Genomic DNA, 55698 nt, shown 5'->3' with positions numbered 1-55698 from the left:
GCATTAACTGTCGCGCCCGAAATCGCCGGCAGGGCGTCGTCGTCGATAGCTTCGCGCAGCCAGCCGACCGAGAACTCGCCGGTAAGCTTCTCGCGGAGATCGAGCTCGACGCCGGCCCGTGCGCCAAGCCGCGTCGAGGAGCGCTGGAAGCCGTTTGGATCGACGCGCAAATCATAAGCGCGCCGGCCGACCTCGATTTCGGTGAACGGAGTGATGGCAGGCGAGATCTCGTAGCCGGTGCGCAAAATGGCCGTATAGAGCGTCGAGTCGCGGCCCTTCTGCGACAGCGATCCCCCCGACGAAAGCTTGGCGTCACCAAAGATGTCGTGCTCGACCGCGCCGGTCAGCGCGAAGCGCATCTTTCCCGCATCCTTCTCGACGGCGAGGCTGCCGCTCACGGTCTGGCGCACCGGCTGCCCAACGGCGCCGACGATGGCGTCCGGCGCCGAGGCCGATTCGGGCACGGCCTCGTAGCCAAGTTTGGCGATGGCGCGCAGATCATTGTCGAGATCGATGTTGAGCGTGCCGTCGACGCGGCCTTGCGCCTCGTGAACGTCATAGCCGGACAACGTCTCGCGGAAGATGCCATAGCCCTCAATCGTCGCCGAATTCTCCCGCCAGTCGGAGACGGCGTTGAAGCGCAGCGTCGTTTCCGACAGCAATGCCGGCTTGCCGAGGCTGCTCGAATCGGCGTTTGTTGAATACGTCAGGCCTTGCTCGAGCGTCGGCCGGATCACGAAGGAGCCGAGCTGGATGCCGGTGGCGGCGAACGGGTCGTCCTCGTTCTTCTTGTCCTGGCCTTCGATGGCTTCGGTGCGCTCGGCGCCGGGGTCGAGCTTGAGCCTTTCGGCGGAATCGATGGTCACCGCACGGCGGTTGGCCGTATCCTGCTCGTCTATGGCGGCGGTGTCGGTGTCGTCGGTCGTCGGCGTCGCTGCAGTCGCAGTGGCGCCTCTCTTGCTCTTCTTGTTGTCCACGGCCTCATCTTTGGCCTTGCCTTCTTCGACGGCGCGTTGCGTTGCGCTCGGCCGCCGTCGTGGCGGCGGAGCAGGGTCGGCAAACGGGTCGTCGCTGGCCGCTGGTGGATCGAAAGTGCCGCCGGTTGTGGCCGCCGCCTCGCCCGTGCCGTCGTCAGGCAAGGCCCCCGGGCTGGCCGGACGATAGGTAGGCAGCGGCGTATCGTCGTTGGCGGTTGCAGCAGCCATGCCCAACTGCCTGATCCTGTACTGCTGGTCGTCCAGGATTGTCGATTCCGAAACCTCACCGCGCAGCTCGGTTTCCTGGGCGCAAAGCAGTGCCGGACGCGACAACGCAAGGACACTGGTTGCCAGCAGCAAAGCGCAAACCGCCTTGCCCTTTCGTCCTATTTTGTTTTGAGGCTGAAACCCGGACATCGGCACCACTGCTTGCGCGGCGCACGCGCGCCATACTTACGAAACCGTAAATGGGGATGGTTAACGGAGCGTTGAGGGATCGCCCGCCAAGGTGTTCTGGGCGGCAATTCCGTTGGACAGGCGCGCGCCGAAGCGCTAATCGCATCGTCCATGGACGTGAAATCCCCAGACAGGAAGCCGCTCGACGAGCAGGCCGCGATTGCCTCGGCGCTGAGAACGGTGGCGACAGAGCAGGCCGGCGTCGCGGCACTGGCAGACGCGCTCGAAAACGGGCTGGCCGAGCCGTTCGCACGGGCAGTCGACATGGTGTCGCAGATCGATGGCCGCGTCATCGTCACCGGGGTCGGCAAAAGCGGCCATATCGGCTCGAAGATCGCCGCAACGCTCGCTTCGACCGGCACGCCGGCCTTCTTCGTCCACCCTGCCGAAGCCAATCACGGCGACCTCGGCATGATCGCTCGGAACGACGCCATCATCGCCCTGTCGTGGTCGGGGGAAAGCCTCGAGCTCAAGGGCATCATCGCCTATTCCAGGCGCTTCTCGATCCCGCTGGTCGCGGTCACCGCCGGCGAAAAATCGGCTCTGGCGCGTGCGGCCGACGTGGTGCTTCTGCTGCCGCGAGCCCCGGAAGCCTGTCCGCACGGCCTTGCGCCGACGACCTCGACGCTGCTGCAAATGGTGATGGGCGATGCGCTGGCCATCGCGTTGCTCGAGGCGCGCGGCTTCACCCCGGACCATTTCCGCACGTTCCATCCCGGCGGCCAGCTCGGAGCCAACCTGACGCAGATCCGCGAGATCATGCATGTCGGCGACAGGCTGCCTCTGGTGTCGTCCGGCACCGGCATGCGCGAGGCGATCCTCGAATTGTCGCGCAAGGGGTTTGGCTGCGTGGCGGTCACTTCGGCGGACGGCAAGCTGATCGGCATCATCACCGATGGCGACATCAGGCGCCATATCGGCAGCGATCTTCTGGCCATGAGCGTGGATCAGGTGATGACCAGAGAGCCAAAAATGGCGGCGCCCGACACACTGGTTGCGACGGCGCTGCAGACGATCAACGATTCTGCCATTACCAGCCTGATGGTGGTCGAAGGCAGACGGCCGATCGGGCTCGTCCATCTGCACGACCTGCTGCGCATCGGTGCTGCCTAGCGGGCTTCTAGACTGCCTCGACCGTCAGTTCCAGGTCGGTGTCGGCGGCACCGGTCACGCGCACCTGCGTGCCGGCCGGCAGGTCAGGGCCGGAGACGCGCCACAACGTGTCGCCGAGCTTGATGCGGCCGCGCCCATCCTTGATCGGCTCGGCAAGGGTCGCCGTCCGGCCGACCATCTGCGCGCCGCGCCGGTTGAGCAGCGGCTGGTCGGTTTCCTCATGCCGCCCGCCCACCAGCCGCTTGCCGACATAGGCCGAGACCAGCGACAGCGCGAGGAAGGCGAGGACCTGGACCTGCCAGCTCCAGAAACCGGCGTCCCAGATGAGCAGCGAGACGACGCCGATCAACAGCGCGGCAATGCCGATCCACAGCATGAAAATGCCCGGCGCGACGACCTCCATCACCAGCAGGACGAAGCCGAGGACCATCCAGCTCCACGGACCGAGTTCGGAAATGATGCGATCGAACATGGCCTCAGGTCTCGCCGGGACGAACCACGGGCGGGCGGGCCTGTCGTGCTGGACTGGCGGTGCCTTCGCCCTTGAAAACTTCCCTGGCGATTTCACCAATGCCGCCGAGCGTGCCGATCAGTGAGGAAGCCTCTATCGGCATCAGCACGAGTTTGCTGTTTGTCGCTGCACCGATCCTGGTCAGCGCTTCGGTGTATTTCAGCGCGACAAAGTAGTTGAGCGCCTGCACGTCACCCTTGGAAATCGCCTCCGATACCACCTGCGTGGCGCGTGCTTCAGCCTCGGCCGAGCGCTCGCGCGCCTCGGCATCGCGGAAGGCGGCTTCCTTGCGGCCCTCGGCCTCCAGGATCTGCGATTGCTTGAGGCCTTCGGCGGCGAGGATCTGGGCGCGCTTGTTGCGCTCGGCCATCATCTGGCGGCCCATCGATTCGACGAGATTGGCCGGTGGATTGATGTCCTTGATCTCGACGCGGGTGATCTTGATACCCCAGGGGTGCGCGGCCTCATCAACGACGCGCAGCAGGCGCTCGTTGATGGCATCACGGTTCGACAACAGCTCGTCGAGGTCCATCGAGCCCATCACGGTGCGGATGTTGGTCATCGTCAAATTGAGGATAGCGTTCTGCAGGCCGGCGACCTGGTAGGCGGCCTGCGCCGCGTTGAGCACCTGATAGAAGGCAACGCCGTCGACGGCCACGGTGGCGTTGTCGCGGGTGATGATCTCCTGGGTCGGAACGTCGAGCACCTGCTCCATCATGTTCATCTTGGCGCCGATACGGTCGACGAAGGGCACGATGAGGTTGAGGCCCGGGCTCAATGTCTTGGTGTAACGGCCAAAGCGTTCGACGGTATAATTGTAGCCTTGCGGAATTGTCCGGATGCCCTTGAAAAGCACCAGCACGACAAGGGCGACAAGAACAAGAAGCGCAATATCGAAACCACTGAAACCCATTTTGGCTCTCCCCTCAAAGGCCATGTTGGACATTGCCACGCGGCCGATTCCACCAAACACTTAAGTGTGTTTCAGCAATGTTACAATCAGGTGATCACGGATTGCGGGTGCATGGACGGCGGGATCCATTCAAGCCCAGCCGGACAGCTCGCGCCGCACCATTGCCTCGATCACCGCCATGCCCTCTGCACTGTCGTTGAGGCAAGGGATGTGCGCGAACTTTTCGCCGCCGGCATGGTGGAAGGTCTCGGCCGCTTCCCTGCCGATCTCGTCCAGCGTCTCGATGCAGTCGACGGAAAAGCCCGGATTGACGATGGCGATCGATTTCACGCCTTCGCGTCCCAGTCTTTCGACCGTCTTGTCGGTGTAGGGCTGCAGCCATTCCTGCGCGCCGAAGCGCGACTGGAAGGTGGTAATCAGCTTGTTCTCATCCCAGCCGAGCTTTTCGCGCAGCAGCCGCGTCGTCTCCAGGCAATGCGCCTGGTAGGGATCGCCCTTGTCGGAGTAGGATTTCGGAATACCGTGATAGGAGGCGATGACGATTTCCGGATCGAAGTCGAGGCTCGCCAGATGCCCTTCGATCGAACGGGCGAGCCCCTCGATATAGGCCGGCTCGTTGTAATAGGGGGGCACGCTGCGAATGGCCGGGGCGCGGCGCATCTTCATCAGCGCGCGAAACAACTGGTCGTTGGCGGTCGCAGTCGTCGTCGCCGAATATTGCGGATAGAGCGGGAAAGACAGGATGCGGTCGCAGCCTTGCTCGACCAGTCTGTTGGCCACGCTCTCGGTCGAAGGGTTGCCGTAGCGCATCGCCCAATCGACGATCACATGGGATAAATCGCCGAGCGCAAGCCCGAGTTTCTCGGACTGGGCACGGGTATAGGTGCGCAGCGGCGACTCGTTGCGCTCCCGGTTCCATATCCTGGCATAGTTGGCGCCCGACTTCTTCGGCCGGGTGGTGAGGACCAGGCCGTAGAGGATCGGATACCAGACCGCCTTGTTGAGTTCGATGACGCGCGGATCGGACAGGAATTCCCTGAGATAGCGCCACATCGGCTTGAAGTCGGTGCCGTCCGGGGTGCCGAGATTGATCAGCATGACACCGACCTTGCCTGTCCCGACCGGAGGGTGTCCTGCCGGGAGCGCGCCGGCGGTCGTTTCGGCTTTGCTTTCAGCAGGGTTGGCAAGCGTCATGGGGTTCTCCAACACCGCGAAACCAGCGGTGCCGCGGCGAAGGTAGCGATGCCGCGCCGGTTTTCAAATGCAGCGTCTGGCCGCACCTTATCCCAGAAATGCAGCACCCGCCCGGTTTGCCGGGCGGGTGCATTGCGTTCCTGCGGCCGGATTACTTCGAGGCCGCCGGGATAGTCAAGGTTGCGCCGACCGGCAGCCGGCGTGGCTCGTAGGCTTTGTTGGCATCGAAGATCATTTTCCATTTGGTGCCGTCGCCATAGGCCTTCACCGCGAGATCCCAATAGGTATCGCCGGCGACGATTACATGGCTGCTTTCGGCCGGTGCCGGCTCAGCCGGCTTGGCGGGCTCGGCAGGTTTTGCCGGCTCACTTGGGGCCGGTTCACTCGGGGCCGGCTGACTCGGGGCCGGCTGACTCGGGGCAGGCGCCGTCTCGGCCGGTTTGGCCGGTACAGCCGGAGCAGGGGTGGCCGGAGCCGGTGTGGCCGGAGCCGCAGGTGCCGCCGGCTGGGCCGGCTCGGCGGGTGCGGGGGCCGCCGGCGCGGTTTCAGCCGGGACGGCCGGTGGTGTTTTGGAAATGTCGCCGGAGCCGGCCGGCATTTCGGGCATTGCCGGCTCAGCAGGCTTTATCGGCGCTGTCTCAGCAGGTTTTGGCGGTTCGGCCGGGTTGGCTGGTTCCGCGGCCGGGGCTCCGGTCGCGGCGATCTCGGTGATGCGGCCGTCGAGCTTCGGCGTATAGGGCCGGTGCGCGCCGAGGTAATCGGCGACGACCTGTTCCAGCCCCGGGCCGTAATCATAGGCGTTCTTGGCCTTCTCGGCGAATACCTTGTAGCCGTCACCGCCCTGGCGGACATAGTTGTTGGTGGCGACCAGATAGTCCTTGTCCGGTTTGATCGGCGTCCAGGCGCCGCCTTCCATGACCTCGACCGATTTGACGCGTCCATTAGGCGGCGCCGATTTGTCGAACGCATATTTCAGGCCGGCAACCTGCGGGAAGCGCCCGGCGCCGTCCTCGACCTGGCTGAGGCCGCTTTCGAGGCCGGCAACCAGATCCTTGCCGGTGATCTGGAAGGTCGCCAGCGTGTTCTGAAACGGCAGCACAGTGAGAACCTCGCCCATGGTGACGGTGCCTTGGTCGATCGAGGCGCGCAAGCCGCCGCCATTCGAGATGACGATCTCGACACCTTGGCCCTTGACCCGGTCGAGGACGGCGTCGGAGACCAGATTGCCCATCTCGCATTCGCGGGCGCGGCAGTTTTCGCGGCTGCCGTCGATCGCCTTGGTGGTCTCGGCGACTTCCTTGTTCTTCAAAGCCTCGATCGGGGCGCCGAGTTCCTTGATGCGGGCAAGCACGGCGGGGTCGGGCGTGATCGATTTGTCGAGATGAATGGGATCGCCGCTTGCCTCTTTGACGACGCCATTGTCGTCGAAGACGACCTTGAACTCGCCGAGATATTTCGAATAGGACGCCGCCTGCACGACCGGCACTTTGTAGCCGTCCGGATTGTCGACCATCGTCGGATAAGGGCCTTCCGCCTTGGGGTCGGTGTTGGACAGCAGCGAGTGGCTGTGGCCGCCGACCACCACGTCGACGCCCGGGATCTTGGCGATCAAGTCGCGTTCTCGCTTGTAGCCGATATGGGTGACCGCGATGATCTTGTTGACGCCCTCTCGCTTCAGTTTCTCGACCTCGGCGGTGATCGACTTGACGTCGTCCTCGATGGCGATGTTCGGGCCAGGCGTGGCAAGCTCCGGCGTGTCGTTGGTGACCGCGCCGACGATGCCGATCTTCTGGCCGCCGACCTCGACCACGATCGACGGCTTGACGCGGTCGCCGAGCTTGGATTGCGCATTGGCCTTCACATTGGCGCCGAGCACCGGAAACTGGATCATGTCGAGGAACGGCGCCAGCGCCGACTCGCCATCGTCGAACTCATGGTTGCCGACCACCTCGGCATCGAATTTCATCTGGTTGAGGAATTCGCCTTCGGTCTTGCCCTTGTAGGTCGTGTAGAAGAGCGAGCCCTGGAAATTGTCGCCGGCGCTGAGCAGCAGCACGTTCTGGCCTTGCAGCTTCTTGCGCTCCTGCGCGATCGCGGTGACCAGGCGGCCGGCGCCGCCGACGCATTCGCCCTTGGTCTCCTCCTCGGCCGAGCAGGTCGATTCATACTTGTTGTTGCTCTCGATGCGGCTGTGCCAGTCGTTGATGTGCAGGATGTTCAGCGTGTAGTCGGCAAAGGATACGCCTGCCGACAGGCCAAGCGCCGATGCCGACAGCGCGGCGATGGCAGCGATCTTCTTCATTCTCGTCTCCCGGATAACTTGAGTACAGCGCCGCGCGTCATTTGGGACGCGCAAAGTACCAATTTTATTTTGCGCATGATCCTTTCCGAAAATCGACTCCGATTTTCGGGGTCATGCGCAGACGCGTTTAAAGCTCTTGTTTGACTGGGATGTAACAGCCCTCTCGGGCCATGTTCACATCGCGTTTCAGTCGATGCAAGCGGAAATCGGCATCAGCTTTGCCGGCGTAAAAAGGCTTTGCCGGCGTAAAAAGCGGCGGCTTGAAGCCGCCGCCCTTTTGCAAAGTCAATTCGGAATCGGATTTCAGGTGCGCCTGGTCAGCACAAAATTCTGCCCGCTCGCGCTGGTGCAATTGAGCTGGCTTGTGGAGACCATCAGGCAGTTGAAGCTGATCGGCGTCTGGCGGATCAGCGAAGTGCCATGGATCTCGACCGAGGTGCCGCCGGTCATGGTGTAGCTGCCATCGGCAAGCTTCTGGCCGGTGTCGGTTGCGACGGTCGCGAAGCTGCCGCCCTTGAAGGTGGACAAGCCCGTGCCCTGCGCGTCGATCCAGGAGCCTTCAACCCCTTTGGCCGTGATCACCGGCGGCTCGCCTGGGCCGGTTGTGGTGCAGGCCGCCAACGCGACCGTAGCGGCCGCGGCAATGCCAGCCGAAAGCAGTCTTTGCGCGATCGTCATCTTCAAAATCCTCTCCTCTCGCATCGGCCCGAAAATCGATCCGATTTTCGGAAAGCACGATGCTCACATTCAAAGTGCTAGAGCGTACTTTGTGCGTCCAAATGGACGCACGTCGCTCTAGGCCGCTCCTCTTCAATCGCCCGATTTCCGGGCGATTGCAAGCTGGCGGAGTGTCGACGCAACGCTGCTATCGAACGAGGATGTTGCGGAATTGCCACGGGTCTTTGGTGTCGAGGTCCTCGGAAAACAGACCAGGTCGATTGTCGAGCGGTGTCCAGTCGGTATAATAGCTCCTGACCGGCCCGAGATATGGGTTCTGCACGTCGAGGCAGCGCTTGTAATCCATCTCGTCGGCTTCGACGATGCCGGCCTCGGGATTTTCCAGCGCCCAAACCATGCCGGCCAGCACCGCCGACGTGACCTGCATGCCGGTGGCGTTCTGGTAGGGCGCCAGCTTGCGCGCCTCGGCCAGCGACAACTGCGAGCCGTACCAGTAGGCGTTCTTGGCGTGACCGTAGAGCAGCACGCCGAGTTCGTCGATGCCATCGACCAGTTCGTTTTCGTCGAGCACGTGATGCACGGGCTGAGCCTCGCCGGCGGCACCGAACATCTCGTGCAGTGACAGCACGGCGTCGTTGCATGGATGATAGGCGTAATGGCAGGTCGGCCGGTACTGCACCTTGCCCTTCTTGCCGCGCAAGGTGAAGAAATCGGCAATTGAAATCGCCTCATTATGCGTCACCAGGAAGCCGTATTGCTGACCGGGCGTCGGGCACCATGTGCGCACGCGCGTGTTGGCGCCGGGCTGCTCCAGAAAGATCGCGGCCTTCGAGCCGTTCTTGTGTTTTTTGGCGTTCTTCGGCATCCACGTCTCATGCGTGCCCCAACCGAGCTCGGCCGGCTGCAGGCCTTCCGAAATGAAGCCTTCGACCGACCAGGTGTTCCAGAACACGTTCATCGGCTTGGGTTTCTTGGTGCGCTGGGTGTCGCGCTCGGCGATATGGATGCCCTTGACGCCGGCTTTCTTCATCAGCCTGGCCCAGCCTTCGCGATCGTGCTGCGCGGGCTCCGAGAAATCGAGGCCAAGATCTGTGGCGAGGTTGACCAGCGCCTGCTTGACGAACCACGAGACCATGCCCGGATTGGCGCCGCAGCACGAGATCGCCGTGGTGCCGCCTGGGTTCTTCGCGATTTCAGTACGCACCGTCTCGCGCAGCGCATAGTTGGTGCGTGAGGCATTGTCGGCCTTTTCGTCGAAATAAAAGCCGAGCCAGGGCTCGACCACCGTGTCGATATAGAGGACGCCAAGCTTGCGGCAGAGCTTCATGAGTTCGAGCGAGGAAGTGTCGACCGACAGGTTGACGCAAAAGCCCTGGCCGCCGCCATTGGTCAAAAGCGGTGTCAGCAGCTTCTTGTAGTTCTTCTTGGTCACCGCGTCCTGCATGAAGGTGATGCCGCGCTCGTCGAGCAATTTGCGGTCGGTGTCGCGCGGGTCGATGACCGTCATGCGCGACTTGTCGAATTTGAAATGGCGCTCGATCAGCGGCAGCGTTCCCCGTCCGATCGAGCCGAAGCCGATCATCACCACAGGGCCGGTGATCTCACCGTAAACGGGCCAGTTTTCATTCACCATTTATCGATTACTCCCTCAAAAAACGCTTCGGAACAGCGGCTTGGCCGCGGCGCGACAAACCATAGATCATTGTCACAATAAAGCGAAAATCGGACGGCCGGCGTTACGCCGCGCCATCCCGGCTACGGCTCGACCAGACTTGCAAACTCCGGCTTGAAGAGGGCACGTGCCTCGGAGACCGGCAGTTCCAGCAGATCGTCGGCGCAGGCCTGGATGGCATGCGGCAGGGTCTGGAGCCCGAACACCAGAACCTGCTTGTCGCCCTCGCGCCAGAGGCTGGCAGCCAAATTTTCGTCGATCAGATCGTCGATGCCGCATTCGGCTTCGTGATCAATATCGGTCTGATCGCTCGGTTTCTTGCGCCGCTGCTTGACGAAGGAGGCGAGGGAAGGACCGGGCTTGCCATCTATCGTATCCAAGAAAATGTCCTGAAGGCCGAGCAGGACGCCGCGCCGCACATCCATGATGTAGGCGTCCGAATAGTTGGTCGGATGCGCTCCGCCGCAGAAGATGCTGCCGGACTCCCGCCAGCTCATCAGCCGCGGAGTCAGCGAGGTCACTTCGAATGTGCTGTCCTCATAGCCGCCGAGTGTGCCGCCGTTCACACCGTCAATCGGCCCGCCTTCGTTGAAACCGGCATATTGCGCCGCCACGCAGCCCAGTGCGCCGATGTTGGCGCGCCAGTGCCTGTCTTGCAGCAGAGCGTTCGCGGCCTCGATTGGAACGTCGCCGGACAGTTCGACAATGCGCGGCGTGGCAAATTTGGTGCGGGGGTCGACGACATAGCGGTAGGTTGCGTCCGGCCAACCAGTCGTCTTGCCGTTATCGAGCTGAGTGTCCACCCGCAGATAGTCATAAGGGGACGTTTCCATGGTGAGCGGCGTGTCATTGCCGAAGAACTTCATGAAGCTGAAATCGTAGAGATCGAGCGGGCTGCTGGGCTCGTTCTCGGTCACCTGCCGACTTGCGACCCGTTCCAATCTGAGCGGCAGCGCGCTCTTTCCGTTGCAGCTGCCTTCAAGGGTTTTGCCGTTACTGGATGAGGCCAGGCGCCAGACGGCGGCAATCGGCGCAGCCTTTCCGTCATCGCAATTGTCGGCGCCGCATGCCTCCTCCTCGGCCAGTTCGAACTTGCTGCCCTTTGAGACCGGGGCCTGCAGCGGGATGTCGACGCCCCTTCGAGCGGTAGAAATAGCGGCCGGCCAGCGGGCCGCCGGGCGCGGCGGGGTCGCCGGTGAATTCGACGACGATATCGCTCTTTCCAAGCTTGCCGGCATAAGTCACCGGCTCCGCCTCGGCTGCTGTCGACAGTACCAGGATCGCGGCCATTAACGTGACCGGCCTGCTAAGATGCTGGATCATTTTTCCCCCAAGCCGCAAGTTACAGCTGTCTTGCGCCAGCAGTCACGGTCGGCTGTCAGGCCCTTATAGTCAAGTTGTGCCTCGTCCCGCACCTGAGGCTGCTCAGCGAAAAGACACGGCGAGCGCCGCCCCTGGTGCGGATGGCGCATCCGCCCGTTTCAGCGGGTTTTTGTCCTCGGCGCGGCTGTGGAGGCTCGAACCACCAGTTCTACCGGCAGAACGACTTGGCGGGGGGCTTCATTGTCAAGGACCATTCGGGCGGCAAGCCGGCCTTTTCCGATCACGTCTTGTGCGACAGTGGTCATCGGAGGCGTGGTGCGTGCGGATTCAGCGGTGCCATCGAAGCCGACGACCGACACGTGGCCCGGCACGTCTATGCCGCGGCGAACCGCCTCGTCCAGGATCGTGATCGCCTGCCAGTCCGACATGGTCAGGATCGCGGTTGCTTCAGGCGCCCTGTCGAACACCACTGCTCCGGCAGATGGCTCGCCCGGGATCGTCTCGATGATCGGGACATCGTCGATCGACAAATTCGCCTCCGCCAAACCCTGTTTGAAACCGTCGAGCCTTTCATCGTCGAGCGGGAAGCCGGCCAGAAGCGGGCGCGTTGCCTTTCCGGGCATGTGGACAATCGGCGGGCCGGGAGACCGGCGCACCGAAAGGATGGCAAAATGCCGGTGCCCCAGCCCGGTCAAGTGCCGGACGGCAGCAACCGCGCCACTCCTGCCGTCGATCTTTATCGAATTGATGTCGGGACCTGCGTCGCTTTCGAGAATGACGAAGGGCAGACGGCGTCTCTGGACCGAAATTATGAGACCAATGTCGGCGCTGTGACCAAGGATAAAGCCGTCAACCAGGGCATCGCGGATGCTGGCGAAGCGCGTGTTGTCGGTGCCGTTTACAAGGCTGAGCGTCGTTCCAGCCTCGTCGCAGGCGAGCGAAACGCCGAGCACCAGCTCGCGGCCGTATGGGCTTCTCATCACTTCGGAGATGGCGTAGGCGCCAGGCGGCATGAACCCGATGGCATTGAACTTGCCGTCCCGCAGCAATCGTCCTTTCGGATCGGGGCCGCCAAACCCGAGCGCTCGCGCGGCCGCTTCGACGCGCTCGCGCAATTCGGGCCTGACCAGCTCCGGCCGGTTGAAGACGTTGGAGACAGTCCCCCGGGAAACTCCGGCAGCCTTGCCGACATCGGCTAGGGTGGGCATTGGCGATTCACTCGTTTTCCCTGAGGTAGACCATTTTTTGGAGCGCTCCAAGAATTTTAATGACTCAAAACCAAAATAGGGGGATCGTGCTCCTTGGAGCGCTCCAAGAGCATATACTGAGGGTGTTTCTGCGACTGAGACACCGAGAATCGTCACATGGCATGGTCGCAGCTGCCAATGCCCAAGGAGAGGATGATGGCAGAAACCGATGCTTTTCCAGCCTCGCTCGTAGGCAAGACTTTCGACTGCGTTTTCGGCCCCTTCGTACCGCGGCTGACGTTTCTTTCGCCGCAGGAATTGCATATCCAGGCGTCGATCGGGACCACCGAAATCGACGAGGTGGTCAAGGTCGGCCTGACCAGCGTGCGTCCGAATCTGGTGCTCGCGAACTGGACGGAGCAGAGCGGCAATTTCATTGTGCAGTTGCAGGATCACGAGAATGGGATCGTCCATAATTATGCGCGGCTGGCCGATGGGCAGCTCTTCTGTGCTCAGGGCGCCATTCAAGCCGTTCCGGCGTGAGGGGAGGAAAATGCGATGGAACTCGCTTATGACAGTCATCTGCTTGCTCGAATTCTGCTGAGCGTCGCGACCGTGGGTTACGGTGTAGCGACGATCAAAGCCGACTTGAACGCCACCCACGCCACCAATCCACTGTGGACTCCCCATGCCCGGTTTCACGTCGTCTGGCAGGTGCTGAGCTATACCGGGGTGGCGCTGATTGCCCTCGGACTCATCTGGATCAAGGGGCAACTCGAAGCCGAGCGGCTCTATCTCGCCGGCGGATTGGCCGCGGCCATGTATGGGGCATTCTTCGCGGCCATGCTCTCGCGGCCGATCTATGGTGGCGTGCTGTATGACGAGAACGGCTACCCGCCGTTCCGGCCGCCGTTTGGACCGGCGGGCTGGCGGTGGGATGTCAACGTCACCGTCTTTACCGCGATGTCGGCGATCCTGCTGCTGGGCCTGGCTGCGATTTAGGGCAATTCCGGGAAAAGTGTGAGACGGTTTTCCGTCCGGAATTGCGCAAGAACAAAGAGGTGGAGCGGTTCGGCGTTTCCGTGAAACGATGAACTGCTCTAGGACAGCGCCAGCGCCCTAAGCCACGCGACCAGCCGGTCACGATCGGCGGTCATCCCCTTGTAGTCGAGCTGGGCCTCGTCCAGCGCGAGAAGTTGTTCGGCCAAGGACGCTGCGAGCGCCGCACGGTCGCGGTGGCGCTCCAGCACGGCGAGCGGGTCGAGATGGATGCGGATGGTGAAGAGTACGTCGCCCGAAACGGGGAGCTTTCTCAGCGTCTGCCGCTCGACGCGGATAAAGGCATGGGCGTCGATGTCACCGTCCGGGAATCTCGACGGGCGACTGCTGGCGCGGTCGATGCGTTCGACATTGGAGAGCGGATGGTAGAGCGCGTCGCCCGCCTGGATCGACCAGTTGTAGCGCTCGACGGCTTGGCCCTGGAGGCCGTCGAACATGCGGTTGATGAGATCGGCCGGGCGTGTGCCTGGACCGAAACCCGGTACCGGCGCGTGGATCTGCTGCAGCGGCTTGCCGAATTTTTCGGTCAGCGACCATGACGAGGGGAAGCAGAGCGAGCCGGCCGCCAGACGCCAGCCGCTCTCGTCGCGGCGCATCAGGATCAAATCCTCCTGGACGAGCAACGAGGCCGCGACAAGCGGCGCATCGCTGAAAGAAGCTGCGGTGCCTGAGCCTACAAGACTGTCGGTGCCGCCGATCACCACGATCCCGTTGTCGGTACGCCTGTGGGTCCCAGGAAAGTTCGCCGCCAGATGCGCACCGAGCAGATCGAGCACTTCGCGTTGGGCGTCGCGTGTGGCTTGCTCCTCGACAAAAACCTTGTCTGGAATTTCGGCATAAAGCCGGCGTTTCTCGGCAAGATAGGGCAGCAGATATTCGTCGATCTCGATCCATCTATCTAGATTGAGCGGCTTCAGCCCGATGGTGAACAGTTTCGACGAGCCGTCATAGGGTGTGTGGGTCGGTGGGCGGAAACTCATGCTTCTTTGTAGGCTTCCAGTGCGGCGGCGGCCATTCTCGCCGTGAATTCGGTGATTTCGTAATCGGCGGCGCCTGCCTTGGCGAAGGGATCGTCCGCCAGTCTGGCATCGAGCACGTCGTGTGGACCGCGCGCGATGATGATGCCGCCGGTCCTCGGCCGCTTCGGCCCGGAGGCGACAAAAATGCCTTCCGCATAACAGGCCTTCAGCCACTCGACATGCGCTTGCTGCAGGCTATCGATCTCGGTCAGCGGCACCGTATACTTCAGCGAAACCACGAACATTGTTGTCTCCCGATGCTTCAGCCCAGCCGCGCCGGGATCAATCCGCGCAGCGAGTTGCCGACGAACAGCGCCTTGGCCGATTTCAGTTCGCTCCATGTGTAGATTGCTTCGCGGGCGCGGCCTTGATCCAGCAGTTCGCCGCGCAGGACGCCAGGCAGCAGGCCGCAATCGAGCCGCGGCGTGGCCAGCACGCCGTCGCCGAATTCGGCAAAGACATTGGTGATCGTGCCCTCGCAGATTTCGCCGCGCTCATTGGCGAGCAGCACCTCGTCGGCCCGGCCGGCGAGATATTCGGCGCGGGCGCGCGTATAGATTTGTCGGCGGCTGGTCTTGTGGCGCAGCAGCATATCGCTCGAATCAAGCCGCACGCGCGCCAGCTGCACGGTCCAGACCTTGTCTGCGGCGAGCGGCGCGTAGGGCTGCACCGAAACCGCTACATCGCCCTTGCGCGACAGGACGAGGCGAGTGCGCAACGCAATGTGCTGGCGGCCCACCGCATTCATCAGCGCTTCACCGACCCGTTGCGGGTCGCAGCCGAAGCCGAGTTCGTCTGCCGAGCCGTAAAGCCGCGCGAGATGGCGGTCGAAACGGAGGAAACCCGAGCCGGGTTCCCAGCGCATTGTTTCGATCAGTTCGAAATCGGCAGTGTTCCCGTCGCGAAACGGGCTTTCAGCAGACACTCCTGGTACTCCTCTTCGGCTGTCGAATCGAAGACGACGCCACCGCCGACATTGTAGACTGCCTCGCCATTGGCAAAGAGCGAGATGGTGCGGATCGCCACCGAAAAGCGCATCCGGCCGCCGGGGGCGATCCAGCCTATGGCGCCGCAATAGACATCGCGCGGGCCACCTTCCAGCTCGCGCAGGATCTCCATGGCACGGATCTTCGGCGCGCCGGTGATCGAACCGCAGGGGAACAGCGCGGCGAAAATCTGGCGGATGGCGAGGCCGGGCAAAAGTTTCGCCCGCACGCGGCTCACCATCTGGTGGACCGTCGGGTAGCTCTCGATGCGGAAAAGCTCCGGCACATCGAGCGTGCCAACCTCGCTGATCAGTGAGATGTCGTTGCGCAGGAGATCGACGATCATCCGGTTCTCGGCCTGGTTCTTCTCGTCGTTGCGCAAGAACGCTTTCAGGCGATCGTCCTCCGCCTTGGTGGCGCCGCGCGGCGCAGTGCCTTTCATCGGATGCGTCTCGATCATGCCTTCCGCGTCGACCTCGAAGAACAGTTCCGGCGAACGCGACAAGACGATCGGATCGCCAAGCGCGACCAGCGCCCCATACTTCACCGGCTGGCGTTCGGTCAGCGCGTTGAAGGCGGCCAGCGGATCGCCCGACCATTGCGCGTGGACCGGAAAGGTCAGATTGCCCTGGTAGCAGTCGCCCTTGCGGATGTGGTCATGCAGCCTGGCAAAGCGTTTGGCGTAGTCGTCCGAGGACCAGGCCGCCTTAGCGTCGAAAATCGGGCCGTTGGTAGCCGGCAGATCGCCTGGCGCGACCGTCTCTTCGACCGGCGGGTCGAACACGCCGAGGCAGAAAAGCGGTGCGCGGCGGCCGGCTGGCAGTAGCGGAACGAGCTTGGGCTCGAGCAGGTAGCCGGCCTCGTAGGAGAAATAGCCGGCCAGCCATTTGCCGCCATCATGTGCAGCCTGCGCGGCTTCAAGCGCCGGCAAAAAGTCCGCCTCGCCATGCGCCGAGATGATCTCGGCCGGCCGGTCGAAAACGAGCTGACGCGCGGTCTCGTCGTTCCGGAAAATTGCAAAGGGCAGGGGCAGGGACATAAGGCTCGGATGCTGCGGTCACCAGCGATCGATCTATATGGGGGCTCGACCGTGCGCAATCGAGGGAACGGCGTCTCAAGACGCAAAGGCGCGGCGGGGCAAAAACAAAAGCGGCGCCCGAGAGCGCCGCCTTGTTCCAAATGCCGCCTTGCGATGGATCAGGTGTTGCTGGCTTCCCCCGCGGTCGGGAAGCGGCGCGCAAATTCCTTTTCGTCGCCGGCGGCAAGCAGTTTCGCCTGCTCGATCCAGCGTTCACGTTCGATGCGGCCGTCGAAATTCAACGTCGCCTCGATCCGCCTGACATCGTCGGGCGTCCAGGCGGCGATCTGGGCATAGGTCGTGACCCCAAGCCCTTTGAGCAGCCGCTCGTTGGTCGGGCCGATGCCGATCAGGCGACGCAGATCGTTGGCTTTGCCCGCCGCTGCGGTCGTTGCGTTGCCGGTCGCGGCTTTCTTTGCCGCCGGCGCAGCCTTGCTTGCCGCTGGCGCAGGCTTTTTTGCCGCTGGCGCAGTCTTGGGTGCGGCGCTCGCTTTCGATGCAGCCGGCTTCGGCGTTGCCGTTTTCGCCGCACTTGTGCGTGGCGCGGTCGCAGCCTTGGCCGTTGCAGATTTCTTCGGCGCCGATTTGGCCGGCGCGGATGTCGACATCAGGGTTGACGGTGCCTGCATCGCCGCCTTGGTCGCGCCGGCCTTGGCGGCTGGCGCCTTGGCTGTTGCCGCCTTCGCGGTTGGCGCCTTGGCGGCCGGCGCCTCGCCCAGCCGCCGCTCGAGGTCGGCGCGGGCGCGGCCGCATGCATCCAACTCACCGGTCAGACGGTCGCTATCGGCCCGCAATCTGTCGCGTTCGCTGCGCGTGCGGTCGAGATCGCCGCGCAAACTGTCGAGTTCGCCACGCAGGCGTCCCCAAATGAACCAGCCAACCAACACACCTACCAGGAACGCCAGGAGCATGTAGAAAAAAGTGCCCATTGTCTTTCTCTCTCCAGTCCGATCCGTCCGCCCTGGCCTGTGGAGCCATGACCTCGGCGAAGGACCATTCGATGGTGGTTCCGCAATTTGCAGAACAGCCGGCTTCGATCGAGCTGTCGGCGACCGGTTTGCCCCTGGCCAACAACCGTTGTCGCATCCGCCGACGCGCCATGACCGGTCGGGACTTTCCGACCGGATCCATTCGTGCCCGGCTGAGCTTGAGGGCGGACGCTATCATACAGCTTACGGGAATCTAACGGAAAACTTCCATGGAAAGTTATTTAAGAACAAATATCCAAGACAAGAATAGAACCATCGTCAATATGCATTGCAGCTAAACTGTTCTGGAAAACCCGGTCACCCGGTGTTGCGCATCACCCAGTGTTGCGCATCACTTGTCCAGTGCTTCCAGCTCGTCGATCAGTCCGCTGATCACACCAAGCCCGATCTGCCAGAAGGCAGGGTCCGCCGCGTCAAGGCCGAACGGCGCCAGAAGCTCGGAATGATGCTTGGTGCCGCCGGCGCGCAGCATGGCAAAATATTTCTCCTGAAAGCCGCGCTCGGCGTTCTGGTAGACCGCGTAGAGCGAGTTCACCAGGCAATCGCCGAATGCATAGGCATAGACGTAGAAAGGCGAGTGGATGAAGTGCGGGATATAGGTCCAGAAAACCTCGTACCCCTCGCGTAGCTTGATCGCCGGCCCGAGGCTTTCCGCCTGCACTTCCAGCCAGAATTGGCCGAGCTTGTCGGAGGTCAATTCGCCGCTCTTGCGCTCGGCATGCACCTTGCGCTCGAACTCGTAGAAGGCGACCTGGCGCACGACCGTGTTGATCATGTCCTCGACCTTCTGGGCGAGCATGGCCTTGCGTTCGCGCTTGTCGGTGGTCTGCTCGAGCAACGAGCGAAAGGTCAGCATTTCGCCGAACACCGATGCGGTTTCGGCCAGCGTCAGCGGCGTCGACGCCATCAGGGCGCCCTGGCCGCCGGCCAGCACCTGGTGCACGCCGTGGCCGAGCTCGTGCGCCAGCGTCATCACGTCGCGCGGCTTGCCCATGTAGTTGAGCAACACATAAGGATGCGCCGAAGGCACGGTCGGATGGGCGAAGGCACCAGGCGACTTGCCGGGTCTCACCGGTGCATCGATCCAGTTGCGGTCGAAGAAAGTTCTGGCGATCTCCGCCATGTCGGGTGAAAAGCGCTGATAGGCGGAAAGCACGGTGTTCTTGGCCTCGTCCCAGCCGATGACCGCCTGCGGGGTCTCCGGCAGGGGCGCGTTTCGGTCCCAATGGTTCATCACGTCCATGCCGAGCCAGCGCGCCTTCATCGCATAATAGCGATGCGACAGGCGCGGATAGGCGTCGCGAACCGCCGCGGCGAGTGCGTCCACCACGCTGCGTTCGACGCGGTTGGCGAGATGGCGGGAATCGGCAATGTCCTCGAAGCCCCGCCAGCGGTCGGAGATCTCCTTGTCCTTGGCCAGCGTGTTGGTAATCAGCGTGAAGACGCGCAAATTCTTGCGGAAAGTTGCGGCCAGCGCTTCGGACGCCCGGCGGCGCACCTCGCCGTCGGCGTCCTGCAGGCGATTGAGCGCCGGCTCAAGCGTCAACTCCTCGCCGTCGAGGCCGAAGCGCAAATCGGTCATCGTCTCGTCGAACAGGCGGTTCCAGGCCCCGCGCCCGGTGATCGACTTTTCGTGGAAGAGTTGCTCGATGCGGTCTTCGAGCTGATAGGGTTTGTCCTTGCGCAGATCGAGCACCCAGGGCCGGTAGTGGGCGAAGGCCGGATCGGCGGCGAGTGCGTTTTCGATCGCGCCATCGTCGATGAGGTTCAGCTCGAGCGCGAAAAACAGCAGGTGCGCGCTGGCATCGGTCATCTTTTCCTGGATGTCGCCATAGAGCTTGGCGCGCTGCGGATCCGACGTGTTGCCGGCATAGACAAGCCCGGCATAGGAGACGATCCGGCCGATCAGCTCCTCCAGCGCTTCATAGGCCTGGAGCGCCTCGCCCAGCCTGCCGGCGCTGCCACGCCCGGCCTCGGCGGCGAGCGTGCCTTTCCAACGGCTCTCGAAGGCGATGGCATCGGCGGCGGCCTTGGCGATGTCGCGCTTCAACTCGGGCGCTTCCATGCCCGAATAGAGATCGGCCAGATTCCATTCCGGCAGGTCGCCAAGCTCCGCCACGCCCTGACCGGACGCCGCCGCCAGCTTTCGAGCAAAAACCATGCGCATTGCCGATCCTTCCAGACACGAAAATTCGAGGAAACGAGAAGCCGGTCAAATCCTAAGGAATTCATTCACCGGGTTTTTTGAAAGCTTATTTAGAACCCTGTGCCAAGATGATCCATAGGGCGCATTCTTGGGCGGGCACGGTCGGATCAGTCATGGCAGCTTCCATACTCATAGTCGATGACGATCCGGTGCAGCGCAGGCTGCTCGAGGCGGCGGTGACGAAATTCGGCCACACCGCGATCGTCGCCGATGGCGGCGAGGCCGGTCTCGATGTTGTCGACGGGCCTAATGCGCGCGACGTCTCGGTGGTCATCCTCGACCTGATGATGCCGGGCCTCGATGGCATCGGCGTGCTGAAGGCAATGCGCGAGCGCGGCATCCACATTCCCGTCATCGTGCAGACCGCCCAGGGCGGCATCGAAACCGTCGTTTCGGCAATGCGTCACGGCGCCTTCGACTTCGTCGTCAAGCCGGCCTCTCCCGACAGGCTGCAGGCGTCGATCGGCAATGCCCTCAAGGTCGAAGCGCTCGAAGGCGAAGTGAAGCGCTCGTCACGGCAGCGCGGCGGCCATCTGACGTTCAAGGACATGATCACTCACAGTCCGGCGATGGATCGGGTGATCCGGCTCGGCCGCAAGGCGGCGGCGTCCAACATCCCGATCCTGATCGAGGGTGAATCCGGCGTCGGCAAGGAACTGGTGGCGCGCGCCATCCAGGGCAGCGGCGACCGCCGCTCGAAACCCTTCGTCACCGTCAATTGCGGCGCCATCCCCGACAATCTGGTCGAATCGATCCTGTTCGGTCACGAAAAGGGCTCGTTCACCGGCGCCACCGAAAAACACACCGGCAAGTTCGTCGAAGCGCATTCGGGCACGCTGTTCCTCGACGAAATCGGCGACCTGCCGCTCGACGTGCAGGTCAAGCTGTTGCGCGCCGTACAGGACGGCGAAGTCGATCCGGTTGGCGGGCGCTCGACCGTCAGGGTCGACATCAGGCTGATCTCGGCAACCCATCGCAACCTGCTGCAGCAGGTCAAGGACGGCAAGTTCCGCGAGGATCTGTTCTATCGTCTGAACGTCTATCCGATCTTCGTGCCGCCATTGCGCGACCGTCGCGACGACATTCCCCATCTGGTCGAGCACTTCATGGAGAAGGTGGCGCCCGCCGATCCGCGCCACCGTCTGCGAGGCATCTCGGCTGCGGCGCTCGCCATGCTGCAGGCCTATGACTGGCCGGGCAATATAAGGCAGCTCGAAAATGCCGTCTTCCGGGCTTCGGTGCTCGCCGAGGGCGACATGCTGACCGAAGAAGAGTTCCCGCAGATCCGGGCGCAGGTCGAGGGCACGGTCAATCTCGATGCGGATATCGCCTCGCCAGCTTCAGGGGGGCCAGCTTCAGGGTGGCCAGCTTCCGGATTGGCTTCGGGCAGCCTGCCGCGTGATAACGTCCCGGCCGCCGTCGGCGCCGCCGCGGCCGAGCCCGACGCGCCGGCCAGACCCCGCTTCGGCACGCTGCGGGCGCTCGACGAGCGCGGCAATGTGCGTGCGCTGGCCGATGTCGAGCTCGAAATGATCAAGCTCGCCATCGACCACTACAACGGCCAGATGAGCGAGGTCGCCCGCCGCCTCGGCATCGGCCGGTCGACGCTCTACCGCAAGCTCAAGGAATACGGCATCGACCCGGAGACCGGCCGTGTCGAGAGGCTCGCTTCCTGAGTCACAGGGCCAAGCCGGTTCTCATCCGGACATCATTCCAGGCAACTGAGTCTCGTAATGACGTGTTCGCCGCAATGTTCACGTATTAAGGCGGACGGTAACAGATCGTGTTTCGAGCTGGCGCCAAAACATGATCTAAACCAGCGGTTTACCAAGATCTCCTGCGCAATATTTTTGGCGGTATATCGCCACGGTGTTACCGCATTTCGGCTTCAATAAGCGATGATTAACCATTAGGATCGATATTCGGATGCACATCTAACGCATCCGTTTGGTCAAATCCGGGGACAAAACGGCAGCCTGCAAGGCCTTTTGATTTGAACAGAATCGAACGACACAAAAACGGGCGGCATTATCACATGAGCGTCTGGCCGAGATGGCTGGCAGCGGTGATTGTTGCCGTCGGGTTCCTTGCAGCGGCGGCAACCGGCGCCAGCGCCGAGACACGTTCGCTGAAGCTCTATCATCTCCACACGCATGAAAAGGCGGAGATCGTCTACAAGCGCAACGGCCGCTACGATCAAGCGGGCTTGCGAAAGATCAACATCATCCTGCGCGACTGGCGTCGCAACGAGCCGACCAAGATGGATCCGCGCCTGCTGGACCTGGTCTGGGAAGCCTATCGGGAGAGCGGCGCCACCGACTATATCCAGGTCGTCTGCGGTTATCGTTCGCCGTCGACGAATTCGATGCTGCGCAGCCGCAGTAGGGGCGTCGCCGAGAAGAGCCAGCACATGCTCGGCAGGGCGATGGATTTCTACATTCCCGGTGTGCCGCTGAAGAAGCTGCGCGACATCGGCCTCAGGATGCAGGGCGGCGGCGTCGGCTATTATCCCAGCTCCGGCTCGCCCTTCGTGCATATGGATGTCGGCAATGTGCGCCACTGGCCCGGCATCAGCCGCCAGGAACTGGCGCGCGTGTTCCCCAACGGCAAGACGCTGCATGTGCCGAGCGACGGCAAGCCGCTGCCCGGTTATCAACAGGCGCTCGCCTCCTACAAGGCCCGTAAGGGCGCCGGCGCGCCGGCCATCGAACTGGCCAGCGCAAGCGGCGGTGGAAAAAAATCCCGCGGCTTCCTGGCAGCCTTCTTCGGCGGCGGCGACGACGAGGCGGACGACAGCGCCGATGTGGCGATGGCCGAGCCAGCGCCAAAGCCCCGTAACGTGAAGCCAGCGCCGTCGGCCAAGAGCAGCAATCTGCCTGGCATCGCCATCGTGGCGCCTCGGGATGCCAAGCGTGCCGAGATTCCGGAAGTCGTCGATGCTCCGGCGCCTGCGCCTGAACCGGAGAACGACACGCCGGAGACGATCATCGCGGCATTGCCGGCGCGCAGCATTCCGCTGCCGGATTTTGCTCCGCGCCCGAAGGCCGACATCGGTGCCCAGCCGCCTGAAAACGTTCCGTTCGGCGTGGCGGATGCGACTGCATCCACCGAACAGGCGGTGGCAACCGCGCAAGCGCCGGCAAGTGTGGCGTCGGCAAGTGTTCCGTTCGGCATGGCAGACGCGTCGGCTACGGCCGGCCCGGTGCAGGTCGCGGCAAACAACATTCCCGTGCCGAGCTGGCGGCCCGATCATTCGCTGCCGGCCGATCTTTCGTCGGCTGGTCTTGCGCCGCAGGACAAGCAAGTGTTGCTGGCGCTCGCGAGTGCGGCCGAGCGGAGCAACACCGCCACCGATGCATTCTCGGTATTGCCGTCGGCGCGGCCCGACAGTTCGCAGCCCGACGAGGTCAAGGCCGTTCTGGAACGGGTCAGCGCGACCGACGAATACAAGGTCGCTTCGCTTTCCGAGCAAGCATCGGTGTTCGAGGAACCGGCGAGCGACGACGCATCGAGCGACGGGGCGTCGCCGCGCAAGGCCATCGTTGCCCGCCCGGCCGGCTCCGATCCGACGGCCGTCATCGGCGCGGGCGTGAAGACCACACGCAAGGAACCCAGGGCCACCGCCCGCGACCTGAAACCCGGTCCCAAGCCGGTGGTGGTCGCTGCCGCGCCGCAGGCTGCCCGTTGGGCGCTGCACAGCGGCGAGTATGTCGCGACCGTTTCAGACGCGACAACGGCGCCGCGCTATGCTTACGACTTCGTCCGTACGGCACCGAGCGAGGTCTATACCGTGGGCTTCCAGCCGGGCAACGAGATGGCCGACGCCAACCGGTTCACCGGCAAGGCCGTCAAGTTCATGTCGGTGGCCCGCTTCCAGACCGAATAACGGCTGGGCAAATATCGTAAAGGCCGCGCTGGGCACCCCGCGCGGCTGCCGCCACCGCCGGCACTGGCTTCCTTCGTGCCGGGATGCTAATCAACTGCCAGCATTCTCCCGCTTCGTCTAATGGTAGGACAGCGCCCTTTGAAGGCGTGAATCGTGGTTCGAGCCCATGAGCGGGAACCAGCCGGCGAACCAGATCGGCAGCAGAGCCAGATCGGCAGCGGCTTTTCATGCAGAAGATGCTAGCGCCCGAGCTTGCTCGCGGCGCGCGCCAAGGCTTCGATCTCGTCCCATTTGCCGGCCTTGACCAGATCGTCCGGCGCCACCCAGGAACCGCCGACGCAGATGACGTTGGGCAGGCTGAGATAGTCGGCCGCATTCTGGCCGGTGATACCGCCGGTCGGGCAGAATTTCACGTCGGCGAGCGGCGAGGCGAAGGCCTTGAGCGAGGCGATGCCGCCCGACTGTTCGGCCGGGAAGAATTTCAGAAAGCGCAGGCCCGCTTCGCGCGCGGCCATGACCTCTCCCGGCGTGATGGCACCGGGCAGCAACGGCACTTCGCTGTCCTTGGCTGCCGCGAGAAGCTCGCGGGTGATGCCGGGGCTGACGATGAACTTCGAACCGGCGGCCGCCGCCTCGCCGAACTGGCGGGCGTCCAGGATGGTGCCGGCGCCGACGACGGCGTCTTCGACCTCGCCCGCCACCCGGCGGATCGCCTCCAGCGCGTCGGCGGTGCGCAGCGTAATCTCGATCGCCGGCAGGCCGCCGCGGGCCAGCGCCCGGGCCAGCGGCACCGCGTCGGCGGAATTGGCGATCTTCAGCACCGGTATGACCGGCTGGCCGTTGAGGAGCGACAGGAGCTTTTCGGTCGTGCTGGGCATTCGTCGTCTCTCCCTCTGTTGATCAAGTCGACCGGTTAGCAGAAGGCGGTTTTTCTGTCCACGAAACGCGGCGTGTCGCGATGTCACGCGTGGTGTTCGAAACCCGTCGCGAGTGGACCGCCCTCGGCTCTGCCTTGATCCGACTGTCGTGAGCGTTTAGTGGCTTGGAGATGACACTGTCCAGCCAAGCCTTCCGTGTTGCCGCGCTTTACCGCTTCGCCCGGCTCGACACCTTCGAGGCGCTGCGTGCGCCGCTCGCCGCCTTCTGTTGCGCACGCGGCATCAAGGGCACGCTGCTTTTGGCGCGTGAGGGCATCAACGGCACGGTCGCCGGCAGTGAAGCGGCTATCGCCGCGCTCATCCATCATCTCGTATCCATCGAAGGTCTCGCCGGCCTCGAGATCAAATACAGCAGCGCCGCCGCGATGCCGTTCCACCGCATGAAGGTGCGGCTGAAGCGCGAGATCGTCACCATGGGCGTGGACAATATCGACCCGGCGGCAGGTGCAGGCACCTATGTCGCGCCGGCCGACTGGAACGCATTGATCTCGGATGCAGGCACCATCGTCATCGATACGCGCAACGCCTACGAGGTGTCGCTCGGCACCTTCAAGGGCGCTGTCGATCCCGCCACCACCAGCTTCCGCGAATTCCCGGCCTGGGTCGAGCGGCATCGGCATGCGCTCGAGGGGCGCAAGGTCGCCATGTTCTGCACCGGCGGCATACGCTGCGAGAAGGCGACGGCCTATGTGAAGTCGCTTGGCTTCGAGGACGTTTTCCACCTCAAGGGCGGCATTCTGAAGTATCTCGAAGACGTGCCCGCCGAACAGAGCCTGTGGCAAGGCGAATGCTTCGTGTTCGACGAGCGCGTTTCGGTATCGCACGGGTTGGTCGAAGGCGAGGCCGAACTCTGCCGCGCCTGCCGGCATCCGCTAGCCGCAGAAGACCGGCTGTCGCTGGAATATGCAACCGGCGTTTCATGCCCGCATTGCTTCGATGCCCGCTCGGAGGAGGACCGCGCCCGCTATGCCGAGCGCCAGCGCCAGGTCGAGCTGGCGCAAGCGCGCGGCGATCGTCACATCGGAAGTTAGCTTCACGTCAAGCAACTTCACGTTAAGCAACAGAGAAGCGATCGATGACCCACAGCCATGTCCCGTCGTTCTGCCGGCGTGCGACCTCGGTGGTGATCGTGCCGTCGGGAAGCCGGGTCGAGGTGAGCGCGAGGTCGCCATTGATGACAGCCGGACGCTGATCTCCGGACTGAAATTTTCGGCCGGTTGCGGTGATCTCCGCGAACAGCGTTTGGATGGCGTCGCGGCCGAACGTCAGTTGTCCGCCACCGCTGTCGATGACTGCATGCGGCTCAAAAAGCGCGGCCATGCCGTCAATGTCTCCGACCCATTGCCGTGAAATCAGGAGGCGCTCCAGTTCCTGGGGATCGCGTGCCGGTTCGCGGTCAGTCTCATCGGTCATGCCAGGCTCCTCGCAAGCGACATGCCGCGACATTACTCGAAGTCGGGGCTGGTTTCGACACATCCAAGGTCCACAGCACTGCATGTTTTTAGGGCGCGGAAGGAGGCTGCAGCACTTTGATTTCCGTGTGAAATCCCAGCAGATGTCGGTGCGAGGTCACACGTGGCAGCGGGCAAAAGGATGCACCGCGTCATTGTAATGTCAAACTGCGGGACCTAGGTCTTCGACGTGCAAACCTGCCCGCGCACCTTCGGCCGGGCCAATTCTGGAGGCATAGATGTTCGATCCCAAGAAGCTCCTCGACGATCTGCTCGGCTCGCAAGTTCCCGGTACCGGATCGACCGTCCGTGACAAGGCGGGGCAGGCGGTGCAGATGGCCAAGGACAATCCGCTTGCCGCCGGTGCGCTGGCCGCGGTGCTGCTCGGAACCGGCCCAGGCCGTCAGGTCACCGGTGCGGCGGTGAAGCTCGGCGGCCTGGCCGCGATCGGCGGGCTCGCCTACAAGGCTTACCAGAACTACAAGAACGGCAACGCGCCGGCCGAAACGCAAGCCGCCGGTGAACCGGAATTGCTGCCGCCGCCGGCCGATACCGCCTTCCATCCGTCGCAAGCGCCGCAGGGCGAAGACGAATTCACGCTGACGCTGGTCAGGGCGATGATCTCGGCGGCGAAGGCCGACGGTCATGTCGATGACGAAGAGCGGCAGAAGATCGCCGGCAAGCTCAGCCTCGCCGGCGTCGGTGCCGAAGCGGAGAAATTCCTGATGTCGGAACTGGACGCACCGCTCGATCTGGATGTGCTGATCGCCGGCGCCAAGACCGATGCGCAAAAGCTGGAACTCTACACCGCCTCGCGTCTTGCCATCGATCCGGACACGCGGGCCGAACGCGGCTATCTCGACCTGCTTGCCGGCCGCCTCGGCCTGCCGGACGCGCTGGTCGACCATGTCGAGGCGACGGTGACGGCGGCGAAGGTGCCCGCAGCGGGCAGCACGGCGAAGCCGGTGACCGGTTCGCGCTGGTAGCTTGAAGGGGAGAGCCTCGGAGCGCTCGGCGGCATTGGCGTTAGCTTCTCGTTAATCCGGTGAGCGCATGATTTCAGGCAGTCGGATCGGCTTTCCTCCTCCCAAGCCCTGTTCGGATCAGGGGCGGTCGCCAATGGCCGCCCTTTTTGCGAGCACAGGCCTTGGGCCGGCTTGCCATGGTTCCCGTCATTTGCGATGCCTCATCCCTTTCAGGGAGTACAGCCATGAGCGACTATAAAACCGCCATCGTCACCGGCGCCGGTACGGGCATCGGCAAAAGCGTCGCCACGGCGCTGCTCAAGGCCGGCTGGAATACGGTCTTCTGCGGTCGCCGCAAGCCGGTGCTGGAGGATGCGATCGCCGCGGCCGGGCCGACACAGGCCAAGGCATTGGCGGTCGCCTGCGACATCAGCAAGGCCGATCAGGTCGACGATCTGTTCGAGACGGTGGCAGCGGCCTTCGGGCGCGTCGACCTGCTCTTCAACAATGCCGGCACGAGCTACAAATCGACATTGATCGACGATATCCCGGTCGAAGTGTGGAACGACGTTGTCGGGGTCAATCTCACAGGCTCGTTCCTGTGTGCTCGCGGCGCGTTCGGCGCCATGCGCAGGCAGCAGCCGATGGGCGGCCGCATCATCAACAACGGCTCGGTATCGGCCTATGCGCCACGGCCGGGCTCGGTGCCCTATACGGCGACCAAGCACGCCATCACCGGGCTGACCAAGACGCTGGCGCTGGACGGCAGGCCCTTCGACATTGCTTGCGGTCAAATCGACATCGGCAACGCGCTGACCGACATGGCGCAAGCGATGACGGTCGGCGTGCCGCAAGCCAACGGCACCATTGCCGCCGAAGCGGTGATGGATGTCGAGCGCGTCGCCGATGCCGTCCTTCACATGGCCAGCCTGCCGCTCGACGCCAACGTGCTGTTCATGACCGTGATGGCGACCAAGATGCCGTTTGTCGGCCGCGGCTAGTCTCAGCCCGGTCCTAAAAGCGCGTCGCGTTCGACCGGCCTCATGCGACGCGCTTTAGGTTCTTGTTTATGCATGTCGTTATCACAAACCGCTGCACACTTTTGCGCGACATGCATTAGGGCCGCGTGACGGGAAGCGGCACGCCGGGAAGATACAGCGAAATCGGGCGGATTTCGTAGACGGCGGTCGGATTGACGCGGCGAAGGTCGCGCGCAATGTCGACAGCGGCGTCACGGTTGGCGCAGTCGACAACATAGAGTCCCAGCAATTGTTCCTTGGTCTCGGCGAAGGGGCCGTCAACAACCATTCCGGTGCCTGGCCCGCGCAAGGTGCAGGCGTCTTGTGTCGCGCCGAGCCGCGCCGCCGGTCCGAGGGTGCCTTGCCGGTAAAGCCGATCGTTGATCTGGAGAAGATCGGTCATCAGCGCCGAATCCTGCTCCGGCGTCAGCGCCGTAATCGCTTCTTCCTCGTGATAGGCTAGAATGGCATAGAACATCTGGCGTCTCCTTTCGTCGATCGTGCCCTCACTTCGTCAGAAACGTCTCGATCCGCTCCAGCGCGCGCAGGATGTTCTCTTCGGAATTGGCGTAGGATAGCCTGACATAGCCTTCGCCGAGAATGCCGAAATCGGGGCCGCCGATCAGCGCCACGCCGGCATCCTCGAGCAGCGCCGAGGCGAGCTTCTTGGCCTTCCAGCCGGTCTTGGAAACATTGGGGAAGGCATAGAAGGCGCCTTTCGGCGTAATGCAGGAAACACCGGGCAAGGCATTCAACCCCTCGACCACGACCTTTCTGCGGCGGTCGAAGGCGCGCATCATCGTGTCGACATCGTCCTGCGGGCCGTCGATGGCGGCTATGCCGGCATACTGGCTCGGCGCGTTGACGCAGGACCAGCAATTGACCGCCAGCTTGCGCACCTTATCGTAGAGATGCGCGCCCTTGTCGCCGTTCGGCCAGATCGACCAGCCCATGCGCCAGCCGGTCATTGCCCAGGTCTTCGACCAGCCGTTGAGCACGATCAGCCGGTCGCGGATTTCGGGGAAAGCGAGCAGCGAACAATGCGTCTCGCCGTCATAGGTCATCACGTCGTAGATCTCGTCGGAAAGGATGGCGACATCCGGGTGCGCTTCCAGGCCCTTGACCAACTTCTCGATCTCGGCGCGCGGTGTGACGCCGCCGGTCGGATTGGCCGGCGAGTTGAGGATCAGCAGCCTGGTCTTCGGCGTGATCAGCGCCAAGGTCTCCGCGGCCGAAAAGGCAAAGCCGTTCTCCTCGCGCATCGGCACCGGGATGGGGGCAGCACCGGTGAACTCGATCATCGAGCGGTAGATCGGAAAGCCGGGATCGGGATAGAGAATTTCGGCACCCGGCTCGCCAAACATCAGGATCGCCGCGAACATGGTCGGCTTGCCGCCGGGCAGGATCATCACCGCTTCCGGCGAGACTTCGACGCCAGTGGTGGCCAGCGTGCGGCGTACCACCGCTTCGCGCGTCGCCAGCAGGCCGTTGGCCGGCGTATAGCCGTGATGGCCATCGCGTAGCGCCTTGATCGCGGCCTCGACGATATGCTGCGGCGTCTTGAAGTCGGGCTGGCCGATGCCGAGATTGACAATGTCGCGGCCCTGGTGGGCAAGTGCAGTGGCACGCGCCAGCACTGCGAACGCATTTTCCTCGCCGAGGCGGTCGAAGGCCGAAATCGTGTGGAGCATTTTTCCCGTCCGTGTGGTTCTTTCAGCGAGCGTGCGTTTTTGTGAGCGTCCGCCCGCAAAAGTCAAACGGATTGGAGTTTTCGGTGTCGGAAAATCTCAAGAATTGGCAACCGCGCCCGCGGCCCGAACGCAAGTTGCTGGAGGGGCGCACTGTCAGGCTGGAGCCGCTCAACGCCGAAAAGCACGGCGACGGCCTGTTCGAGGCCTCGTCAGTGGTCGATGCCGGCGGCCGCTTCGCCTGGCTGTTCGACGACCCGCCGCAGACCCGCGCCGCCTTCCAGCCATGGCTGGACAAGGCCGAAGCCAGCGATGACCCGCTGTTCTTCACGGTCATCGACAAGGCCAGCGGCAAGGTCGCCGGGCGCCAGACGCTGATGCGCATCGATCCGGCCTATGGCGTGATCGAGATCGGCAACATCTATTGGGGACCGCTGATCTCGCGCAAGCCGGCGGCGACGGAAGCGCAGTTCCTGTTCATGAAGTACGTCTTCGACGAGCTTGGCTACCGCCGCTACGAATGGAAATGCAACAATCGCAACGAGCCGTCGAAGCGCGCGGCGGAACGTTTCGGCTTCAAGTTCGAGGGCGTTTTCCGTCAGCATCTTGTGGTCAAGGGCGAAAACCGCGATACCGCGTGGTATTCGATCATCGATAAGGAATGGCCTGATCTGCGCAGAGCCTATGAGGCGTGGCTCGATCCGGCCAATTTCGACAGCGATGGCCAGCAGAAGCGGCGGCTCGAGGATTTCCGCGCCGAGTTTGGCGCGTAGCAGGAGCTCATAGATGGCGCATACCCACGACCATGCCGCGCAGGGCCACGACCACAGTCACGGTGCCGGGCATGTGCATGGCTCGACCGACAAGAAGCGCGTGCTGATCGCGGCTTGCCTGACCGCCGGCTTCATGGTCGTCGAAGCGCTTGGCGGTCTCCTGACGGGATCGCTGGCGCTGCTGGCGGATGCCGGCCACATGCTTGCCGACTGCATTGCGCTCGGCCTTGCCTGGTATGCCTTTCATCTTGCGAGCCGACCGGGGACCGTGCGCCTCACCTACGGCTTCGGCCGGGTCAAGACACTGGTCGCCTACACCAACGGCATCGCCATCTTCGCCATTGCGCTGTGGATCGTCTATGAGGCCTGGGGGCGTTTGCTGACGCCTGAGCCCGTGCTCGGTGGGCCGATGCTGGTCGTTGCGATTGCCGGCCTTGCGGTCAACATCGGCTCTTTCTTCGTGCTGCATGGCGGCGACCGCGATAGCCTGAACATGCGCGGCGCCATCCTGCATGTGCTCGGCGACCTGCTTGGCTCGGCCGCGGCGATCATCGCGGCGCTGATAATCCTGGCGACGGGCTGGACGCCTATCGATCCGATCCTGTCCGTCCTTGTCGCGCTGCTGATCTTGTCCACGGCCTGGTCGCTGATGCGCGAGGCCGCCCACGTCCTGCTCGAAGGCGTGCCGGCAAGCCTCGACCGCGACCTGATCGCGAGGGACATCGAAGGCTCGATCAAGGGCGTGCGCGAGGTGCATCACATGCATGTCTGGTCGATCGACGGTTCCAGCAACATGGCGACATTGCATGCCTGCCTCAATGACGGCGTCGACGCGCATATGGCGGTCAGCGCGATCAAGAAACGGCTTGCGCAGGAGCACGGCATAGCCCATGCCACCGTCGAACCGGAATTCGGCCAATGTGCCGACAGCCATGAGCATGATGGCGAGCACGATCACGCGCATGATGCGGCACCGCACCGTGGCCACTATCACTGATTTCGGGAGTTCCTGGTATTGGCAACGATCGACATGAACGCCCGCTACCCTGGGGCCGCGTGATGGACCGCGACACCCGCAATGCGGCAATCGGCGCCGCCTGGATTTTGCTGCTGTTCGGCATCGCAGCCTATTATCTTCCAACCGTGATGCTGGCGGTCGGCAACGTCTCGACGGTTCTTGCCGGCGTCGTCGCCGCGATCTTCATGGTGGCAATCTTCGTCGTGTTCTGGCTGCGTAGCCGCAGCCAGCGCAAAAAGGGAAAGTGACATGCGCATTCTGATTACCGGCGCGGCAGGCATGGTCGGCCGCAAGCTCATTGCCCGGCTGGCCAAGGACGGGACACTCGGCGGCCGCAAGATCGCCGCGCTCGACCTTCACGACATCGTGCCACCGCAGGCGCCCGCCCTCGAAGGCGTCAGCATCAGCGTCCACACCGGCGACCTTGCCGCGCCGGGCGCGACGACAAATCTGGTCGCGCCGCGGCCCGACGTGATCTTCCATCTCGCCGGCGTGGTGTCGGGTGAAGCGGAGGCCAATTTCGATCTCGGCTACCGCGTCAATCTCGATGGCACAAGGGCGCTATTCGATGCCGTCCGGCTGGCGGCATTTGCGCCGCGCCTCGTCTTCACCTCATCGATCGCCGTGTTCGGCGCGCCGTTTCCCGAAATCATTCCGGACGAGTTCCACCCGACGCCGCTGACCTCCTACGGCACGCAGAAGCTGATGGGCGAGGCGCTGCTTGCCGACTATACCAGGCGTGGCTTCTTCGACGGCATCGGCATCAGGCTGCCGACCATCTGCGTCAGGCCGGGAAAGCCGAACAAGGCGGCCTCAGGTTTCTTCTCCGGCATCATCCGCGAGCCGCTGAGCGGCCATGAAGCCATCCTGCCGGTGCCGCGCTCGGTCGTCCACACACACGCCAGCCCGCGTTCAGCGGTGAATTTTTTGATCCATGCGGCTGGAATTGACGGCGCCGCCGTCGGGCCGCGCCGCAACCTGACGATGCCGGGCGTCGCCGTGACTGTCGGCGAGCAGATCGAAGCGCTGGAACGTGTTGCCGGCGCCAAGGCGGTCAAACTGATCCGCGAGGAGCCCGACGAGACGATCTGGGCGATCGTGAAGGGTTGGCCGACACGCTTCGAGGCGCGGCGCTCGAGGGAGCTTGGCTTCGCTGCCGAAACGAGCTTCGACGAGATCATACGCGTCCATATCGAGGACGAGTTGGGCGGCAGGATCCCTAGTTAAAGCACCCCGATCGGGCGCAACGAGGTCAGGCGCCAGTCAGGCTGGCCGATAGCAGCAGCAGACCGAACAGGAAGACGAAGGCGGCACCGCCGATTTCGACGAAGGAATGGATGCGGTTGCCCATGCGGCCGTCGCCGGCGAAATACACCGCCCAGTTCTTCGCCGTGACCGCAAGCGTCGCCAGGGCCGAGACGGTGATTGCGGTGCCGAGCGCCATGGCCAGCACCGACAGGATGCCGCCAAACCACAGGCCGTTGAGCAACGCAAAGCTCAGCACGATCAGCGCGCCGGAACAGGGGCGGATACCGACGGCAGCCACCGCCGACCAGGCCGTGCGCCAATCGAAGCGATCGCCGGAAAGCAGCGCCGGGTCGGGCGCATGCGAGTGCCCGCAGGTCTCGCAGACCTCCCCCGCCGCATGGCTGTGGTGATCGTGCGCAGCATGGGCGTGGTCGTGTGCGCCGTGGTCATGATGGTCATGCGCATGGTCGTGATCGTCATGCGCATGAAGCGCGTGGGAATGTGCCGCATGGGCATGCGCGGAATGTGAATGGCCGGCATGTGAATGGCCGGCATGGGCAGCCGAGAGGCTGTAGCCGGGATTTGCGCCGAACAGGCGAAGGATGGCCGGGCCGGCCTTGCGCCACAGCAGCCAGGCGCCGAACAGGGTGACGAAGACATAGCTCATGATTTCGAGGAACCATGCGGCGTCGGTCATCGATATCGCGGTGCCGCGCAGCACGAAATAGGCGAGCAGCATCACCACGATCGCGGTCAGCGCCTGCAGCAGGGCCGAGACGAAGGACAGCATGATGCCGCGCCGGAGCGCCACTTCATTGGCCACCATGTAGGACGAGATCACCGCCTTGCCGTGACCGGGGCCGGCAGCGTGGAAAATGCCATAGGCAAAGGACAGGCCGATGAGCAGCCACATCTTGCTGCCGTCCTGGCGCATCGCCTTCATCGCGCCGGCAAGCGCATGATAGAATTCCTGCTGGCGCAGATTGATCCACATCAGGATGTGGGCGAACGGGCCGGTGGCGGTTGGAGCCATGCCGTCATTGGTGCCGATGCCGAGCGAGCTCTGGGCGTGGGCGGAGCCGAGAAAATGCGTCATCACAAAGGCGGCGGCCAGAAGACCGACTGCCAAACGCAGGGACGGTTTCGTCACTGGATCTATCCTTCCGGCTGACAGGTTAGTTCAAGCTTGGTGGCAAAGATCTTGCTCATGTCGGTGCCCGTCGGATCGTTGAAGAACGCGTCGGTCAGGGTCTTCTGGTTCTGGGCGATCGCCTCATCCGGATTCGGGCGGACAACCTTGCTGGTGCAGGTCGGCGGCAAGCCATCGACCTGCAGATGGGCATCCTCGGTGAAATCGATCGCGGTGTAGAAGGTCGGGTCGTACACCCCGATGTCGATCTTGCCGCTGAGCTTGATCGGCGCCTTCGGTTCGGATTCGAACAGGATGATCAACTGGTCGTTGTCGAAATTGGCCATCAGCTGCGGCGGCGGGGTCATTGCCACGTCCTTGCCGTCGACGGTGACGAGCTGGAAGTAGTTGAATTCGGCAAGCGAGGCATGGACGGTGTCGGCAACATCCTTCAGCTCCTTGTCGTCGAGCTTCAGGTCGGAATTCTTGTCGAATTCCATCATCACCGTGCTCGAAAACAAATCGTCGAAGCGCCAGACATGGCGCAATGCCTTCACAGTTTGGTGATCCGGGCCGAGGACCACTTCGAGCCGGGCCTCGGCGAAGACGTGGGGATGCACCTCGGCCGGTCCGACGGCGGCAATAGTCGCGGTCAAGGCCGAAGCCAGCATGATGGCTTGCTGTTTCAGGTGCATTCTCGGTCGCGATTCAATCGGCTTCGGTGAATTGCCGACAGTTACCAGAAAGGGGGCGAAAATGGGACCGCAAGCCGGCTGAAAGCTCATGCGGTGTCCAGCGCCTTGAACCACTGCACCAGGAAGTCGACGAATACGCGAACTTTTGCAGGCAGATAGCGCCGGTGCGGATAGACGGCGAAGATGCCGCCGCCGGGCAGGATGCGGTCATCCAGCGCAGTCACCAGCTTGCCGCTTTCGATGTCGGGCGCGGCGATGAAATCTGGCAGGATGGAAAATCCCAATCCAGCCACGGCAGCGGCCCTTGCCGCCATCGGGCTGTTGACCTCGATCGGGCCGGAAACCGAAACGCTCACGGTATCGCCGCTGTCGCCCTTGAACGGCCAGTTGGTGAGCCAGCGGCCATTGGTGTCGATGATGCAAGGCACGCGGGCAAGGTCTTGCGCCCTGACCGGCATGCCGTGCTTGGCGATCAGTTCGGGAGACGCGCAAAGCCGTACCGAAAATGGCGCCAGGCGCCTGGCGATCAGCGAGGAATTCTCCAGCCGCGAAATGCGCACCGCCAGATCGAAGCCCTCCTCGACCAGATCGACGAAGCGATCGTCGAGATGAATGTCGAGGACGATGTCGGGATGCTGCTTGGCGAAGTCGATCAGCGATTGGCCGATCGGCGCGTCGGCGAAAGTACGCGGTGCCGACAGCTTGATCCTGCCGCGCACGTCGCCGGAGGATTCGCGCACCGCATCGGCAAGGCTGTCGACCTCGCGCACGATCTCCGAGGCGCGCCGGTAATAGGTGTGGCCGGCCTCGGTCAGGGAGAACTGCCTGGTGGTCCGGTTGAGCAGCAGCGCGCCGAGCTCGTCCTCGAGCTCGCGCACGTATTTCGACAACAGCGCCTTGGAGCGGCCGATCTTGCGCGCCGCCGCCGAAAAGCCTTCGGCCTCGACCACGTCGATGAAGGCACGCATGCGGGTCAGCGTATCCATGTCATGCGCCTCCTTGGCGGGCTGAAAGGATGCGGGCGGCCAGCGCAATCACCTGCCGGTCGCTGTTCTTCGGACCGAGCAGCGAAAGTCCGAACGGCGCGCCTTCGGCCCTGCCGAGCGGCAGCGTGATTTGCGGAAAACCGGACAGGCCGGAAAGGCATAGCAGTCTCAGCGCGCGCTCGCGATAGGTCTGCAAATCGTCGAATGTCGCGGCCTTGAGCGGCGCGGCACCCGGAGCGGTCGGAAGCACAAGAACGCCGTCGTCGCCAAGCAGGCCGGCAAGTTCGAGGCGAAACGAAACGCGACGTTCCGTTTCGTGCTGCGCGGTTGTCGCGCTGATGGTCGCGCCATGCTCGAAGCGCTCCCTGACGCCGGGGCCGAGCATGCGGTCGCCGCCGGCGATCCAGGCGCCGTGGCTTTGCCAGGCTTCATAGCCCTGCAGCTTACGGAAGCACCAATAAAGATCGTCGATTGAATGCGACAGCGGGCCAACGCTGCGCGGCGCGCCCAGCACCGTAGCGACACCGCGGACCATGGCGCGATATTCATCCGCCTCCAGCGGGCCGAGCACGAGGCTGTCCAGCGCGTCGAGGGCAAAAGGGCGTACCAGTTCGTGGCGATGCGGATCGTCGCCGAGCAGCACCGTGCCGACCTTTTCGTAAGTGACGATATCCCTGGCGAACCAGCCGAACGTGTCCAGCGAAGGCGCCAGCGGCATGGTGCCGTCGAGCGGGATGCGGCCATGCGTCGTCCTGAGGCCGATCAGGCCGCAGAAGCTTGCCGGCGCACGGATCGAGCCGCCGGTGTCGGACCCGGTGGCGATGTCGGCGAGCCCGCCGGCTACCGCCGCGGCAGAACCGGAGGATGAGCCGCCGGTGACGCGGTCGGGTGCCGCCGGATTGATCGGCGACGGGAAATGCGCGTTCAGCCCCAGCAGGGAAAAGGCGAGTTCGTCGGTCTGCGTCTTGCCGACGAAGCGTGCGCCCGAATCAAGCAGCGCCTGGACGGCCGGCGCGGTCGCCGTGGCCGGTGAAGCTTCCCGGTATTTCTGCGGATTGCCGCAGCCGGTGCGGTAGCCGGCGACGTCGAAGATATCCTTGACGGCCAGCCGCAAGCCGACAAGCGGGCCGGATTGCGCATTGGTAACAGGGGCTTGATCAAGGTCGAGAAAAGCGTTCAGCGGGCCGCGAGTGCCTGTCATGCGTTCGATATCCGGATGTGCTTGCCGCAGCATTGTTCTTCTGGTTGCCGCAGCATTGTTCGATGCCACAAATTTTACAACCTGCCATACGATTTTTATTGATTGTGAAATCTTTCGCTCTTATATCGCGCTTGCCCAAAGTCGCACGTGCCTGTGGGTGTCCGCCGATCCTCGAATGGTGAGGGATATCGGTAAGGTAACTGGAGCCAACCCCTCCAGTCGGTTTAGCGGCCAACCGCCAACCGAGGACACCTTGAAGCAACGACGGTGCGGGCCTTTCTGGTGTTCTGCCGGTCGTCCAAAGACCGGGGTTACTGAAGAGGCACACCTTCATTGCCGGCAGTGCGGACGGGTCTCCCATCCAAGCCAAGGCAGACAAAGCGAACCGAGGCCGGGCAAGGCCAAGGTTCACCGCCGCGAGACGGCGCTTCATGGTTCCGGGGTCTCCACCGGCTGGTTCCATGGATTTCCGTCCCGCCTTTGTCCACCGCGTGTTCGCGAGGCCGAGAGCCCGCGTCCGCAAGCCTTTGTGCGCGCCGAAAGGCGCTGATGGAGAGACCCCGATGGCTACCCAGCGCATCCTTGATTTCCTCGCTACCCGACGTCCGAACGGCCCGTGCCTCGTCGTCGACCTCGATGTCGTGCGCGACAATTTCCGCGCCTTCGAGAAGGCGCTTCCCGATTCCAAGATCTACTATGCGGTGAAAGCAAACCCGGCGCCGGAAATCCTGCGCCTGCTTGCTGCGATGGGCTCGTCCTTCGACACCGCTTCCGTTGCCGAAGTCGAGATGGCGATGGACGCCGGTGCGCCGGCGGACCGCATCTCCTTCGGCAACACCATCAAGAAGGAGCGCGACATCCAGCGCGCCTACCAGCTCGGCATTAAGCTGTTTGCGGTGGACTGCGTCGAGGAGGTCGAGAAGATCGCCCGTGTCGCTCCCGGCGCTCGCGTGTTCTGCCGCGTCCTGACCGACGGCGAGGGCGCCGAATGGCCGCTGTCGCGCAAGTTCGGCTGTGTGCCGGCGATGGCGGTCGACGTGCTGCGCCATGCCAGGGCGCTCGGCCTCGACGCTTATGGTGTGTCGTTCCATGTCGGCTCGCAGCAGACCGACCTGACCGCCTGGGACCGCGCGCTGGGCGACGCCAAGAAGGTGTTCGCGACGCTCACCGACGAAGGCATCGTGCTGAAGATGGTCAATATGGGCGGCGGCTTCCCGACCCGCTATCTCAGGGATGTGCCGGTGGCGCAGGCCTATGGCCAGGCGATCTTCTCGGCGCTCAGGAAGCACTTCGGCAACGCGATCCCCGAGACGATCATCGAGCCGGGCCGCGGCATGGTCGGCAATGCCGGCGTCATCAAGTCGGAGGTCGTGCTGATCTCGAAGAAGGCCGACAACGACAATGTGCGCTGGGTGTTCCTCGACATCGGCAAGTTCGGCGGTCTGGCCGAGACGATGGACGAGGCGATCCGCTACCCGATCGTCACCGCGCATGACGGCAGCGAGACCGCGCCTTGCGTGCTCGCCGGCCCGACCTGCGATTCGGCCGACGTGATGTACGAGAAGACGCCGTATCCGCTGCCCTTGTCGCTGACCATCGGCGACGAGGTGCTGATCGAGGGCACCGGCGCCTACACGACGACCTACGCGTCGGTGGCCTTCAACGGCTTCGAGCCTCTCCGATCCTACGTGATCTGACGGTTCGAAAGAACCGATCAGATCATCCGAGGTGGGCGCCGGTCGCCCGCCCGGGCTCGCCTGTGGAACAATCCGCTCGTGAAGGATCGCGGAAATGGACGTTTTGGATTTCATTGTTGAAGGCGCCGCGGGGATCTCCCCCTCGAGGGGGGAGAATGCCGGCGCTTTTGTCATCACTGCCGAAACCGCTGCCGATATCGGTGCGCGCGAGGCTTTGCTCGATCGCGCCATGGGGCCGAAGCGCCGGAAGAAGTCGTCGGAAAAGCTGCGGCGCGGCCGCCGGCCTTCGGAGGGCCTTGCCTTTGTCGCGCGCGATGCGTCGGGCGCTGTTGCCGGCACCGTGCGGCTGTGGGACGTGGTGCTGGGCGAGGGCGGCAAGGCAGCGCTGCTGCTCGGCCCGCTTGCGGTCGACCCGGCGCTGAAAAATGCCGGCATCGGCTCGGCGCTGATGCGCTATGCAGTGACTGAGGCCGAGCGGCTTGGCCATGCGGCGATCCTGCTGGTCGGCGACGCGCCCTATTACGAACGCTTCGGGTTTTCGGCCGCAAAGACCGGCTCGATGGCCATGCCGGGGCCTTACGAGCGGCACCGCCTGCTGGCGCGGGAACTGCTGGTCGGCGCGCTCGACGGCGCGCAGGGCACGTTGAAGGCGGCCGGGCGCAAGCTGAAGGCGCAGAGGCTGTCGCTCGCTGCCTGATGGTTCGAAGCAAGCCGCCCGCCCATCGTGCGGCGGCTTGTTTCGCCTTAAGTGGATCAGCCGATCAGCTGGCTGAGCGCCATGGCGACGCTCATGTCGCCTTCGACCTTTATCTTGCCGGACATGAAGGCCATGGTCGGGTTGAGATCGCCTGATATCAGCGAGTCCAAATCGTCGAGCGACAGCTGTATGGTGCAATCTGCCGGTGCATCGGTGGTCGAGACATCGGCGCCGTCGATGACGATGACGCCGTCGCTGCCGGTGTCGAATTTCACGGAGCGATCGAACCCGGCGCTCGCCACGCGCGACCTGATCTTGTCGGCAATCTCCTGAACGCTCATGGCGGTTCTCCTCGTCTGGTTGCGTTTGTCGCGCCTTGGCGCTTCGACCCGGCCGAAGCCGCTTGCCTGGTTTTACAGCCACGGTCGGCGCATATAGCTTCGGGTTGACGTTTACGTCAACGCGGTTCCCCGAGCTGAAGATGGGCTTTATCGCCGCAGCATCACGCGGGCATGACACCTTGGCGGCCGGCATTGTTGCCATGCAAAGCCGCCGGGCGTATCAGGCACCACTCCCCTTTGATATCGGCGAGCCGCCCCGGTGCTTTCCAGAAACGAACCGCAAGTCTATGCCCGTCGACTGCGCGCGGTGCTGATCCGATCGATCCCGCTGCTCGAGGCGCGCGGCATCGCTGTCGTCATTCTGGCGGCTTTGGTCGGGGTGATAGCGGGTGCGCTGGTCACCGGCATGAGCGAACTGGTGCAGGTCCTGCATGGGCTTATGTTCGGCGTTCAGCCCGGTGGTCGGCTTTCGGCGATGTTTTCGCTGCAAAGGCCGGAGCAAGCGCTGATACCGGCGATCGGCGGCATCCTGCTCGGGCTGACGGTGATCTGGCTGAGAAAGCGGAAGTTCCGCACGCCGGTCGATCCGATCGAAGCCAACGCGCTTTACGGCGGCCGCATGTCGCTGACCGACACTTTCATCATCGCCGGGCAGACGATGATCTCGAGCGGCTTCGGCGCTTCGGTCGGGCTCGAGGCCGGCTACACGCAGGTGGGTTCCGGCCTGGCGTCGCGGCTGGCGCGCTTGTTCAGGCTGCGCCGCAACGATGTCCGCATCCTCGTCGGCTGCGGTGCGGCCGGCGCGATCGCCGCCGCCTTCGATGCGCCGCTGACCGGCGCCTTCTACGGTTTCGAGCTGGTCATCGGCATCTATTCGGTCGCCAATGTCGCGCCGGTGATGGCCGCCGCGATCTCGGCCTCGCTGACCGCCGAAATGTTCGGCGGCGTGCCGTTTCCGCTGGAGCTCGCGGGTCTGCCGGCGCTCACCGTCAGCCAGTATTTGCCGTTCATGCTGCTCGGGCTTTTGGGTGGCGGTGCTTCGATCGCCATCATGCATCTGGTGAGCCTGATCGAGCGCATCTTTGCGCGGCTGTCGATCGACGCCTCGTTGCGCCCAGCCATCGGCGGCGTGATGGTCGGGCTGCTGGGGCTGATCACGCCGCAGGTCCTGTCCAGCGGCCATGGCGCGCTGCACCGCGAATTCGCGATGAATTACGGGCTGGCCGTGGTGGCCAGCGTCTTCGTGCTGAAGCTGTCGGCGTCGGCGATCTCGCTCGGCTCCGGCTTCCGCGGCGGGCTGTTCTTTGCCTCTTTGTTCCTCGGTGCCCTGCTCGGCAAGATGTTCGCCGGCGCGATGGCGTTCGTCTCGCCGGCGACCGGCATCGACCCCGCCGTCGCCGCCGTCGTCGGCATGACCTCGCTCGCCGTCGGCGTCGTCGGTGGCCCGTTGACGATGACCTTCCTGGCGCTGGAATCGACCCGCGACCTGACGCTGACCGGCGTGGTGCTGGCCGCCTCGCTCATGGCGGCGATCCTAGTGCGAGAAACGTTTGGCTATTCCTTCTCGACATGGCGCTTTCACCTGCGCGGCGAAACCATCCGCAGCGCCCATGATGTAGGCTGGATGCGCAGCCTGACGGTCGGCTCGATGATGCGCAAGGATGTCCGCACCATCGACGCCTCAACGACGCTTGCAACATTCCGCAAGCAGGTGCCGCTCGGTGCCTCGCAGCGCGTCATCGCGGTGGATGCCGAACTGCACTATGTCGGCGTGCTGATCGTCGCCGAATTGCACAGCCATTTGTCGGATGACGAGATGCCGGTGCTGTCCTTCGCCAAATTCAGGGATGCGGTGCTGGTGCCGAGCATGAACGTGCAGTCGGCGGCCGAGACCTTCCAGCGCGCCGGCGCCGAGGAATTGGCAGTGGTCGAGGATTTCACCGACCGCAAGGTGGTCGGTTTGCTGACCGAAGGCCACCTGATGCGCCGCTATGCCGAGGAACTCGACAAGGCGCGGCGCGATCTGTCGGGCGAGGGGTAGCCGAGAGGGGATGGCGATCCCGCTGCATTTAGCTGGACACCGCCGGCGAATGACCGCTACCATCGCGGTGGCTTTGAACCAGATTTCATCTGGAGCCAGATTCCGCCTGGAGATGGCGTGCTCGAAGAACCGAACAGAAATCCCGGATCCCATCGCTATGGGAAGCCGAGCTTGTGGTGGCCACCACCGTTGGATTGACGGCCTGCGGGCCTGATCCAAGCTGAAAATCAAATTCTGTGTTCAGAGAGACATCATCATGAATACCCTGCTTTCCGTGGAAGCCCGGGAGACCGCGCTTGCCGTGACTTTCGTGTCGGGCGAAACAGTCTGCTACCCCTGGCTTTGGCTAAAGGACAATGCACCATCGGCGTTTCACCCGCAGACCGAAGAACGAACTTTCGACCTGACCAGCGTAGACCCCTCGCTCAGACCCATCAGCGTGCGGGACAGGGGCAGCGCTGTGGGCATTGTCTGGCAGAACGACCAGGCTGAGGAGGAATTCCCGAGCCAGTTCTTTGAGTCCTACCGTCCCGGCAGAAAGCGGGACGATCCGGCCGACATCGCTCCGAAACTCTGGGACGCCTCAATCAATCTTGAAACCATGCCGCGTCACGCCGCCGGGGACATCTTGCAAAGCGATGCCGATCTGCTCGCCTGGCTGAAGGCAACGGCTGCATACGGGCTCTCCATCGTCGATGGGCTTGACGATGATCCCGATGCGGGGCGGCGTTCGGCCGAGCGGATTGGTTTCCTGCGCCAGACAAATTTCGGCACGATGTTCGAAGTCGTGTCGATGCCGAACCCGAACAATCTGGCCTATACGCCGGTCGCCTTGCCGCTACACACCGATCTCGCGAACCAGGAGGTGCCGCCCGGCTACCAGTTCCTGCATTGTATCGCCAATGACGCTGAGGGCGGTGGATCGATCTTTGCCGACGGGTTTGCGGTCGTCGCCGCGCTACAGGCGGAAGATCCGGAAGCCTACCGCCTATTGTGCGAGATCGAGATCCCCTATCGTTTTCACGATGAAAACTACGATCTGCGCGGTCGGTTTCCTGTGATTGTAACGCAACGCGACGGGGAAGTGACGGAGTTGCGGTTCAACGCCCATCTTGTCGATGTCATCGACCTTCCCTCCGACCTATGCGCGCCCTTTTATGCGGCTTATCGCAAGCTGATGATGATGATCCGCGGGCCGCGTTTCCAAATAGCCTACCGCCTGAAGGCCGGCGAAATGGCGGTCTTCGACAATCGCCGGGTGTTGCATGGCCGCCAATCGTTCAACCCGAACACCGGGCGGCGACATCTGCGCGGATGCTATGTCGATCGCGGTGAGTTTCAGAGCCGAATTCGCGTCCTGTCCCGATAGCGGCACGACACACATGTCGGCCGCTGTGCAAGGAGGGCTCACGTCAACGGCCCGCTAATCGCCGGCTCCGAAATCCGATTGCGCGAACTGTCTTCTTCCTTGTGGAAGAGTGTCTTGAAGAAAAGAGCGTCGGGAACCGCATTGATTACTTTTGCGATCACGGCGGTCGCGAGCACGGCAAACGCCAGGCGACCGAGAAGCACGCTCGTAGCATCGGCGCCAAGTGCGACAACGACCAACGTGTCCTCAATGAGGCTATGGGCAAAACCCATGAACACGCAGGCGAGGAATATCTGACGCGGCTCCGCGCTAGGCGTGCGCGCCTCGCGGATCAGCAGTCCTGCGCCATAGGAAATCCCGAGAAACAGGCCGACAGCGGCGAAAGGTACCGTCTGCTTTTCGATGCCGGCGAGCCGAAAGAGCGGTGCAAGCCCTCTGTTCATCCACTCCAAAATGCCCGCCATCTTGAGAAGCTCGATCACCCAGCTCAGCGCAAGCAGAACGACGAGCATGATACCCAGGGTTTTGACTGTGCCCAGGAGAAAGCCGCCCCAGTCGGTGCTTTCATTCGCCGGCATCCACGCCGGCGCCACCGGTCCTGACAGCCATCCGGTCATGGCGAATATCTGATGCAGAAGGACAGCAAAGACCAAACCCCCGCCAATACGAAGCGCCGCGGTGACCAGGAAGCTCGGCCCGGCCCCCTGAATGATGCGTTGCTCGATCGGAATGGCATGTGCAAACAGCAAGAGAGCCGAAAGAACCGTCATGTCGGCAGTGCTGAGCGCCGAAACCGGAACCAAGGTGAATACGATCACAAGCGCGCCCCAGATCCCGACCAGCAATCCCGTCAGCCAGGCAAAGGCGAGTTCAGGTGGCAGCCCCACCTGCAACATGAGCGAGGAGAAGAACGGAGAAATCGCCTGGATGACGCCAAGGTCCTGCAGGAGCCGCGTGGCTATCGCAACCGGAACGATCACGCGAACCAGTTCCCAATAGATTTCAAGCGTTTCCAATGTCTTGCGATAGAAGGCGGCGCAAATTGCCATCATGCTGCTCCATCATCCCTGGAGCCATCTGGGTAACCTGAGACGCTTCGCATTTGTGGTCAAAGTTTGCGATTACGTGCAATAAAATTGCAATACACCGACGATGAGCGCGACCGAGATGGACAAGATCGACAGAAGGCTTCTCAACCTGCTCCAGGATGATGCCTCACGGACGAACGCCAAACTGGCGGGGTTAGTCGGGCTTTCCCCTTCGAGCTGCCTGCGCCGCATACGACGACTGAAGAAAAGCGGCATCATTAGCCGCGTTGTCGCGCTTCTCGCACCGGCAAAGGCTGGCCGGGGCTTGAAGGCGATCGTCACGGTCGAACTGGAGCGTCATGGCGAGCAGTATATGCGGGACTTTCTCGAGTTGGCCGCTCAGGAACCGGCCGTCACTCAGGCCTACAGCGTGAGCGGCGAAACCGACGCCGTCCTCATGCTCCGCCTGACGGATATGGAAGAGTTCGATGCGCTATGCGAGCGACTGTTCCGAGACCGAAGCAACGTCGCGCGATACCAAACGATGTTCGTGATCCGAACGGCCAAAGAAGTGACCGCAATTCCACTGTAGTGTTCGGGTTGCGATAGACCTGCTAGGCCGTGAATTCAGCGGCCCGGCGAAGAAACTTTACGAACTTTCAATATGCCGCAAAGGCGGTAGTGAAGGAACGCCTAGCGCACGCTAGGACAATCGCTGGCGCCGAATGTCGGAATTGGGCGCCAGCTCGACGCATTTCATGGCGCCTCCCTCACGCCCAGGCATGAAGCTGTCCTTGTTGACTCAAGGAGAATTTGCATGCGTGGTCATTGCTTATGTGGCGCTATTGCTTTTGAAGTCGATGGCCCGGCACAGGCCTGCGTGGTTTGTCATTGTGAAAGTTGTCGGCGGCAATGTTCTGCGCCGATGACCTCCTATATTGGCGTCTTGAACGGCCAATGGCGATGGCTGGGCAAGCTACCGAAGATATTCAACTCTTCTCCCGGTGTGGAAAGAACATTTTGCGATCACTGTGGCACGCCGCTGTCCTTCCGCTCAAAGAACATGTCTGATGTTATGCATTTTTTTGCGGCAGCGATGGAGGAGCCAGAAAAATTTGCACCTACGCTGCATGTCGCCTTTGAGGAGAAGCTCCCTTGGTTGAAACTCGCCGACAACCTGCCGACCCGTTTTGGGCCTGACTATACGAAAGACTAGGATCTGCTCGCATCGAGACAAACGGCGGAAGCTGAGGACAGCGTCCGGAAGCGAGATGATACCCCCGTCCGTTCAAACGGCGGTCAAACATTATCGATCGTGGCTGCTCTCGACCTGCTTGAGCGGCAGCAGGTAGGCGATGATCTGCTGATCGCCGAGAGCTGGATCAAAGCCAATAATGTCGGATGCGAAAAGGTCGTGAGCAGGGCGTCTCTCGAAGCCAAGGCTCTCGTACAGCTTGCATGCAGACGGCATGAACGAGGCAGTGTGAAGCGCAAGGCCGCTCGAGCCTTGCCGACGCGCTTGCATGACGCACCATTCGCAAAGCGCGCGGCCATATCCGCGGCCCTGTGCCGAGGGAGCAACCGCGAGGGTCCTGAGGCCTGCCAGCCCGGGCGGCCAGCCCATGCGGTCAAAGGCGGCATCGGCGTAGTAGGTGACCGTCCCGACGAGCCGTCCCTCGGCTTCGAGCACCGCGACGCTAGCCTTCGCCCATCGCCCCGCGACATCCCGCGCGTCGTTCACATAGGGCTCGAAGATGTGTGGCGCCAGAACGGGCCGTAACGATGCGAAGGCGTCGGAGACGAGCCCGCCAATTTCATCCAGTTCCTGACGGCTTGCCAGCCGGACGCGTGGCTTTGATGCGATCTGCATGCATGTTCTCACTGCACCAGCAATTGGACCATATGTAGGGCGTTTTGTGCCCCACCGGTTGGCTGAACTTCGCCCGGCTTCGGCTGTCGGCCGTGTCCCGCAACGCGATTCCCGGAGAGATTCGCCTGCCACAATAATCATCGGCAGCAAGATTCCAAAGGACCTGAGCCGTCGAGCCGCGACGAGGAGTTAATCGGCGGAGCACCTCAAACTTTCGGTAACAGTTTGCTCATGCTTATGCGCTCCTCGACCTCGTATCCGCACTTTCGGTAGAACCCAAGAACCGTCGAATTGGAAGCGACAATTTGGAGGTTGATCTTTATGCAACCAAGGCCGGCGAGCCGCCTCTCGGCCTCATGGATGAGGGCCTCACCGATCCCTTTTTGGCGATGGGACTGCAGGGTAGCGATGCGCGATATCCACCCTCGATGGCCGTCATACCCGGCCATGATCGATCCGACGACCTGATCGGCCTCTATCGCCACCAAAAGCAGTTTCGGCTGATGCCTCAGCTTCTCGGGGATTGAAATGTAGGCCGCGTTCCAAGGTGTATCGTTGGGGAATGCGTCCCGCCACAGGGCCTCGACCCCGTCAAGGTGACAGTCGGTGTATTCTACAATCGAGATCATTCAGTCTATCCGGACAGGCGAATCGGGGGTCGAACCAGACAGTACCTAATAAGCGGGTGATTTTGGAAGTTGTCGTTGTAGGCCCGTAACTTCGGCATGCCTAGCGCGGTGCCTGCTGTCGTCGGACGCTCGATCATGCGGCAGACGCGGGGTGGCTCATTGCTGCTGTGCTCCATCACGGCGGCGGATGCGGCCGCGGTCGTCACGTCCTCGTTGCGGATGACATATTCGATCACATGGCGATGACGCCGCTGCGCGGCTCGAGGTCGAGCTCAAATTATCCCCCGGCAAGACGCGGCAGCAGGAATATCTCCGCCCCTTCCGGCAGCTCCTTCGACCAGGTGTCGCGATAGATCGTACCGTCGATGGCGACGGCGATGCCGCGATCGATGTAGGGCTCGAGGCCGGGATACTGCTCAGCCAGCTTCCTGAACAGCTCCCGAATATCCTTCGCCTCGATCTCGACCTTGTTCTTGCCTCCGGCGATCGCGCCGAGCGATCCCCAGAGCGTTACTTCAACCATCAGCCTTCCCGTTCCGCCTCGATCGCCGCCAGGATGCGCGGCGGCGACATCGGTATATGCGCCATGCGCACGCCGACCGCATTCGAGACTGCATTGGCGATCGCCGCCAGCGGCGGCACGATCGAGGTCTCGCCGACGCCGCGCACCCCGTAGGGATGGTTAGGGTTGGGGATCTCGAGGATCTGTGTGTCGATCATCGGCAGGTCCGAGCAGACCGGGATGCGGTAGTCCAGGAAGCCAGGGTTCTGCAGCCGCCCGTCCTTGCCGTAGATGTACTCTTCGTTGAGCGCCCAGCCGATGCCTTGCGCGGCACCCCCCTGGTACTGCCCCTCGACATAGGTCGGATGCACCGCCTTGCCGGCGTCCTGAACGACGGTGTAGCGCAGCACCCTGGTGAAGCCGGTCTCCGGATCCACCTCGATATCGCAGATATGGGTGGCGAAGGAGACGCCGGCGCCGTCGGCGACGAGCTCGCTGTGGCCGGCGATCGGTCCGCCCGTCTTTCCGGAAGCGGCCGCGATCTCCTTCAGCGACAGCGCAGCAAGGTTGCCGTACTTCTCGCCCCTAGCGATCGCGTGGCCCTTTTCCCAGACCACGTCGTCGACCGGGATGTCCCACGTCTGCGCGGCGCGATCCCGCAGGATCTTGATGGCGTTGCGAGCGGCGGAGATCGTCGCCATCGAAGACGAGAAGGTGCCGCGGCTGCCGTCCGTCATATCGTTGTAGCCGAGGCTGGAGGTATCGGCGACCACCGCCTTGACCTGCTCATAGGGGATACCGAGCTCCTCAGCCGCCACCAGCGAAAGCGAGGCGCGCGAGCCACCCACGTCAACGGTTCCGACGGCAAGCGAGACCGAACCGTCCATGCCGATGTTGAGGTCGGTGCAGGTCTGGCCACCGAAGTTGAACCAGAAGCCGCAGGCCATGCCGCGGCCCTGGTTCTTGCCGAGCGGCGCCTTCATGTGCGGATGGCTCTTCGCCGCCTCCAGCGTCGGGCCGATGCCGATCGGGCCGTATACCGGGCCGTAGGACGATCTGGTGCCTTCCTGCGCCGCGTTTCTGATCCGGAACTCGACCGGATCCATGCCGATCTCCTTGGCCAGCTCGTCGACCGCGCTTTCCACCGCAAACGCTGCCATCGGCGCCGACGGCGCGCGATAGGCCGCAGTCTTGGGCCGGTTGACCAGCACTTCGTAGCCGACCGTCCTGACGTTCTCGAGCTTGTAGCAGGCAAAGGCGGTCATGGCGCCGATCTCAGCCCACATGCCGGCATAGGGGCCGCAGGAATAGCGCAGCGTCGCCTCGGCCGCCGTGATCGTGCCGTCCTTACGGGCGCCGATCCTGACGTCGATCGAGGTGGCGCTAGTCGGGCCGGAGGCGCGGAACACCTCGTCGCGCGTCATGACCAGCTTGACCGGCCGGCCGGCTTTGCGCGACAGCGCCAGCGCCACCGGCTCGGCCCAGACATGGGTCTTGCCGCCGAAACCGCCGCCGATCTCCGACGAGGTGACGCGCAGTTTCGAGGCCTCCATGCCAAGCAGCTGGGCGCAGTGCTGGCGATAGACGAAATGCCCTTGCGTGCAGACCCAAAGATCGGCGGTGCCGTCGGAGCTGACATTGGCCACGCAGGCATGCGGCTCGATATAACCCTGGTGCGTCTGCTCGGTCTTGAAGGAGCGTTCGACGACGAAATCGGCCTGGCCGAAACCTTCATGGATGTCGCCATGGCCGTACTGGGTGCGCTTGGTGACGTTGGAAGGCTTGACGGGCTTTTGCTCAAGGCCCTCGGTGAAGATGGCGTCGTTGAGCACGGGTGAGGAGTGCTTCATCGCCTCGTCGACGTCGGTGACATGCGGCAGCACCTCGTAGTCGACCTCGATCAGCTTCAGTGCCTGCCTCGCCGTGCGGGCATCGACCGCAGCGACCGCGGCCACAGCATGGCCGTCGTAGAGCGCTTTCTTGCGCGCCATGCAGTTGTCGAGGATGTCGTACATGGCGGCATCGCCGTCGGTGAGGTCGGGCAGGTCGGCCGCGGTGATCACCGCCTTGACGCCGGCGAGCTTCTCCGCCTTCGACGTGTCGATCTTCCTGATCGTGGCATGCGCATGGGGGCTTCTGAGAACGCGCCCGACCAGTTGCCCGGCCATGTTGAAGTCGGCGCCATAGCGTGCGCGGCCCGTCACCTTGTCGACGCCGTCGGGACGGATGGGGCGCGTGCCGACAGAGGTGAAATTGCGTCCGGAGTAACGTGGATCGAAATTCATCGTCATGCTCCCTTCATCACGCTCGCGGCGTCCTGAACGGCACGCACGATCTTGTCATAGCCGGTGCAGCGGCAGAGGTTCCCGGCGAGGCCGAAGCGGATCTCCTCCTCGGTCGGATCGGGGTTCTTGGCCAACAGGTCCTTGGCCGCCATGAGGAAGCCCGGCGTGCAGATGCCGCATTGAAGCGCGGCGTGTTCCAGGAATTTCTGCTGCAGCGGATGCAGCTTGTCGCCATGCGCCATGCCCTCGATGGTTTCGATGCGCCGCCCTTCAGCCTCCGCGCCGAGCACCAGGCACGAGCACACCAGCCGGTCGTCGAGGATGATGCTGCAGGCGCCGCAGTCGCCGGTGCCGCAGCCTTCCTTGGCGCCCGTCAGCCCCAGGCGATCGCGCAGGACATCGAGCAGCGTCTCGTCCGGCTGGCAAAGGTACTCGACATTGTCGCCATTGATCGTCGTTGATACTGCCACACCAGCCATTATTTGCCTCCTGCACGTGCATAGGCGGTCGTGGCGGCCCGCTTGGCCAGCACACCCGCAACTTTCCGTCTGAATTCGATAGTGCCTCGCTTGTCGTCGATCGGACGACAGGCCCCCGAGCAGACCTTGGCGAGCCTTTCCAGCGTGGCTTCGTCCAGCTTGGAGCCGATGAGAACCTCGGCGGCCTCCTCGACCAGAATCACCGTCGGCGCCACGGCGCCCAGCGCCAGGCGGGCGAATTTGACGCGACCTTGCTCATCGAGCATCAGGTTCACGCCGGCGCTTACCACGGCGATGTCCATCTCCGTGCGCGGAATGAAACGCAGATAGGCATCGCCCGAACGCGGCAGACGTTTGTCGAGCAGGATTGCCTCGATGATCTCGCCCTTGGTCAGCGACGTCTTGCCCGGCCCAGTCGGTACCGCTTCCACGGCAATCGTGCGCCTGGCTCCCGGGCCGACGACCACCGCCTTGGCGCCAGCGGCTACCAGCGCCGGCACGCTGTCGGCGGCCGGCGAGGCGTTGCACAGATTGCCGACGATGGTGCAGCGTCCCTGCACCTGCTTCGAGCCGATCAGCTTGGCCGCTTCGACGACGCCGGGCCATGCGTTCTTCAGGGCCTTGCTCTCGCCCAGCATCGCGCAGGGGACCGCCGCGCCGATGCTGAAGCCCTCGGCTGTTTCCCTGATCTCGCCAAGCCCATCGATCGCCTTGATGTCGACGATCAAGTCGGGTTCGATAAAGCCGCCTTTCATTCTCACCAAGAGGTCGCTGCCTCCGGCAAGGATGGCGGCCGTGCCGGCTGAGCCGGCCAACAGGCCGGCGGCGTCTTCAATTGAAAGCGGACGTATGTAACGCATCGTCTCCCCTTAGTGGTCATAATCACATCAACTGATATAAACCGTCTCTCCACAATGGCCATCCCATTCGTACATTCGCGGATTGGGCCAGGCGCCGCAATTTTCATTTGCTCGTCCAACTGGACGCGCCGCCAGCCACTAATGCTCGATCGGTCCCTTCGGCATCACCAGCGCCGTGCCGGCTGTCGTCGGCCGCTCGATCATGCGGCGGACGCGGGGTGGCTCGTTGCCGCTGTGCAGGGCCCTTATACGCTCGCCGATGACCGCGTCGGCGTAGGTGGCGCGCCTGTTGTGGCGGATATATTCGACCCAGGTTGGCGTGTGGTAGTGCTCGATCCATATCGAGGGATTTTCGAGATCGCGCGCCAATGTCCAGTTGCGGGCGCCGTCACGCCGGCGGATGCGGCCCCGTTCGGCCATGGTGGCGAGGAATTCCGGTACGTCCTCGTTGCGGATCACGTATTCGATCATGATGGCGATGGGACCACTGCGCGGCTTGAGATCAAGCGCCAGATGCGGCTCCTGGAAGCGGTTAAGCGGATCGAGGTTGAGCACGGCCTGCTGCGGCAGCGGCAGCAGCAGGCCGATGGCGCCTCCCGCCAGCATCGCGACGCTGGCCGCCATCAGGGCGACTTCGGCGCCATGGGCGTCGGCAACCACGCCCCAGACCCAGCTGCCGAGCGCGATACCGCCGAAGGTTGCGGTCTGGTAGACCGAAAGCACGCGGCCGACCACCCAGCGCGGCGTCGACATCTGCACGGTGACATTGAAGTGCGAAAGCGCTGTCACCCAGCAGGCGCCGCCGACCAGCAAGCCGAGTGACGTCTGCCAGGCATTCTCGCTGACGGCGGCATTGAAGGCGCAGAGCGCGAAACCGGCGAATGCCATGCGCACCATGGTTTCGCTGGACAGCAGCTGCCGCAGCCTGACGCTGGTCAGCGCGCCGCCGACGGCGCCGATGCCGAAGGCGCCGAGCATGATGCCGTAGCTCAAGGCGTCGCCCTTGACGACGTCGCGCGCGACCAGGGGAAGCAGTGCCAGGACCGCGCCGGCGCTGAAGCCGAAGGCCGAGCTCCTGACCAGCACCTTGCCGATATTGGGCGACATCGCGACGTAGCGCAGGCCAGCGCCCATTGCGGCGCCCAGCGTCTCGCGCGGCAAGGTCGATGCCGGCAGTTCCGGCCTCCAGCGGGCCAGCACGACGATGAGGCCGACATAGCTCAGCGTGTTGACGGCAAAGGCCGCGGCGGCGCCTGCGGCGGCAACGATGATGCCGCCGATCGCCGGGCCGACGCTGCGCGTCAGGTTGAAGCCCATCGAGTTGAGCGCGATCGCCGCCGGCACCTTGGGACGAGGCACCATGTCGCCGACCGAAGCCTGCCAGGACGGGCTGTTGAGCGCGGTGCCACTGTCGATCAGGAAGGTGAAGGCGAGCAGCGTCCACGGCGTCATCAGGTCGAGATAGGTGAAGACGGTGAGAAGAGCCGAGACGGCGAGCATGAAGATCTGCGCGATCAGCATGATTTTGCGCCGGTTGAAACTGTCGGCGATGGCGCCGGCCAGCAGCGCGAAGAGCATGATCGGCAAAGTGGTCGAGGCCTGGACCAATGCGACCTGGTAGGACGAGGTAGCGATCGTAGTCATCATCCAGGCGGCACCGACGCCCTGGATGAGGCCGCCGAAATTGGAGACGAGGCTGGCGGACCACACCGCCCGGAAGATGCCGTGCCGGAACGGCGCCAGCGCCGAGGCGCTTTCGCTTTCCGGTGTGTCGTCGTTCATCGATGCTTTCCCGGGCTCAAATGCGTTTGTTCTTGCGATGAATCGGCCCCTCAAGCCATGGATTCAAAAAATAGAACATCACAGCGCAAAGGGCGAACGCATTCTCGAGAAAGATCATGGTCCAACAACAAGATAGCGAGCGCGGAGCCCGTCCGCGCGCGCCATAGCGGGCTCACTGCATGCCGTCCCTGACGATCGCCGCCACTTCGATCAAGCCTTCGAAATTGTCGGTGCGGCCCTGGCGGATGTCTTCGGTTTCGCGCAGCAGCCACAAACCGATCGAGATGAGATTGGCGCGCAGCTCCGTGGGCAGGGCGCTGTCGCCAGAGCGGAGATCTTCGACGAAGGCGGTCCAGACGCGACTGGTGAAATGCAGGGCCTCGGCCGCTTCCAGCGAATCGCGGCCAGCCGCCATCGCCGCCAACAGCATGTGGATCGAACGGCTAAGAAGCTGCCGATGCCTGGCCCCGGCAGCGGTCTGCATTTCGGCTCGGGGGAATTGATACATCGTTGCTGCTCTAGGTCAGGAAACTCAACAGATCGAGTTGCGAGATTTGATCCAGATGCTGGCATCGCCAGCTGCCGAATACGCATCACTTCACCAGGGACACCACCACGCGACGCCGCGCACAAAATCGCACCTGTTGCAGGGAGCGCGAATCCGGCTCCGGAATGGCTCCGGAACATGAGGTTTTGGTGGTCGCCGCGCCCCCGAGGAACGGCTGATTCGGCTACAATCTAACCGTAGACGAATCCGACATCAAACGCGATTTGACTGAAACGAATTCCATCGGTCGGGGCGCTCCGACGGTACATTTTCGAAGCGCCCGTGTGCTTTGCGGCGGTCGGATCCAACTGCAAGTGTGCCGTATCGGCAATTCGTCGATTGCGATAGGCTCCTGTTGTCGGGACGGATGGGGCGTCTGTCTCGGTTTGGCGTAACGCCGGTTGCATGCCACTGCGCGACAGAGCGCGGATTCGTGAAACTGGCTTTGGGGAATTGGGGGAAACAATGGGCGATTCAATTCAGGAAATAACGTCCGTCTCGTGGTTCGGGCGGATCAAGCGCGCGGTCGGCGGGATCGTTTTCGGCTTGCTCTTGATCGTGCTGATGGTGATCGGCCTGTTCTGGAACGAGGGTCGCGCCGTGCAGACGGCGCGTTCGCTGGCCGAGGGATCGGGCGCGGTGATCTCGGTTGGCGCCGATAGCATCGATGCTGGCAATGACGGCAAGCTTGTCCATGTCACCGGGGCGGTGACGGCGAGCGGCGGCCTTGCCGATCCGGACTTTGGCATTTCGGCGCAAGGATTGCGGCTGTCGCGCAGCACCGAGATGTACCAGTGGAAAGAAGAACAGAAATCCGAGACGACGAAGAAGCTTGGTGGCGGCGAGGAGACGGTGACAACCTACAGCTATTCGAAAGTGTGGGACGACAGCCAGATCAACTCGTCGGAGTTCAAGAAGCCGGACGGCCATGAGAATCCGCCGATGGAGATACACAGCAAGAGGTTCCAGATCCCGGACGGCAAGCTCGGTGCCTTCACGCTCGTCCGGCCGGTGCTGGACCTGATCGGCGGCGACAAGGAATTTTCACTGTCACCGGACCAGTCGGCTACCATCGATGCCGCCTATACCGGCACCAAGCGGGTCAACATCGTCGACGGAAAGATCTATCTCGGCTTCAACACCACGTCGCCGGCGCTGGGCGACTATCGCATTGGCTACGAGCTGGCGCCGCTCGGCCTGGTCAGCGTCGTCGCGCGCCAGGCAGCGGGCGGGTTCGAACCCTACCAGACAAAGGCCGGCGACCAGTTGCTGATGGTCGACATCGGCAATGTGCCGGCGGAAAAGATGTTCGCCGACGCGGTCAGCCAGAACACGCTTATCACCTGGCTGCTGCGCGCCGCCGGCCTGCTGCTGTTGGCCATCGGCTTTGCCCTGCTGCTCAGCCCGATTGGCGTCGTCCTCGACATTATTCCTTTGCTCGGCAGCGTGGCGCGGATGGGCACCGGCATCATTGCCTTTTTCCTGGCGATCCTGGTCGGCACGACGACGATGGCGATCGCCTGGTTCTGGTACCGGCCGGTGCTGGCGGCAGGCATCCTGGCCGCCGGCGTCATCGCGGCGGCGGCGGTCTATTATCTTGGCCGCTCGCGCAGGCAGGCCGCACCGCTTGCCACGCCGAGCGCCGCTACATGATTGCAGGCACCGGCGGCACTTCTAGCGGTCCTCGAAGCCGGTCAGCACGCCGACGGCGTTGACGCCGATCTCCTCGACGGCGTAGCCGCCTTCCATGACGAACAGCGTCGGCAGGCCGAGCCTGGCGATGCGGCGGCCGATTCTGGGATAGTTTTCCGTTTTCAGCTTGAACTGGCTGATCGGGTCCTTCTCGAAAGTGTCGACGCCGAGTGAAACCACGACGACGTCAGGAGCATAAGCCGAAAGCCTCGTGCAGGCCTCCTCGAGTGAGGCGTTCCACACGTCCCAGCCGGTGCCGAAGGGCATCGGATAATTGTCGTTGAAGCCTTCGCCGTCGCCCTCGCCGCGTTCGTCGGCATGGCCGAGAAAGAACGGATATTCGGTCATCGGATCGCCATGCAGGTTCAGCACCTGCACGTCGCCGCGGCGATAGAATATCTCCTGGGTGCCGTTGCCGTGGTGATAGTCGATGTCGAGGATCGAAACGCGCCCGGCGCCATGGTCGCGAAACCTTTGCGCGACGACGGCGGCGTTGTTGATGAAGCAATAGCCGCCCATGAAGGCCGCCCCTGCATGGTGCCCCGGCGGGCGGCACAGCGCGAAGGCGGAAGGCTCACCGGCCTTGACCAGCGCGGCGGCTGTCAGCGCGACATCATAGGACGACTTGATAGCGTCCCATGTGCCTTTGACAAAAGTCGCGCCGCCGTCGAAGGAGTAGAAGCCGAGCAACGCATCGATGCCTTTCGGGCGCACGTCGCCGCGCAGGCCGCGCGTCGGCCAGGTGAAGGGAATGGCCGAACCGGTGCGGCCCGACGCTTCCCAGAGCGGCCACACGGTCGGCAGGAAATCGATGTAGTCGCTGGCATGAACCTTCTTGGCGGCGGCGAGGTCGTGACTTTCCGGTGACAGGATCGGACCGAGCTTTTCGCTCTCCACCCGCGCCCTGATGAACTCGGCGCGCGAGGGCTTTTCAAAAGCCGGCACGATGGCGCCGGCGATCAGTTCGACATTGCCGGAATGGCCGGCATGGAGAGGCGAAAAAACAGTCTTCATGAAATCTTTCCGTGGTGAGACGCGGCGACCCTAACCGTCCTGCATGGCCCTTCACAAGGCGCTGGGCCAACCAGCCATGGCTTGCTGGCACGGCAGCCGGTCGTCTAGCCTGCCGGCAGCGCAACCAAACCGTGGGAAATCATGAGTTCAAATGCCGACCTGATCGTCACCAATGCCCGCGTGCTGACCATGGATGAAGGCAATC

The 55698-nt window shown here is 63.2% G+C and carries 55 protein-coding genes and 1 tRNA gene (2 of these 56 only partly in view); 21 read left to right on the top strand and 35 right to left on the bottom strand.

Going from position 1 to position 55698, the window contains the following annotated elements; genetic code table 11:
• On the bottom strand, positions 1-1394 hold the 5' portion of the coding sequence (locus tag NKG95_RS11645) for an outer membrane beta-barrel protein (RefSeq protein WP_353040672.1). It extends 358 nt beyond the left edge of the window; 1394 of the gene's 1752 nt are visible here — the first part of the coding sequence; it begins with the start codon at positions 1392-1394; its stop codon lies beyond the left edge, outside the window.
• A gap of 150 nt (positions 1395-1544) precedes the next feature.
• Between NKG95_RS11645 and NKG95_RS11640 the strand changes: the two genes are divergently transcribed.
• Positions 1545-2546, top strand: a complete 1002-nt coding sequence (locus NKG95_RS11640) for a KpsF/GutQ family sugar-phosphate isomerase (protein WP_023719096.1) — start codon at positions 1545-1547, stop codon at positions 2544-2546.
• A gap of 7 nt (positions 2547-2553) precedes the next feature.
• Here NKG95_RS11640 and NKG95_RS11635 read toward each other — a convergent pair whose 3' ends face one another.
• From NKG95_RS11635 to NKG95_RS11595, 9 genes are all read right to left on the bottom strand, one after another.
• A complete protein-coding gene (locus NKG95_RS11635) occupies positions 2554-3018 on the bottom strand; it encodes an NfeD family protein (RefSeq protein WP_023719097.1) in 465 nt (154 codons plus the stop codon).
• A gap of 4 nt (positions 3019-3022) precedes the next feature.
• Complete coding sequence (locus NKG95_RS11630; RefSeq protein WP_353040671.1) at positions 3023-3970, bottom strand: SPFH domain-containing protein; 948 nt, start codon at positions 3968-3970, stop codon at positions 3023-3025.
• Positions 3971-4099: 129 nt separating this feature from the next.
• A complete protein-coding gene (gene hemH, locus NKG95_RS11625; protein WP_352845582.1) occupies positions 4100-5164 on the bottom strand; it encodes a ferrochelatase in 1065 nt (354 codons plus the stop codon).
• Positions 5165-5315: 151 nt separating this feature from the next.
• Positions 5316-7466 carry a 5'-nucleotidase C-terminal domain-containing protein gene (locus NKG95_RS11620; RefSeq protein ID WP_353040670.1) on the bottom strand — a complete coding sequence of 717 codons (2151 nt, stop codon included), beginning with the start codon at positions 7464-7466 and terminating at the stop codon, positions 5316-5318.
• Between the two features lie 303 nt (positions 7467-7769).
• Positions 7770-8144: an outer membrane lipoprotein Omp10 gene (gene omp10 / locus NKG95_RS11615; RefSeq protein ID WP_023720183.1), complete on the bottom strand. Its 375-nt coding sequence runs from the start codon at positions 8142-8144 to the stop codon at positions 7770-7772.
• Positions 8145-8331: 187 nt separating this feature from the next.
• On the bottom strand, positions 8332-9777 hold the full coding sequence (locus tag NKG95_RS11610; protein ID WP_023720184.1) for a homospermidine synthase: 1446 nt from the start codon (positions 9775-9777) through the stop codon (positions 8332-8334).
• Between the two features lie 122 nt (positions 9778-9899).
• Entirely contained in the window at positions 9900-10733 is an 834-nt protein-coding gene (locus tag NKG95_RS11605) for a hypothetical protein (RefSeq protein WP_352790796.1), read from the bottom strand.
• A gap of 127 nt (positions 10734-10860) precedes the next feature.
• Positions 10861-11106 carry a hypothetical protein gene (locus tag NKG95_RS11600; RefSeq protein ID WP_353040669.1) on the bottom strand — a complete coding sequence of 82 codons (246 nt, stop codon included), beginning with the start codon at positions 11104-11106 and terminating at the stop codon, positions 10861-10863.
• A 191-nt stretch (positions 11107-11297) separates the two neighbouring features.
• Positions 11298-12347, bottom strand: coding sequence for a LacI family DNA-binding transcriptional regulator (locus NKG95_RS11595; protein WP_352494711.1), 1050 nt, complete (start codon positions 12345-12347; stop codon positions 11298-11300).
• A 195-nt stretch (positions 12348-12542) separates the two neighbouring features.
• On the opposite strand from NKG95_RS11595, the gene NKG95_RS11590 reads away from it, so the two are divergent.
• Positions 12543-12869 (top strand): MoaF-related domain-containing protein, encoded by a 327-nt coding sequence (locus tag NKG95_RS11590; RefSeq protein ID WP_353040668.1) that lies wholly within the window; start codon positions 12543-12545, stop codon positions 12867-12869.
• Between the two features lie 15 nt (positions 12870-12884).
• Positions 12885-13328, top strand: a complete 444-nt coding sequence (locus tag NKG95_RS11585) for a DUF6640 family protein (RefSeq protein ID WP_031194347.1) — start codon at positions 12885-12887, stop codon at positions 13326-13328.
• 98 nt (positions 13329-13426) lie between these two features.
• Here the strand turns inward: NKG95_RS11585 and NKG95_RS11580 are convergent, their stop codons facing one another.
• The 6 genes from NKG95_RS11580 to NKG95_RS11555 all read right to left on the bottom strand — a co-directional run bounded on the left by NKG95_RS11580 (position 13427) and on the right by NKG95_RS11555 (position 19624).
• The gene (locus NKG95_RS11580) at positions 13427-14365 is read right to left on the bottom strand and encodes a heme-dependent oxidative N-demethylase family protein (RefSeq protein ID WP_352481946.1); all 939 of its coding nucleotides are present in this window, start codon (positions 14363-14365) and stop codon (positions 13427-13429) included.
• A complete protein-coding gene (locus tag NKG95_RS11575) occupies positions 14362-14649 on the bottom strand; it encodes a YciI family protein (protein ID WP_353040667.1) in 288 nt (95 codons plus the stop codon). The genes NKG95_RS11580 and NKG95_RS11575 overlap by 4 nt, the downstream gene beginning before the upstream one ends.
• Positions 14650-14666: 17 nt before the next feature.
• Complete coding sequence (locus tag NKG95_RS11570; RefSeq protein WP_031194348.1) at positions 14667-15329, bottom strand: aminotransferase class IV family protein; 663 nt, start codon at positions 15327-15329, stop codon at positions 14667-14669.
• Positions 15278-16429 carry an aminodeoxychorismate synthase component I gene (locus NKG95_RS11565; RefSeq protein WP_353040666.1) on the bottom strand — a complete coding sequence of 384 codons (1152 nt, stop codon included), beginning with the start codon at positions 16427-16429 and terminating at the stop codon, positions 15278-15280. The genes NKG95_RS11570 and NKG95_RS11565 overlap by 52 nt, the downstream gene beginning before the upstream one ends.
• Before the next feature lie 158 nt (positions 16430-16587).
• On the bottom strand, positions 16588-17397 hold the full coding sequence (locus NKG95_RS11560) for a helix-hairpin-helix domain-containing protein (protein ID WP_353040665.1): 810 nt from the start codon (positions 17395-17397) through the stop codon (positions 16588-16590).
• A gap of 391 nt (positions 17398-17788) precedes the next feature.
• On the bottom strand, positions 17789-19624 hold the full coding sequence (locus tag NKG95_RS11555; protein WP_353040664.1) for a M3 family oligoendopeptidase: 1836 nt from the start codon (positions 19622-19624) through the stop codon (positions 17789-17791).
• Positions 19625-19776: 152 nt separating this feature from the next.
• Between NKG95_RS11555 and NKG95_RS11550 the strand changes: the two genes are divergently transcribed.
• The 3 genes from NKG95_RS11550 (at position 19777) to NKG95_RS11540 (ending at position 23729) form a co-directional block, all read left to right on the top strand.
• Positions 19777-21339: a sigma-54-dependent transcriptional regulator gene (locus NKG95_RS11550; protein WP_353019952.1), complete on the top strand. Its 1563-nt coding sequence runs from the start codon at positions 19777-19779 to the stop codon at positions 21337-21339.
• Between the two features lie 359 nt (positions 21340-21698).
• On the top strand, positions 21699-23549 hold the full coding sequence (gene mepK / locus NKG95_RS11545) for a peptidoglycan L,D-endopeptidase MepK (protein WP_353040663.1): 1851 nt from the start codon (positions 21699-21701) through the stop codon (positions 23547-23549).
• A gap of 106 nt (positions 23550-23655) precedes the next feature.
• Positions 23656-23729 (top strand) — tRNA-Gln (locus NKG95_RS11540).
• 59 nt (positions 23730-23788) lie between these two features.
• Here NKG95_RS11540 and NKG95_RS11535 read toward each other — a convergent pair.
• Positions 23789-24427: a 2-dehydro-3-deoxy-phosphogluconate aldolase gene (locus NKG95_RS11535; protein WP_353040662.1), complete on the bottom strand. Its 639-nt coding sequence runs from the start codon at positions 24425-24427 to the stop codon at positions 23789-23791.
• Positions 24428-24597: 170 nt separating this feature from the next.
• Here NKG95_RS11535 and trhO point away from each other — a divergent pair, with 170 nt between their 5' ends.
• Positions 24598-25518, top strand: coding sequence for an oxygen-dependent tRNA uridine(34) hydroxylase TrhO (trhO, locus tag NKG95_RS11530; RefSeq protein WP_353040661.1), 921 nt, complete (start codon positions 24598-24600; stop codon positions 25516-25518).
• Positions 25519-25540: 22 nt separating this feature from the next.
• Here the strand turns inward: trhO and NKG95_RS11525 are convergent, their stop codons facing one another.
• Positions 25541-25900 (bottom strand): YybH family protein, encoded by a 360-nt coding sequence (locus NKG95_RS11525; protein ID WP_353040660.1) that lies wholly within the window; start codon positions 25898-25900, stop codon positions 25541-25543.
• A gap of 277 nt (positions 25901-26177) precedes the next feature.
• Here NKG95_RS11525 and NKG95_RS11520 point away from each other — a divergent pair, with 277 nt between their 5' ends.
• A complete protein-coding gene (locus NKG95_RS11520) occupies positions 26178-26924 on the top strand; it encodes a tellurite resistance TerB family protein (protein ID WP_352481956.1) in 747 nt (248 codons plus the stop codon).
• 224 nt (positions 26925-27148) lie between these two features.
• Entirely contained in the window at positions 27149-27904 is a 756-nt protein-coding gene (locus tag NKG95_RS11515) for an SDR family oxidoreductase (protein WP_352481957.1), read from the top strand.
• Positions 27905-28019: 115 nt separating this feature from the next.
• On the opposite strand, the gene NKG95_RS11510 is transcribed toward NKG95_RS11515, so the two are convergent.
• On the bottom strand, positions 28020-28400 hold the full coding sequence (locus tag NKG95_RS11510) for a YciI family protein (protein ID WP_023720202.1): 381 nt from the start codon (positions 28398-28400) through the stop codon (positions 28020-28022).
• 28 nt (positions 28401-28428) lie between these two features.
• On the bottom strand, positions 28429-29613 hold the full coding sequence (locus NKG95_RS11505; RefSeq protein WP_023720203.1) for a pyridoxal phosphate-dependent aminotransferase: 1185 nt from the start codon (positions 29611-29613) through the stop codon (positions 28429-28431).
• A gap of 83 nt (positions 29614-29696) precedes the next feature.
• On the opposite strand from NKG95_RS11505, the gene NKG95_RS11500 reads away from it, so the two are divergent.
• From NKG95_RS11500 to denD, 4 genes are all read left to right on the top strand, one after another.
• A complete protein-coding gene (locus tag NKG95_RS11500) occupies positions 29697-30383 on the top strand; it encodes a GNAT family N-acetyltransferase (protein WP_023720204.1) in 687 nt (228 codons plus the stop codon).
• A gap of 13 nt (positions 30384-30396) precedes the next feature.
• Entirely contained in the window at positions 30397-31380 is a 984-nt protein-coding gene (locus tag NKG95_RS11495) for a cation diffusion facilitator family transporter (RefSeq protein ID WP_023720205.1), read from the top strand.
• 62 nt (positions 31381-31442) lie between these two features.
• Positions 31443-31649, top strand: a complete 207-nt coding sequence (locus NKG95_RS11490; RefSeq protein WP_031194351.1) for a hypothetical protein — start codon at positions 31443-31445, stop codon at positions 31647-31649.
• A 1-nt stretch (position 31650) separates the two neighbouring features.
• Entirely contained in the window at positions 31651-32628 is a 978-nt protein-coding gene (gene denD, locus NKG95_RS11485; protein ID WP_353040659.1) for a D-erythronate dehydrogenase, read from the top strand.
• 25 nt (positions 32629-32653) lie between these two features.
• Here denD and NKG95_RS11480 read toward each other — a convergent pair whose 3' ends face one another.
• The 4 genes from NKG95_RS11480 to NKG95_RS11465 all read right to left on the bottom strand — a co-directional run bounded on the left by NKG95_RS11480 (position 32654) and on the right by NKG95_RS11465 (position 36660).
• Positions 32654-33808, bottom strand: a complete 1155-nt coding sequence (locus NKG95_RS11480) for a nickel/cobalt transporter (RefSeq protein ID WP_352482093.1) — start codon at positions 33806-33808, stop codon at positions 32654-32656.
• Complete coding sequence (locus tag NKG95_RS11475) at positions 33805-34473, bottom strand: DUF1007 family protein (protein ID WP_352494723.1); 669 nt, start codon at positions 34471-34473, stop codon at positions 33805-33807. The genes NKG95_RS11480 and NKG95_RS11475 overlap by 4 nt, the downstream gene beginning before the upstream one ends.
• 86 nt (positions 34474-34559) lie before the next feature.
• A complete protein-coding gene (locus NKG95_RS11470; protein ID WP_023720210.1) occupies positions 34560-35459 on the bottom strand; it encodes a LysR family transcriptional regulator in 900 nt (299 codons plus the stop codon).
• Position 35460: 1 nt separating this feature from the next.
• The gene (locus tag NKG95_RS11465; RefSeq protein ID WP_353040658.1) at positions 35461-36660 is read right to left on the bottom strand and encodes an amidase; all 1200 of its coding nucleotides are present in this window, start codon (positions 36658-36660) and stop codon (positions 35461-35463) included.
• A 563-nt stretch (positions 36661-37223) separates the two neighbouring features.
• Between NKG95_RS11465 and odc2 the strand changes: the two genes are divergently transcribed.
• On the top strand, positions 37224-38357 hold the full coding sequence (gene odc2 / locus NKG95_RS11460) for an ornithine/lysine decarboxylase (protein WP_353040657.1): 1134 nt from the start codon (positions 37224-37226) through the stop codon (positions 38355-38357).
• Positions 38358-38451: 94 nt separating this feature from the next.
• Positions 38452-39054: a GNAT family N-acetyltransferase gene (locus tag NKG95_RS11455; RefSeq protein WP_353040656.1), complete on the top strand. Its 603-nt coding sequence runs from the start codon at positions 38452-38454 to the stop codon at positions 39052-39054.
• 56 nt (positions 39055-39110) lie between these two features.
• Here the strand turns inward: NKG95_RS11455 and NKG95_RS11450 are convergent, their stop codons facing one another.
• Complete coding sequence (locus NKG95_RS11450; RefSeq protein ID WP_023720213.1) at positions 39111-39395, bottom strand: SCP2 sterol-binding domain-containing protein; 285 nt, start codon at positions 39393-39395, stop codon at positions 39111-39113.
• Between the two features lie 259 nt (positions 39396-39654).
• Here NKG95_RS11450 and NKG95_RS11445 point away from each other — a divergent pair, with 259 nt between their 5' ends.
• Entirely contained in the window at positions 39655-41436 is a 1782-nt protein-coding gene (locus NKG95_RS11445; protein WP_352494726.1) for a chloride channel protein, read from the top strand.
• Positions 41437-41692: 256 nt separating this feature from the next.
• Positions 41693-42805 carry a TauD/TfdA family dioxygenase gene (locus NKG95_RS11440; protein ID WP_023720215.1) on the top strand — a complete coding sequence of 371 codons (1113 nt, stop codon included), beginning with the start codon at positions 41693-41695 and terminating at the stop codon, positions 42803-42805.
• Positions 42806-42843: 38 nt separating this feature from the next.
• Here the strand turns inward: NKG95_RS11440 and NKG95_RS11435 are convergent, their stop codons facing one another.
• The gene (locus NKG95_RS11435) at positions 42844-43854 is read right to left on the bottom strand and encodes a nucleoside recognition domain-containing protein (RefSeq protein WP_353040708.1); all 1011 of its coding nucleotides are present in this window, start codon (positions 43852-43854) and stop codon (positions 42844-42846) included.
• A gap of 118 nt (positions 43855-43972) precedes the next feature.
• Between NKG95_RS11435 and NKG95_RS11430 the strand changes: the two genes are divergently transcribed.
• Together NKG95_RS11430 and NKG95_RS11425 are read left to right on the top strand one after the other, a co-directional pair.
• Positions 43973-44425 (top strand): Lrp/AsnC family transcriptional regulator, encoded by a 453-nt coding sequence (locus NKG95_RS11430; RefSeq protein WP_353004745.1) that lies wholly within the window; start codon positions 43973-43975, stop codon positions 44423-44425.
• 225 nt (positions 44426-44650) lie between these two features.
• Positions 44651-45049, top strand: coding sequence for a GFA family protein (locus NKG95_RS11425; protein WP_353004747.1), 399 nt, complete (start codon positions 44651-44653; stop codon positions 45047-45049).
• Between the two features lie 90 nt (positions 45050-45139).
• On the opposite strand, the gene NKG95_RS11420 is transcribed toward NKG95_RS11425, so the two are convergent.
• The 8 genes from NKG95_RS11420 to flaF all read right to left on the bottom strand — a co-directional run bounded on the left by NKG95_RS11420 (position 45140) and on the right by flaF (position 52748).
• On the bottom strand, positions 45140-45703 hold the full coding sequence (locus NKG95_RS11420; protein WP_353040655.1) for a GNAT family N-acetyltransferase: 564 nt from the start codon (positions 45701-45703) through the stop codon (positions 45140-45142).
• Positions 45704-45909: 206 nt separating this feature from the next.
• Positions 45910-46332, bottom strand: a complete 423-nt coding sequence (locus NKG95_RS11415) for a GNAT family acetyltransferase (RefSeq protein WP_353040654.1) — start codon at positions 46330-46332, stop codon at positions 45910-45912.
• A gap of 277 nt (positions 46333-46609) precedes the next feature.
• The gene (locus tag NKG95_RS11410; RefSeq protein ID WP_352845597.1) at positions 46610-46855 is read right to left on the bottom strand and encodes a MoaD/ThiS family protein; all 246 of its coding nucleotides are present in this window, start codon (positions 46853-46855) and stop codon (positions 46610-46612) included.
• Positions 46855-49119 (bottom strand): xanthine dehydrogenase family protein molybdopterin-binding subunit, encoded by a 2265-nt coding sequence (locus NKG95_RS11405; RefSeq protein WP_352481977.1) that lies wholly within the window; start codon positions 49117-49119, stop codon positions 46855-46857. The genes NKG95_RS11410 and NKG95_RS11405 overlap by 1 nt, the downstream gene beginning before the upstream one ends.
• A gap of 2 nt (positions 49120-49121) precedes the next feature.
• The gene (locus NKG95_RS11400; RefSeq protein ID WP_023720228.1) at positions 49122-49598 is read right to left on the bottom strand and encodes a (2Fe-2S)-binding protein; all 477 of its coding nucleotides are present in this window, start codon (positions 49596-49598) and stop codon (positions 49122-49124) included.
• Entirely contained in the window at positions 49598-50458 is an 861-nt protein-coding gene (locus NKG95_RS11395) for an FAD binding domain-containing protein (RefSeq protein ID WP_352787870.1), read from the bottom strand. The genes NKG95_RS11400 and NKG95_RS11395 overlap by 1 nt, the downstream gene beginning before the upstream one ends.
• Positions 50459-50596: 138 nt before the next feature.
• Positions 50597-52240 (bottom strand): MFS transporter, encoded by a 1644-nt coding sequence (locus NKG95_RS11390; protein WP_023720230.1) that lies wholly within the window; start codon positions 52238-52240, stop codon positions 50597-50599.
• A gap of 172 nt (positions 52241-52412) precedes the next feature.
• Entirely contained in the window at positions 52413-52748 is a 336-nt protein-coding gene (gene flaF / locus NKG95_RS11385; RefSeq protein ID WP_352481979.1) for a flagellar biosynthesis regulator FlaF, read from the bottom strand.
• A gap of 504 nt (positions 52749-53252) precedes the next feature.
• Between flaF and NKG95_RS11380 the strand changes: the two genes are divergently transcribed.
• Positions 53253-54440, top strand: a complete 1188-nt coding sequence (locus tag NKG95_RS11380) for a TMEM43 family protein (RefSeq protein WP_353040653.1) — start codon at positions 53253-53255, stop codon at positions 54438-54440.
• Positions 54441-54461: 21 nt separating this feature from the next.
• On the opposite strand, the gene NKG95_RS11375 is transcribed toward NKG95_RS11380, so the two are convergent.
• The gene (locus tag NKG95_RS11375; protein WP_352481981.1) at positions 54462-55493 is read right to left on the bottom strand and encodes a histone deacetylase family protein; all 1032 of its coding nucleotides are present in this window, start codon (positions 55491-55493) and stop codon (positions 54462-54464) included.
• 141 nt (positions 55494-55634) lie between these two features.
• On the opposite strand from NKG95_RS11375, the gene NKG95_RS11370 reads away from it, so the two are divergent.
• On the top strand, positions 55635-55698 hold the 5' end (the start) of the coding sequence (locus tag NKG95_RS11370) for an amidohydrolase (protein ID WP_353040652.1). Its footprint extends 1604 nt past the window's final position; only the first 64 of its 1668 coding nucleotides appear in the window; the start codon lies at positions 55635-55637; its stop codon lies off the right edge, out of view.

Origin of the sequence: Mesorhizobium sp. M1423 (assembly GCF_040317575.1) — a bacterium.
Taxonomy (GTDB): Bacteria; Pseudomonadota; Alphaproteobacteria; order Rhizobiales; family Rhizobiaceae; genus Mesorhizobium.
Note: the sequence above shows the minus strand (reverse complement) of the source record. Positions and strands in the feature narration are given on the sequence as shown.

Bases quoted from the DNA above. Each gene is read 5' to 3' on its own strand.
- hemH (WP_352845582.1), bottom strand. From the start codon at position 5,164: ATGACGCTTGCCAACCCTGCTGAAAGCAAAGCCGAAACGACCGCCGGC.
- denD (WP_353040659.1), top strand. From the start codon at position 31,651: ATGCGCATTCTGATTACCGGCGCGGCAGGCATGGTCGGCCGCAAGCTC.
- mepK (WP_353040663.1), top strand. From the start codon at position 21,699: ATGAGCGTCTGGCCGAGATGGCTGGCAGCGGTGATTGTTGCCGTCGGG.
- omp10 (WP_023720183.1), bottom strand. From the start codon at position 8,144: ATGACGATCGCGCAAAGACTGCTTTCGGCTGGCATTGCCGCGGCCGCT.
- NKG95_RS11425 (WP_353004747.1), top strand. From the start codon at position 44,651: ATGCGTGGTCATTGCTTATGTGGCGCTATTGCTTTTGAAGTCGATGGC.
- NKG95_RS11620 (WP_353040670.1), bottom strand. From the start codon at position 7,466: ATGAAGAAGATCGCTGCCATCGCCGCGCTGTCGGCATCGGCGCTTGGC.
- NKG95_RS11525 (WP_353040660.1), bottom strand. From the start codon at position 25,900: ATGACCGATGAGACTGACCGCGAACCGGCACGCGATCCCCAGGAACTG.
- odc2 (WP_353040657.1), top strand. From the start codon at position 37,224: ATGGCTACCCAGCGCATCCTTGATTTCCTCGCTACCCGACGTCCGAAC.
- NKG95_RS11415 (WP_353040654.1), bottom strand. From the start codon at position 46,332: ATGATCTCGATTGTAGAATACACCGACTGTCACCTTGACGGGGTCGAG.
- NKG95_RS11610 (WP_023720184.1), bottom strand. From the start codon at position 9,777: ATGGTGAATGAAAACTGGCCCGTTTACGGTGAGATCACCGGCCCTGTG.
- NKG95_RS11510 (WP_023720202.1), bottom strand. From the start codon at position 28,400: ATGTTCTATGCCATTCTAGCCTATCACGAGGAAGAAGCGATTACGGCG.
- NKG95_RS11390 (WP_023720230.1), bottom strand. From the start codon at position 52,240: ATGAACGACGACACACCGGAAAGCGAAAGCGCCTCGGCGCTGGCGCCG.
- NKG95_RS11395 (WP_352787870.1), bottom strand. From the start codon at position 50,458: ATGCGTTACATACGTCCGCTTTCAATTGAAGACGCCGCCGGCCTGTTG.
- NKG95_RS11440 (WP_023720215.1), top strand. From the start codon at position 41,693: ATGAATACCCTGCTTTCCGTGGAAGCCCGGGAGACCGCGCTTGCCGTG.
- NKG95_RS11585 (WP_031194347.1), top strand. From the start codon at position 12,885: ATGGAACTCGCTTATGACAGTCATCTGCTTGCTCGAATTCTGCTGAGC.
- NKG95_RS11450 (WP_023720213.1), bottom strand. From the start codon at position 39,395: ATGAGCGTTCAGGAGATTGCCGACAAGATCAGGTCGCGCGTGGCGAGC.
- NKG95_RS11490 (WP_031194351.1), top strand. From the start codon at position 31,443: ATGGACCGCGACACCCGCAATGCGGCAATCGGCGCCGCCTGGATTTTG.
- NKG95_RS11550 (WP_353019952.1), top strand. From the start codon at position 19,777: ATGGCAGCTTCCATACTCATAGTCGATGACGATCCGGTGCAGCGCAGG.
- NKG95_RS11455 (WP_353040656.1), top strand. From the start codon at position 38,452: ATGGACGTTTTGGATTTCATTGTTGAAGGCGCCGCGGGGATCTCCCCC.
- NKG95_RS11410 (WP_352845597.1), bottom strand. From the start codon at position 46,855: ATGGTTGAAGTAACGCTCTGGGGATCGCTCGGCGCGATCGCCGGAGGC.
- NKG95_RS11635 (WP_023719097.1), bottom strand. From the start codon at position 3,018: ATGTTCGATCGCATCATTTCCGAACTCGGTCCGTGGAGCTGGATGGTC.
- NKG95_RS11590 (WP_353040668.1), top strand. From the start codon at position 12,543: ATGGCAGAAACCGATGCTTTTCCAGCCTCGCTCGTAGGCAAGACTTTC.
- NKG95_RS11515 (WP_352481957.1), top strand. From the start codon at position 27,149: ATGAGCGACTATAAAACCGCCATCGTCACCGGCGCCGGTACGGGCATC.
- NKG95_RS11580 (WP_352481946.1), bottom strand. From the start codon at position 14,365: ATGAGTTTCCGCCCACCGACCCACACACCCTATGACGGCTCGTCGAAA.
- NKG95_RS11375 (WP_352481981.1), bottom strand. From the start codon at position 55,493: ATGAAGACTGTTTTTTCGCCTCTCCATGCCGGCCATTCCGGCAATGTC.
- NKG95_RS11435 (WP_353040708.1), bottom strand. From the start codon at position 43,854: ATGGCAATTTGCGCCGCCTTCTATCGCAAGACATTGGAAACGCTTGAA.
- NKG95_RS11505 (WP_023720203.1), bottom strand. From the start codon at position 29,613: ATGCTCCACACGATTTCGGCCTTCGACCGCCTCGGCGAGGAAAATGCG.
- NKG95_RS11630 (WP_353040671.1), bottom strand. From the start codon at position 3,970: ATGGGTTTCAGTGGTTTCGATATTGCGCTTCTTGTTCTTGTCGCCCTT.
- NKG95_RS11640 (WP_023719096.1), top strand. From the start codon at position 1,545: ATGGACGTGAAATCCCCAGACAGGAAGCCGCTCGACGAGCAGGCCGCG.
- NKG95_RS11470 (WP_023720210.1), bottom strand. From the start codon at position 35,459: ATGGATACGCTGACCCGCATGCGTGCCTTCATCGACGTGGTCGAGGCC.
- trhO (WP_353040661.1), top strand. From the start codon at position 24,598: ATGACACTGTCCAGCCAAGCCTTCCGTGTTGCCGCGCTTTACCGCTTC.
- NKG95_RS11565 (WP_353040666.1), bottom strand. From the start codon at position 16,429: ATGTCCCTGCCCCTGCCCTTTGCAATTTTCCGGAACGACGAGACCGCG.
- NKG95_RS11535 (WP_353040662.1), bottom strand. From the start codon at position 24,427: ATGCCCAGCACGACCGAAAAGCTCCTGTCGCTCCTCAACGGCCAGCCG.
- NKG95_RS11465 (WP_353040658.1), bottom strand. From the start codon at position 36,660: ATGACAGGCACTCGCGGCCCGCTGAACGCTTTTCTCGACCTTGATCAA.
- NKG95_RS11405 (WP_352481977.1), bottom strand. From the start codon at position 49,119: ATGAATTTCGATCCACGTTACTCCGGACGCAATTTCACCTCTGTCGGC.
- NKG95_RS11595 (WP_352494711.1), bottom strand. From the start codon at position 12,347: ATGCCCACCCTAGCCGATGTCGGCAAGGCTGCCGGAGTTTCCCGGGGG.
- NKG95_RS11495 (WP_023720205.1), top strand. From the start codon at position 30,397: ATGGCGCATACCCACGACCATGCCGCGCAGGGCCACGACCACAGTCAC.
- flaF (WP_352481979.1), bottom strand. From the start codon at position 52,748: ATGTATCAATTCCCCCGAGCCGAAATGCAGACCGCTGCCGGGGCCAGG.
- NKG95_RS11555 (WP_353040664.1), bottom strand. From the start codon at position 19,624: ATGCGCATGGTTTTTGCTCGAAAGCTGGCGGCGGCGTCCGGTCAGGGC.
- NKG95_RS11420 (WP_353040655.1), bottom strand. From the start codon at position 45,703: ATGCAGATCGCATCAAAGCCACGCGTCCGGCTGGCAAGCCGTCAGGAA.
- NKG95_RS11600 (WP_353040669.1), bottom strand. From the start codon at position 11,106: ATGGCCGCGATCCTGGTACTGTCGACAGCAGCCGAGGCGGAGCCGGTG.
- NKG95_RS11400 (WP_023720228.1), bottom strand. From the start codon at position 49,598: ATGGCTGGTGTGGCAGTATCAACGACGATCAATGGCGACAATGTCGAG.
- NKG95_RS11575 (WP_353040667.1), bottom strand. From the start codon at position 14,649: ATGTTCGTGGTTTCGCTGAAGTATACGGTGCCGCTGACCGAGATCGAT.
- NKG95_RS11475 (WP_352494723.1), bottom strand. From the start codon at position 34,473: ATGCACCTGAAACAGCAAGCCATCATGCTGGCTTCGGCCTTGACCGCG.
- NKG95_RS11560 (WP_353040665.1), bottom strand. From the start codon at position 17,397: ATGGGCACTTTTTTCTACATGCTCCTGGCGTTCCTGGTAGGTGTGTTG.
- NKG95_RS11520 (WP_352481956.1), top strand. From the start codon at position 26,178: ATGTTCGATCCCAAGAAGCTCCTCGACGATCTGCTCGGCTCGCAAGTT.
- NKG95_RS11380 (WP_353040653.1), top strand. From the start codon at position 53,253: ATGGGCGATTCAATTCAGGAAATAACGTCCGTCTCGTGGTTCGGGCGG.
- NKG95_RS11430 (WP_353004745.1), top strand. From the start codon at position 43,973: ATGGACAAGATCGACAGAAGGCTTCTCAACCTGCTCCAGGATGATGCC.